Genomic DNA, 57671 nt, shown 5'->3' with positions numbered 1-57671 from the left:
GAGTTTGGCGTAGTTCCAGTATTCAGGATTGAACTTGTCGGACAATCCCTCCACCGTGGTTTTGTATCCACGTCGGTTTTCAAACTGAAAGTCATAACGGTGGGAGCCGTCAGCATTGGTCTGGCGGATAATCTTACCTTTGGTGACGGTCTTGGGCAGCACGATGCCCTCGTCATCGTCCTGCAGCCCGGTGAAGATCTCATAGGGTCTCCCATCGAGCAGCCCTACAAAAGCCACCCATTTATCGCGGTTGTTTTGAAAGCGTACCACATCGCAGTCGAGCTCATCAGGGCGATCCTCGATCACCTTTGGCCGAGCATACGGGCCGTTTGCCCAGTTGGCACCGTCTGTCGACGCCGCCTGCTGGGGCTTCATATCCTTATCAGAATGTTGTGTGTCCATTGAAATTACTACAAGCTTGTTATTTGTCTTTACAGATCTGGTATTTGATTCGAGTGCAAAAATACCTTTTATTTTCCACATTTCCTATAAAAAGGGGACAAAAGAGCTTATTTTTTCAGATTATTTTCCATAACTTTGCACAAATCGGTTTACTTGATTATCATGGAAAGCTTAAACGCACGTAAAAGTATTCGTAAATATTCAGGCCGTGAGCTCACTGACCCGCTGCTTTTTTCTCTGCTCAAGCAGGCTGAGCGCACGCCCACTATGGGCAACCTTCAACTCTACAGCGTTGTGGTGACAAGGAGCCGGGAGAAGAAGCTTCAGCTGGCGCAGGCCCACTTCAATCAGCCTATGGTCACGGATGCACCGGTGGTGCTGACCTTCTGTGCTGATTTCCGCCGTACCTCATTATGGGCGGAGCATCGCAAGGCCGTGCCTGGCTACGACAACTTTCTCAGTTTTGTCAATGCGACCACCGATACGCTGCTCTATTGCCAAACATTTTGCAATTTAGCTGAGGAAACCGGTCTGGGCACGTGTTTTCTGGGTACAACTATCTACATGCCACAGCTCATCATCGACACTCTGCACTTGCCGAAGCTTACATTCCCCGTGGCGACCATCACGCTCGGCTGGCCCGACGAAGATCCTCCACAGAGCGACCGGCTGCCTGTCGATGCCATTGTCCACGCGGAAACCTACTACGACTACTCAGCAGAACGTATCGATCAGGCTTATGCTTACAAGGAATCCCTACCCGAGAACCGGCAGTTCGTAGAGATCAATCATAAGGAGACCTTGGCGCAGGTGTTCACCGATATCAGATACACCCGAGAAGACAACGAGGCCATGTCGGAGAGGCTGATCTTGGCCATCAGAAATCAAGGGTTTAACATTTAAGTAGTCGGCCCTTGACTTGTATAATGCAGACAAGAAAATGTCATTAAATTCAACGATTGAAATTGTTAAAGTGGAAACGGACAGACAGCTTAAAGCTTTTGTCGATTTCTACTATGATTTGTATCGCGCCTGTCCAAATGCGGTGCCTTATCTTTATCTGGCCGAGAAGCTGACATTGAAGCCCAGCTCCAATCCTGCCTTTGCCTTCTGTGAGGCGCAGTGTTTTCTCGCCATGATCGACGGTAAGCCCGCAGGGCGTGTGGTCGCCATTATCAACCGGCGCGCCAACGAACATTGGAAACGAAAGATGGTACGCTTTGGATGGTTCGATTTCGTCGACGATCCTGCCGTCTCCGAAGCCCTCCTCGACGCAGTGGCCAGGTGGGGTAAGGAGCGTGGCATGACAGAAATAGCCGGTCCTTTCGGTTTCGAAGACATGGACCGCGAGGGCATGCTTGTGGAAGGGTTTGAACATCTTTCCACCATGTATGTCAACTACAACTATGACTATTACCCGCGTCACATGGAACGGCTCGGCTTCAAGAAAGACAACGATTACGTGGAATACCGCGTGAAAGTGCCGGAGGAGACGCCTGCCAAGTTTGCCAAAACGGCTGAGTTCATTGAGAAGCGCTACCACCTGGAGCCCAGGAAATACAACTACCACGACATGACGAAAGGGGGAAAGGCGCGCGAGCTGTTCAATATTCTTAACATTACTTACCGTGATCTCTACGGCTATTCCCAGTTGTCAGATGACCAGATCGACACGATCACGAACAACTATATCAAACTTGCCGACTTGAACCTTGTGACTTGTGTGGTGGATACTGAGAAGAACGACAAGATGGTAGGCTTTGGAGTTTCCTTTCCCTCTTTCTCTGAGGCGTTGCGCCGCACCCATGACGGGCATCTGCTGCCGTTTGGCTGGTGGCGTCTGCTCAGGGTGCTGAAGTGGCATAAGACGCCGGAAGTGGACTTGCTTCTGATTGGCGTATTGTCCGAATATCGCATGAAGGGTGCCAATGCCATCATCTTCAATGACCTCATTTCGTGGTATCACCGATATGGTTTCCAATATGCAGTCACAGGTCCGCAGATGGAAACCAACAAAGGCGTGCTGTCGCAATGGCGGTATCTCGATTCTGAAGAAATCCGTCGACACCGCATTTATGTGAAGCCTATCATTTGATGTTGGCCCCATTACAGCGTAAAGGCAATGCGTTAACGGCGTAAAGGCAATGCGTTAACGGTGTAAAGGCAATGCGTTAACGGTGTAAAGGCAATGCGTTAACGGTGTAAAGGGAGGAGGCTTCTTGCCCGTATGTCTTTCTCTTGTCTTTTGCAAGATGTTTCTTTATTGTGTGTGCACACACACACTTGATGACGGGATGGAAACCAGTATAAAAAATACTGCCCTCCCGACAGTCATGTCTCGATGATCTGATCGGGGGGCAGTAGAAATGGGGTTTAGTCTTGGAAGTACACGCGTTTGACGCGGTTGCTAATGCCTGTGAGCACCTCGTAGGGGATGGTGTCGAGGGCATCTGAGAGCACGGTGACGGGCAGATGGTCACCGAAGATTTCCACGCTGTCACCTTCCTTACAGGGGATGCCGGTTACGTCAATCATGGCCACATCCATACAGATGTTGCCGACGTAGGCCGCTTTCTGCCCGTTGACGAGGCAGTAGCCATGTCGGTTGCCGAGATGCCGGTTGAGACCGTCGGCATAACCGATGGGAATGGCAGCGATCACGCTGTCGTGGTCTATCTTGCCCTTGCGGCTATACCCTACGGTGTCGCCAGCAGGCACGTCGCGCAATTGCAGGATGGTGGTTTTCAGTGTAGACACATTATTGATAATGTGGTTGTTGCGGCTGTCGATGCCATAGAGCCCGAGTCCGAGCCGGCACATATCGAGCTGGCGTTCAGGGAAGTGCTCGATGCCTGCCGAGTTGTCAATATGTCTGATAATCTTATGGCTGAAAGCGGCCTGAAGCTGTTGACTTCCCTTGTCGAAGAGCGCAAACTGTCGTGCGGAGAAATTGTCGAAGTCGTCGCTGTCGGAGCCTACGAAATGCGAGAAGACTGAGCGCGGGATAATGGCGTTCTGGTGTTTCAGGCGGTCAATGAGTCTTTCCATGTCTTTTTCCGGATCAAAACCAAGACGGTGCATGCCGGTATCGAGCTTGATATGCACGGGCCATCCGGTGATGCCTTCCTTTTCAGCTGCCTTGATAAGGGCGTCGAGAAGGCGGAAGGAGTACACCTCTGGCTCCAGATCGTAGTCGAACATCGTTTTGAAGGCAGACATCTCGGGATTCATAATCATGATGTTCGCCGTGATACCGTTGCGCCGGAGCGTTGCGCCCTCGTCGGCTACGGCCACGGCAAGATAGTCTACGCGGTGGTCTTGTAGCGTCTTTGCGATTTCCACGCTGCCTGCGCCATAGGCATCGGCTTTGATCATGCATACGAGTTTCGTTTCGGGTTTCATGAACGAGCGGTAGTAGTTGAGGTTGGCTACGACGGCATTGAGATTCACCTCCAGCACGGTCTCGTGCACTTTCTGCACTAACAGGTCGGTGATCTGGTCGAACCCGAACTGGCGCGCGCCTTTGATGAGGATGACCTCGTCGCGCAGTGTGCGGAAGACCGTGGAGTCGAGGAAGGAGCTGACACTGTTGAAGAAGAACTTCTCCGGTATGTCGATGAGTTCCGCGTTATCGGAGATCACTGGGCCTATGCCGATAAACCTCTCTATCCCGCGCTCTTTGGCCAGCCTGCCCACCTCGCGGTAGAGGTCGGCCGGTGCCATGCCGCTCTGTTGGATGTCGCTGAGGATGACCGTACGCCTGCGTCCTTTGTGGTCGGGGCGACGGCTCATGAAGTCGAGGGCGATGTCGAGAGAGTTGATGTCCGAGTTGTATGAGTCGTTGATGAGTGTGCATCCGTGGCGCCCTTCCTTCACCTCTAAGCGCATGGCAACAGGCTCTATCTGGCCCATGCGTGCCTTGAGCGTGTCGGCGTTGAGCCCCAGTTGGAGCGCTACGAGGGCAGTGACGACAGAGTCTTCGATGCTGGCATCGTCGATGAAGGGAATGGTGTAGCTTCCTTCTACTGACTTGAATGTGTAGCAGACTGTCGTAGAGGTCTCACCCTTCTTTATCCCGCTCACGAACATGGGGGCTTTGCTGTCTTTACATGACCAGCAGAGTCTCTCGCCCTTGTAGTCGGAAGCGTCAACAACTTGGCTCACGATGTTGTCGTCGGCATTGTAGACAATGACAGGTGCATCGTGGAAAAGAATGAGCTTCTCACGGCATTTCTCTTCCATGGATGTAAAGTTCTCCTGATGTGCTGTACCTATATTGGTGAGCACAGCGATGGTGGGCTGGATAATGTCGCGCAGGGCGAGCATCTCTCCAGGCTGGCTGATGCCAGCCTCGAAAACGCCGATCTGTGTGTCGTCATTCATCAGCCACACTGACAGAGGCACACCGATCTGTGAATTGTACGACCTGGGTGAGCGGGTGACGAAGTGGTCGGGCGAGAGCACCTGATAGAGCCACTCTTTCACTACGGTTTTTCCGTTAGAGCCTGTAATGCCGACGATAGGGATATTGAATTCATCGCGATGTCGCTCTGCGAGACGTTGCAGGGCCTCTAAAGAGTTGGTTACGCGCAGGAAGTTGGCCTGTGGAAAGCGTTTCTCGTAGTCGTCGGGAACCGTTGTTACCACAAAGTTGTGGACGCCACGGTCGTAGAGCGAGGAAATGTACTTGTGACCGTCGTTTCTCTCTGACTTGATGGCGAAGAATAAAGTCTCTTCAGGAAAGCACAGGGAACGGCTGTCGGTAAGCAGGAAGCCAATATTGGAATCGGTATTACCATATCGGCGAGCGCCTATCAGGGTAGTGATTTTCTCAATGGTATAAGTCATGGATGTGTTTTTTAAATCTGATGCAAAGTTAATAAAAAACTCAATAGGTATGCATGTAAACGTGTTGCAAAGATTTGTTAAGGTTATGGAAAGGTTTTTAACATGCGTTTTAACCAATTAATCATATCGTGATTATTGTGTACTTTTGCACATTAAGATTGCTAAATTGAATCATTAGAGAAGACATTAAAGATGAATCGTAGAGTAGTGCTCACAGGTATGGGCATTTGGTCATGTCTGGGGACATCTCTTGATGAGGTGCGCGATGCGCTTTATGAGGGGAGGAGCGGGGTGGTCTTCTCGCAGGAGCGTAAGGACGCGGGGTTCCGTTCGGGGTTATGTACACGCGTGCCTCAGCCTGATCTCAAGCCGTTTGTGAAGCGCAATCAGCGGCATTTCATGCCCGAGGAAGCACAGTATGCCTATATGGCAACGAAGGCTGCGCTGGAGTATGCCGGAATCGACCAGGAATTCATCGATGATAACGAAATAGGCATCATCTATGGCAACGACTCTACGATTGAGGCAACGATGCGGGCCATGGACAAATTCAGGGAGTTTAACGATACTGCAGCCTGTGGTTCAGGAGCGCTCTTCCAGTCGATGAATTCGAATATTACGATGAATCTTGCCTGTCTTTTCCATCTGAAAGGTATCAATCTCACTACATCGGCTGCCTGCGCCTCCTCGTCTCAGGCCATTGGTCTTGGCGCATTGCTGATTGGCCAGGGTCTGCAGGACTGTGTCGTATGTGGGGGAGCAGAGGAGAATAATTTGTGGGGCATGGTGAGTTTCGACGGCATCCAGGCTTTCTCTCTCCGCGAGGATGCTCCGATGAAGGCGAGCCGGCCTTTTGATCGCGACCGCGACGGACTTGTTCCTGGTGGAGGTGCCGCAACAGTGGTCCTTGAGGATTATGAGTATGCCATGAGGAGAGGGGCGCACATCATCGCCGAGATTGCCGGATGGGGCTTTTCAGGTAATGGCGACCATATCTCTACACCTAACATTATCGGTCCGACAAGGTCATTGCAACGTTGCCTGAAGTGCAGCGGCATTGATGACCTCAGGGCGATAGGCTATGTAAATGCCCATGCTACCTCAACGCAGGCCGGTGACGGTCCCGAGGCACTTACTATCGCTAACGTCTTCGGCGACTATCGGGTACCGGTGACCTCGACGAAGAGCCAGACCGGACACGAGATGTGGATGGCCGGTGCCAGTGAGTTGATTTACTCAACATTGATGATGAAGAATGGATTTATTGCAGGTAATATTAACTTCGAGAATCCTGATGAGAATACGGCGAAAATCAATGTGATCCCTGAAACAATTGAGCGTAAGTTTGATATGTTTGTAGAGAACAGTTTCGGCTTTGGGGGCACTAATTCAACGTTATTAGTAAAAGACTTTAAAGGATAAACAGATATGACACGAGAAGATATCATCAAGCAGGTAAATAGTATATTGGCTGAAGAGTTTGAGACGGAAAGCAGTGACTTTGACCCAAATGCTAAAGTTTATGATGCGCTCAGTCTTGACTCGCTGAGTCTTGTCGACCTTGTGGCTGTCATTCAGTCGGAATATGGCGTAAAGATTCCTACGGAGTCGCTTCGCAAGATTATTACATTCAACGATCTCTACGATTTTATTGAGAGTCATTTAGAGAAGTAAGTGCCCCGATTCGACGTCATCATCATTGGTTCAGGCCTTGGCGGAATGGAATGTGCCAACATATTGGCATCCAATGGCTTAAGAGTGCTTGTGCTTGAACGTAATGGTCATCCCGGAGGGTGTATGCAGAGCTTTCTCCGGCAAGGCCTGCATTTTGACACGGGCTTCCATTATATAGGGGGTCTGGGCAAGGGTGAGCCTCTTGAGGCTCCTTTCCGTATGCTGGGTCTGCTTTCGCTTCCTTGGCAAAGACTTGACGGCAACGGTTTTGACCGGATAGTGGCGGATCATCAGGTCTTCCAACTGGCTCAGGGCTTTGATGCTTTCACTGATTCCTTGGCTGAGCACTTCCCTCATGAGAGAAAGAGCCTGAAAGCGTTTGTAGAAACTCTGAAAGCCAGTGACCGTGAGCAGTGGGAGGCTCTCTGTCCGCTGCCTGCTAATCATCTAAACTCGTGGCCTACATTGGCGGTCGGGGCGTGGGACTTCTTGCGTCAACACTTTCATGATGCCACGCTTATCAATGTTTTGTCGGGTAATGCCTTCCGGATGGAGTTGAACCGTGAGACATTACCGCTCTTTGTTTTCACTCATTGCAGCAGCAGTTTTATTCAGAGTAGTTGGCGACTGCGTGGAAGTGGGAACCTCATAATTAAATCACTTATTGACCGTTTGCAACGACTGGGTGGAAAAGTAGTGTGCAAAGCCGAGGTGGATGAGCTGATTATTAGAGACGGCAAGGCAGTGGCAGCTCACTGTAAAGATGGCATTGACTATGAGGCCACACTTTTTGTGAGTGATGTTCATCCTCAACAGACATTTACTTGGATCAAAGATTCACATATTCTCAAGTCGGCTTTTTTACATCGCATCAACAGCATGCAAGACACCTATGGTATGCTTTCTGTGCAATTGTTGCTTCGGTCCTTTACCATTCCGTACTTTAATCACAATTATTATGTTTACCGGAATGGCTGTAGTCCGTGGGATTTGCCATTGTCGGATGGGGTAGTGGGAGGCGTTATGCTGAGTTGTCGGGTGCCGGAAGATGGCAGTCCGTATACCCGGCAAATCGATTTGCTCACTCCTATGACGTGGGCAGAGTGTAGTTGTCGGGCTGATTCGGGATCAGAAGGAAGCGGAAACGATTACGATTTGCTCAAAGCTCACAAGGCAGCACAGTGTATGGAGCTGGCGGAGAAAGTAATCCCAGGCCTTCGTGAAGCCGTGGTCCGGCGCTATATCTCTACGCCGACAACCTGGCACAACTTTACGTTGTCGCCCTTCGGCTCAGCTTTTGGATTACGAAAGGACTATCATAATCCGCTGGTTTCCATTCTCTCTCCCCGCACACCCGTAGCAAATCTTTTCCTTACCGGTCAGAATGTGATGATGCAAGGAGTTCATGGAGTCACAATTACTGCCTTGTTGACCGCCGGTGAGATCATCGGGAAAGATACTGTTTGGAAACAATTGTGGAAGTAAAGGACTTATTGCTTCTTCAACTTAAACGATGTCTCAATGCTGACCAGCTCTGCAGAGAAGGCCTCGTCGACTTGGATGCGCTTTTCTACTTGTGAGCAAGAGTGGATCACTGTGGAGTGATCGCGGTTGCCAACGAGCTTGCCGATACGGCTTGCCGGCATCTTCGTGTACTTTTGCGCAAGATACATCGACACTTGACGCGCTACGACATAATCGCGCTTACGGCTCTTGGAATTGATTTGTGTAGTGGTGACATTGTAATGCCGGCACACTTTCTCCAAGATGTCGTCCACGGTGAGGGGCCTGTCGTCCACTTTCACGGCACGTTTGATGACGCGTTGGGCAAGTCGCATGTCGATATTGCAGTTGTAGACAATGCAGTAGGCTAACAATGATTGTATGACCCCTTCGAGATCACGTACACTTCCGCTTGCAGTTTCTGCTATAAACTCAATGACATCGCGTGGAATCTTCAGCCCATCTCGCTTGATTTTATTTTCAAGGATATCCACGCAGAGCTTTCGGTTGGGCTTCTCCAGTTCGGCGATGAGGCCGCATGAGAATCGCGTAAGCAGGCGGTCGGGCATATCCTTGAGGTCTACCGGTGGACGGTCGGAAGCGAGGATAATGCGCTTGCCATTGCGGAAGAGATTATTAAAGATGTGGAAAAATGTATTCAGCGTGCCCGTCTTTCCCATCCATTCCTGAATGTCGTCGACAATAAGCATGTCGATGGTCTGGTAAAAGGCGATGAAAGAGTTAACCGTGTTCTGCAACACGGCATTGCTGTATTGGACCTGAAACAGCCGTGCAGATATATAGAGCACGCGCTTCTGCGGATAAAGCTCCTTGGTACGCATGCCTATAGCATTGATGAGGTGTGTCTTTCCGCATCCTGACGGTCCATAAATGAACATCGGATTGAACTGCATTGTGCCTGGATGCTCGGCGATAGACTGTCCCACAGAGCGGGGAAGCTTGTTGCTGTCTCCCTCAATATAGTTGGCAAAAGTGAGATGAGGATTGAGTTGTGGGTCGAGTGCTTGAGGTTGAGCGGCATCAAGGGGGGTCGGACTTTGGTTGCCCCGTTGAAGCGGCTGTTGCTTGACACCGTTGGCCGGCTCCGACCACACGGTCTCTGTGCCGCCACTATCTTTGCCCTCTTTGTCCACAACGACACGATAAGACAAATGAATCTTAGGGCCAAAACACTCATAGAGCACCTTGGTAAGGAGGTCGACGAAGTTCTCTTCTAAGTATTCGTAGACGAAAGGACTGGGTACCTGCACGAGGATCATCCTTTGAGCCTCATCGAAGTGCTCAAAGACAATGGGCTTGAACCACGTATCGTAAATCTGCCCAGTGACATTTTGACGAATCAATGTCAGTGCTTTCAGCCATCGGGAGTCTTCTTTTGCTTTCATTTCGTTCAACTTGGTGGATGTAGATTGTCCTCTATCATCTTGTCCTTTCTCATGAAAAGGCATCTGCAAAACTACATATTTTTTGGCGATGCTGCAAATCATTTTTTCTGACTGTGGTGGAGGACCTCATCCTAACTTCTTACAAATGATATGATTAAGCAATAAAAAAGCATTCTGTTAATGTGTTTTAAATAATTCTGTTCTTTGAACGGCGGGCCTCGACAGCTTCATTTCGAGGAATTGTCATCAGAAAAGGAAAGAAAGTGGTCGCTCATGCAGGTCATTCACACAAAAAAAACTTATCTTTGTGCGCAGGAAACATCATATAGCATTTAAAATAAGAATATTATGGCTCGTTTTAAAAGAATCCTGCTTAAGCTCTCCGGCGAGAGCCTGATGGGACATCAAGGTTTTGGCATTGATCCTCAGCGGTTGGCTGACTACGCGGCTCAGATCAAGGAGATCCACGATATGGGCGTGGAAATAGGTGTCGTCATCGGCGGCGGCAACATTTTCCGTGGACTCAGTGGCTCGCAGAAAGGCTTCGACCGTGTGAAAGGTGACCAGATGGGCATGTGCGCCACGGTGATTAATTCGTTGGCCCTGAGCTCGGCATTAGGAGCTATAGGCGTGGAAAACAAGGTAATGACGGCCATTCGTATGGAGCCTATCGGCGAATTCTATAATAAGTGGAAAGCCATTGAGGCGCTTCTGGCCGGCTATGTTTGCATTTTCTCGGCTGGTACCGGCAACCCTTATTTCACGACTGATACGGGCTCCTCGCTCCGCGGCATAGAGATTGAGGCTGATGTGATGCTCAAGGGTACGCGTGTGGATGGCGTTTACACGGCGGATCCGGAAAAGGACCCCACGGCGAGGAAGTTCAATGAGATTTCTTACCATGAAGTGTTGGAGCGTGGCCTGAAGGTGATGGACCTCACAGCCATCTGCATGTGTCAGGATAATCATCTGCCCATTTATGTATTCAATATGGATGTTGTTGGCAATCTTCGTAAAGTCATTGACGGAGAGGAGATTGGCACGCTTGTAAAACCGTAGATAGGAAGTCACGATATGGCTCTTATTTTTTAGCGATTCCCTCTACGGTGTAATGGCAATGCGTTTACGGTGTAGAGGCAATGCGTTTACGGTGTAATGGCATCGCGTTTACGGTGTAGAGGCAATGCGTTTACGGTGTAGAGACAAAACCATTACGGCGCAGTGGAATTGCCGCTGCGCCGTAATGGTTTTAGAAACTTGGTTGATGAAATATTTTTCCGTGCTTTAGGCCTGCATTTCTCTCAAGGCGCTCAGCAGTTCTGCATTCTCGGTTTTGGTGCCGATTGTGACGCGCAGGCAGTCGTTGCAGAGCTTGATATGCGTGCGGTTCCTGACAATGATGCCTTTCCCTACCAAGTAATCGTAGATGCCCTGCGCGTCGGTCATCCTGGCAAGAAAGAAGTTTGCATCGGTGGGAAACACCTCTTTGCAGACAGGCAGCTCTTTGAAGGCCTGCAGCATGCGCTTGCGCTCTAAGAGGATGAGGCTGACCCACTTTTCAACAGCCTCGATGTTGTCAAGCTCCTCAAGTGCCTGCCGCTGTGTGAGCTGGTTGACATTGTAGGGGTATTTTACCTTATTGAAAAGCCCAATGATCTCTTTGTCGGCGAATGCCATGCCTAAGCGGATGGCTGCGCACCCCCATGCCTTGCTCATGGTGTTGAGCACAATGAGGTTGGGGAACTCGGCGAGTCGGCGTCTGAAGGTGGGGACGGTGGAGAAGTCGCTGTAGGCCTCGTCGATGACGATGATGCCGTCGAACCGGCTCAGCACTTTCTCAACCTCAGTTACCTGCAGGTTGTTGCCCGATGGATTGTTGGGCGAACACAGCCACACCACCTTGGTGTGCTTGTCACAGGCTGCGAGAAGGCGGTCGGCGTTCAACTGGTAGTGCTCGTCGAGCAGCACAGGCTTGTAAGCCACGTCGTTGATGTCGGCGCAAACCTTGTACATGCCGTAAGTAGGCTCTATGGCTACCACATTGTCTACCTGTGGACGACAGAAGATCCGGTAGACGAGATCGATGGCCTCGTCGGAGCCATTGCCTAAGAAAATGCATTCGGGCGGCACCTGCTTATATTTGGAGAGCCTCTGTTTCACTTCCGTCTGCAATGGGTCCGGATAGCGATTCAACAGGGTGTTGTAGGGATTCTCATTAGCGTCAAGAAAGACATGTGCCTCGTGACCGCTGTATTCGCTGCGGGCAGAGCTATAGGGTGCGAGTCGCCAAATGTTGGGTCTGACTAAATCGTGGAGTTGTCTCATGAATGTGGGCGTTTATAAGTTGTTCATTCTCAATCTCATGGCGTTGGCATGAGCTTCTAACTGCTCGTTCTCGGCCATGGTGACAACAGTCTGTCCAATGCTGCGGATGCCGTCTTCGGTGAGATGCTGAAAAGTCACCTTTCGGTTATAGCTGTCAAGGTTGACGCCATTATAGGCAAGCGCGTATTGGTGGGTTGGCAGGGTGTGGTTGGTGCCGCTGGCATAGTCGCCCGCGCTCTCGCATGCCCACTGTCCCAGGAAGACACTTCCTGCGTTGACGACCTTCTCTGCAAGCTGGTTGTAGTCGTCTGTAGATAGGATGAGGTGCTCGGGTGCATAGAGGTTGCAGAGCTCCATGGCTTCCTCCTTGTCATGTACGAGGACAAGCTTGGAGTTGGTCAGCGTTTGCGCGGCGATCTCTCTGCGCGGAAGCCGTGCGAGCTGGCTCTCCACTTCCTGGCTCACCTCGTCGAGCATTTTCTCGGAAGTCGTAATGAGAATCACCTGTGAGTCAGTGCCGTGCTCTGCCTGTGAGAGAAGGTCAGCAGCCACATAAACAGGATTGGAGGTCTGATCAGCCACTACACACACTTCGCTGGGCCCTGCGGGCATGTCGATGGCAACATCGTGCAGGCTCACCTGTTGCTTGGCAGTCATGACGAACTGGTTGCCTGGGCCGAAGATCTTGTAAACCTTGGGTACTGTTTCAGTGCCATAGGCCATGGCACCAATAGCCTGAACACCACCTGCCTTATAGATTTTACTGACACCGGCTGTTCTGGCTGCTGCGAGAATGGCCGGATTCACTTTTCCATGCTTGTCGGGTGGCGTGCACAGTACGATTTCGCGGCATCCGGCTATCTTGGCAGGTGTAGCGAGCATGAGCACGGTGGAGAAGAGGGGCGCGGTGCCACCGGGGATGTAGAGTCCTACCTTCTCGATGGCAATGCTCTTCTGCCAGCAGGTCACGCCTCTGCAAGTGGTGACGCGTTCACCTTTAAACTGCTGTGCCTGGTGGAAGACCGCAATGTTGTGGTGGGCCAGCTCCAAGGCTGCTTTCAGGTCGGCAGAGATGCTGTTCATGGCCTCTTCCATCTCTTGTCCGGTGACTTGAAGTGAGGCCAGACGGGCATGGTCGAACTTCTCTTCATAGCGTTTCACGGCTTCGTCGCCATGCTCCCTGATGTCCCTGAGCACCGTTGAGACGGTCTCGTTGAGCTGGGAGAAATCCATGTGAGGTCGCTCAACGATGGCCTGCCATCCTGTTTTTGGAGGATATTTGATAATGTTCATTGCTCGTTGTGTACTTATAATATCATTTTCTCAATAGGGCTCACGAGGATGCCCTGTGCGCCAAGCTCTTTGAGTTTATTGATGATTTCCCAGAACCGCTTCTCATCAAGCACAGTGTGGATGGCGCACCAGTTAGGGTCGGAGAGTGGAATGATGGTGGGGCTCTTGATGCCGGGCAGTACGGCCGTGATATCGGCGATCTTGTCCTTGGGCGCATTCATCATGACGTACTTCTTGTCTTGTGCCGACCTGACCGCCTTGAAACGGAAGAGCATCTCGTTGAGAATGTTGTGTTTTTCTTCATCCATCTGCCAGTTGCCGATGAGCAGAGCCTCGCTTTGGATGATGGTCTCCACTTCTTTCAGGTTGTTGTGGACAAGCGTTGAACCGCTGCTGACAATGTCAAGGATAGCGTCGGCAAGACCAATGCCGGGGCTTATTTCTACCGATCCGGTGATGACATGTATGTCGGCATGTATGTTGTTTTTATTTAGAAATCTGCGCAGGATGCCAGGATAGCTCGTGGCGATTTTCTTGCCGTCGAACCACTCGAGCCCTTGGTAATGGATGCTCTTTGGTATAGCCAGCGACAGGCGGCATTTGGAGAAACCAAGGCGGTCGATAACCTGTGCGTCTTCCTGGCGCTCTTCAAACTCGTTTTCGCCCACGATGCCGATGTCGGCCACACCGCTGGCTACACTTTGGGGAATATCGTCATCGCGCAGGAAGAGTACTTCCAAGGGGAAGTTGGAGCTTTGGACCAGAAGAGTGCGCTTACTGGGATTGACTTTGATGTCAGCCTCTGCGAGGAGATTCATGCTGTCGTCGTAGAGACGGCCTTTTGATTGGATGGCAATTCTTAGCATAGCTAAATATGTAATGTCCTATATTGATATCTGTCTTATTTGCTTCTCTGCTATTCTCTTTTACAAATAATCCTTGCAAAAGTACCCATTTTTGCCTATATCTCCAATAAAGTTAGTAATTTTGTGCCTAAATAGTTTATGAAGTTTCATATTATCAGCATAATTACACTCTTTGCGTTGCTTTTTTCGGCATCCTGTCAAGAGAAGAAGACCGTGGAGATGACGCCATGGGGCACGCCGCTGGTCAATGATTCAATTCCCCAAAACAGTAATTTTGGCCTTAACGACATTGTAAGTAATGGGGAGTTGATCATTGCTACGCTCTCGGGGCCCGAGACTTATTATGACTATCATGGACATGGCATGGGCTTGCAATATCTTTTATGTCAGAAGTATGCGGAGAGGTTAGGGGTGTCGCTTCGTGTGGATGTCTGCAGAGATACTGCCGAAGTGGTGCGCAAAATCAAGGCCGGTGATGCCGATATCGTGACATTGCAGCTGCCCGATACAGTAAAGGGCGTGGATTATACCAGGGTGAAGGTGGACTCGCTGAAGCATGGATGGGCTGTGAATGTCGGCAATCAGGAGCTGGCAAAAAGTATTGATGCATGGTTTAAGAAAGAGTATGTGGCAGCGACTCGCCGTGAGGAGTCGTTCCTGCTGTCCACAGCCAGTGTTCGTCGTCATATCTTCTCGCCATTGCTTGATCGCTCTAAGGGCATCATCTCGCGATACGACAAATATTTCATGATGTATGCTCCCCTTGCGCGCCTTGACTGGCGCCTCATGGCCGCGCAGTGTTATCAGGAATCAACTTTTGACCCTAACGCCCGGTCGTGGGCGGGTGCGTGTGGCCTGATGCAGATCATGCCAAGCACGGCTGACCATGTGGGCCTCTCGCGGGCCTCGCTTTTCAGTCCGGAGGAAAACATCGCCGCATCGGCCAAATATATGCAGGAGTTGGGTGGTCATTTCGCCGACGTACCCGCCGCTGAGCGGGTATGGTATCAGCTCGCGAGTTATAACGGTGGTACCAATCACGTGCGTGACGCCATGGCTTTGGCACGGAAACACGGCCGTGACCCGCTAAGATGGGGTGATGTGTCAGAGTTTGTGCTGAAACTTCAACAGCCACAATACTACAACGACCCTGTAGTACGCTATGGCTATATGCGTGGCATGGAGACTGTGGATTACGTTACTCGCATCCGAGACCGTTGGGCACAATACCGTGGCGTGGCAGGAGGTGGTGGCGTACCAGGATTTATCTCTACTCCTCAAAGGGCTAAAAGGGGTTATCGGTGGCACTTGTAGACGGTTATTATCAATGGTGAATTATGAAAGATCAGAAGATGTATGAGCCTGAGGACAAGCTCATCAATATTATTAGCGACAACTATGCTGTGCTTCAGAGTCTTGGTTCGTTCGGCATTAACCTCGGCTTTGGCGACAAGACCGTGGAAGAAGTCTGCCGCGATGAGCAAGTAGATACCTACACTTTTCTTGCCGTTGTCAATTTTACGGTGAATGGATCCTATTATTTTGAGAATGCCTCTAACATCTCTGTCCCTACATTGCTTCATTACCTTAAGGCAAGCCACGAATATTTCCTTGGTTTTCAATTGCCTTCAATTCGCAGGGAATTAGAGGAGGCTCTTGATGAAACGGACAGTCTGGCAAAGCTTATCCTCAAGTTGTATAAGGAATATGAGCATTCAATCAGAAGCCACATGCAGTATGAGGAGAAGACGGTCTTTCCTTATGTGGAAGCACTTGAGCGTGGCGAACAGCCCGATGGTTATGATGTTCAGACGTATTCCAAGCATCACTCTGCCACCGACCGCAGGTTGGCTGAGTTGAAAAATATCATTATCAAATACTTGCCTTCCGATGGTCTGAGCAACAACCAGCTCACGGCGACTCTCTACGATATCTACAACTGTGAGGAATGGCTGCAGCAGCATGCTGCCGTGGAGGAGCAGATATTCATTCCTGCCGTCCGGCTGTTGGAGCGTAAGTCGAGGCAAAGTGATGTGAGCATGAATATCAGTAATATCATCGGGAAAGCATCGGATGGGGCTCTCAGCGAACGTGAGAAAGATGTTATCATCTCCCTTGTACAGGGGATGTCAAACAAGGAGATTGCCGAGCATCTCTTTATCTCTGTCAATACCGTCATCACGCATCGGCGTAATATCGCGAAGAAATTGCAGATCCACTCTGCCGCTGGGCTGACTATCTATGCCATTGTCAACAAATTAGTGGATATCAGCAGCGTGAAGCTGTAAGGGGAACGCTTTTTACTTACTTTAGAGAAATGGCGCCAGCAGGTGTGCGAACCATCCGCGGAATTTGTCACCACATGTCCGCCATCGGTTCCATGTTGCGGGAGTAAGTAGGAAAGAGTCTTTCTTCTCTGAATCAAAAAGGCGGTCCAGCTGTCTTGTAGTGCATGGATCAATAATGACAGCATTCTCCTCATAGTCCCATGAGAGGCTGCGGGCGTTGAGATTGGCTGATCCCACGGTGCAGAACTTTCCGTCAACCATTATGATTTTCGTGTGATGGAAGCCCGGCTTGTACATCCAAATGGTGCATCCGTGTTTCATGAGTTGGTGAGCGTTGTAAAAACCGCAATCAGGGGTCAGCGGTATATCGCTTCTCACGGACAGCATGATCTCAACCTTTACGCCACGTCTGACGGCATCTTTCAGTGCTCTCTTGATCTTGTGATTAAGCGTGAAATAGGGATTGATGAGTTTGATGCTGTCCTGTGCGTAGCGGATAGCATGGGTGTAGAACTCGCGGATAATCTTATTTGAGGTGTGTGGCTCACGGTTGATGATACCTACCGTCTTATGTCCAGCGCTCTTACAGGTGTCTGGTTTCAGTCCCTGGAAATAGTTATCAGTGTCATATCCCTTGAAATATTTGTCTCCTCCAATATGTTGTTTGGTGACTTTGTTCCACATCTTGAGAAAGATCATTTGCAGGGTATTGACTTCAGAGCCTTGGATACGGCAGTGCATATCGTGCCATGACCCAACCTTGTTGGTGCCCTTGATGTAATAGTCTGCCACGTTCATGCCCCCCGTGTAAGCGACCAGACCGTCGATGACCACGATTTTCCGGTGGTCCCGACTCCAAATATCGTCAAGCCAGGGAAACTTCACGGGGTTAAATTCTCTGATGTCGATACCCGTCTCCCGTATTCTTTTGAGGTCTTTTCTACGCATCGGACTATTGTTGGAGATGTTTCCAAAACCGTCGAAAAGCAAACGCACTTCAACGCCTTCCTTTACCTTTTGAGCAAGGCGGGTGATGAGCTCGTGGTTGATAGAATCGTTGCGGAAATTGAAATACTCCATGTGGATCGATGACCGTGCCTGGCTGATGGCTTTGAAAAGGTCGTCGAATTTTTCCTGTCCGTTCATAAGCAGCGTCACGCTGTTGTTATGGGAAAAGTTGACACCACACTGCTCAAGGTAGTGTACGATGAGGGAGTCGCTGCTTTGAGCATGTGACAAACAAGTGATGAATATGAAGAAAAGAGCGACGATTATCCTGTTGAATGACTTCATGGTTCTCTTATGAAGATTCAGAGCATGGAAGAAGCGTAGCTGTCGACAATGCCCAAAAGATGCTTTTCTCTATCACGCACCAGCACGGAATGGATTTTATATTTGTGCATGATTCGTTGGATTTCCGAGACTTTTGTTGTAGGCATGGCCGTCTTCGGCTCCCGTGTCATGATGTCGGCAACTGTGTGATTGAAGAACTCAGCTTGCCACCGCTCCATGGCTCGCCGGATGTCACCGTCGGTAATGATGCCGGCTATTGTCTGATCTTCGTTGAGCGACACACCGAGTCCAAGCTTTCCTCTCGACACTTCGATGATGGCTTTGCCTAAGTGCATCTCTTGTGGAATGATGGGAAGGTCATCGGTGCGCATCACGTCTTCGGCAGTTGTCAGCAAGCGTTTACCCAGCTCGCCGCCAGGATGGAACTGCGCAAAGTCACGTGGCTTGAAATCTCTCACCTGCATTAATGCTACTGCCAGTGCGTCGCCCATAGCTAAAGCTGCCGTCGTGGAGCTTGTCGGAGCCAGGTTAAGTGGGCATGCCTCATGGTCTACAAAGACCTTCACGTGGACAGTGGAATATTTGGCAAGCAGTGACTCGGGGTTACGGCTCATGCCAATGATGGGCACATGCATATGAAGAAGAATGGGGATGAAGCGCAGAAGTTCATCGGTTTGGCCGGAATTGCTGATGGCGAGCACTACATCGTCAGATGTCATTGCACCAAGATCACCGTGATAGGCGTCGAGAGGATTGATGAAAAAGGCCGGTGTGCCTGTAGAAGCAAGTGTGGCTGCGATCTTTGCGCCAATGTTGCCGCTCTTCCCTACACCTGTCACGATGACTTTTCCATGGCAGTGATACATTAATTCTACGGCTTTCTCGAAGTTATTATCGAGCTGTGGTAGGAGTTTGAGAATAGCCTGTGCCTCATCGTGTAAGCACTGTGACGCATAGCTTGTAACGTGTGTCAGTCTTTCCTCTGGAGTATTTGTTGGCATTCCTTTTTCTTTTTTGAGGATTGGTTTAAGAACCGATAGGCATTGTCAGGAAGATAACGCATCTCAGTCGAAGTCATTGATCAGTTTTTTTATTAACGGCTCAAGCTTGTTGAGCTCTAACATGTTTGCGGCGTCGGAAAGACCTTTATCGGGATCTGGATGTACCTCGAAGAAAAAGCCTGTTGCGCCAAAAGCCTTGGCGGCAAGAGCCATAGACGGCACAAAACGACGATCGCCAACCGTTTTGCCTTCGCCTGCAGAGGGGCGCTGCACACTGTGAGTACAGTCCATGATAACGGTTGAGGTGATCTCTCTCATGTCAGGGATATTGCGGAAGTCGACAACAAGATTATTGTAGCCGAAGCTGTTACCTCGCTCTGTGAGCCATACTTCGCTGGCCCCACTTTCCATGGCTTTCTCATAGGGATAGCGCATGTCTTTTCCTGAAAGGAACTGTGCTTTTTTGATGTTGACGACCTTACCAGTTTTTGCTGCTTCCACGAGCAGGTCGGTTTGTCGGCATAGAAAGGCAGGTATCTGTATGACGTCGACCACCTCTCCTACGGGTTTTGCTTGCCACGATTCGTGAATGTCGGTGGTGAGGCGCAAGCCATATTTTGACTTTATGTCAGAGAGCATCTGAAGACCTTTATCTATTCCTGGGCCGCGGAAAGAGTGCAGGCTTGTGCGGTTGGCTTTGTCGAAACTCGCTTTGAAGATGATGTCGGTGCCGAGACGGCGGTTAATCCCTACAAGCTCGCTGGCGACAATGTCCAAGAGTTCTTCTGACTCGATGACGCAGGGGCCTGCAATGAGTGTCTTCTTATTATCTATTGTCATGTTTTTCTATTGCTTCGTAGTTTTTCATTACTTTTTTGCAATCATGTCCTCAGCTTCACTTTCCGAGTCCGCATGCTGTATTTTCGACGGCTCGGCTTTGACGAGATGTGCTGTATCCGACACGATGTGAATGTCACGCTGTGGAAATGGGATCTCTATCTGCTTGTCGTTAAAGGCATTGTAGACCGCCTCCATAATGTCGCCTTCAGCGTAGGTCTGTTTGCGCGAGTCAACCCACGCCAGGATTTTGAAGTCGATGGAATTATCGCCGAAGCCTGCAAGTACCGATTTGATGTACTTGATATATCCGGCCTTATTGAGCTTTACAACGGCCTCGTCAATAATCTGTTTAACCTCCGGGACTTTTGATCCGTAAGATACGCCAACGGGAATGATGGAGAGAACATTGCCATGGTTGCGCGTCAGGTTCTTGTAGTTCTTTGAGAAGAGCTGCGAATTCTGATAGGCTATGACTGATCCGTCGAGTGCTTCCACCGTGGTAGATGTGTAGCTGATGTTTCTAACTGTACCCTTTGTACCGTCAATGGAGATGTAGTCACCCACTTTGATGCGTCCGGCCATCAGCGAGATGCCGTAGTAAAGATTTTCAAGAATATCCTTCATGGCGAATCCGATACCGGTGGACAGGCCTGCGGAGATGGCGACGATCCATGAATTGTCGATGTGGAAGATGGTCAGCGTAATGAGTAACCATGCGCCCCAGATGACAACTTGTATGAGATTACGCCATATAGCAGTGTGACTGGCCACCGTCTGCGCACTGGGTTTACGCTTTTCCTCTTCCGCCTTTCGCTCTTCCCGCAGGGTAAGCTGGTAGTGCAGGGTGTGCAGGGAAACATGGTTGATGTATTTGGCAATGAAAAAGAGTGCGGCAGCTTGAACAGCACGCATGATGCTGAAGGCAAACTTATCAGTATTGACCAATGGGCGGTTGAAAAGTGAGAGCGAGGTGTCGCTGAGATTGAACACGTCAGCGGCCCAATAGATACTGATGAGGATAGACACCGTGCCGAGGATAGGAAGAACAGCCGTGTAAATCAGTCTGAAGAACCATGTACGGCTCACCGGAGTGTCCTCATCGAAGAACTTGCGTTTAGAGTTATTGCCGTATTGTTTGAGCAGGTCAGAGGCGCAGGCAATCGTGAGTATGCAAGTGAGTTGCATGGTCCACCAAATCAAAAACTCTACCGACAGCAGGGTATAGCCCACCATTGACGCTACATCGCTGGCAAGGAATACGATAAACGATACCCATGCATAAAACGTGTCTGAGGCTGGCAACAGTTTGATATTTCTCCTTAGTGCAATCCATTGCCACACGGTAAAGATGAGAAGCAGAGGTGGCATTACGAGGTCGGTAAGGATATTGGGGATGAGCACAATGCGGAAGAAGATCACGATGAAGCACATCACCATGATAGGCATATAGATACTAAGTCCGTGCCGTATCTGTTTGCCGTCGAGACGGATAAGGAGAGACAGCAGGACGACTGCCATGAGCCATGCGTACTCTACAAGCAGTCCGGAAGCCATGGAGAGGAAGTTCTGCTCAATTGTGGCTTTCACCATTCCCACGACAGCCGCGAAGGTGATCACAGTGGCTGCGAGAATGATACAGAATCGCTTGGCGCGGAAGTTATCTTTGGCTTTGTTGCCGCCTTCGGAGCCGAAAAGCAAATGGAGAATAAAGTCGGTTTTATTCTTCTTCATGAGCCGTGTTACAATGAAGCCAATAAAGAGGTAGGAGAGTGCCGCGGCGATGATGCCGTAGAATAGAATGAGTGCTAAAAGGAGAATGATGATGCGGCTATCCCAGTCTGAGTGAAAATTCTTGGTGGGCTTATATTTCTCAATTACCGTCTCACCGGTTTCCTTCAACTCATGCTTAAAGTTCCGCAGCATGGTCAGGAAGTTTTCGCCATTGTTGGTGAATATACTTGCCTGTATCTCGGCATAGCGCTTGTTGGCATAGTCATTGAGGCTTTTCAAGCGTGCTTCTGTATGGTAGTATATATTGATATATTGCTGGCTCTGCTGCTTATTGTAGTTGAGAGTGCGGCGAATGTTCACAGCGAGCGTAAGACAAACGTTGCGGTCGATGTTCTCTTTAGGCGTCAATGCGTTGACGTACATCGAGCTGAGATCGGTGATGAGACTGTCGTAGCGCGCTATCTCGGTGTTGACTTCCTCCACGTAAGTGCGGAAGGGACCTACGGTCTCTTTGAAGCCCTTGTATTGTTCCGTGGCCTCATGGCACGCATAGGTGAGATCGAACACATTGCCGCTCTTCTGCGAGTAGAGCATGATGGCATTCTGCTGGCTGTTGTTCATCGTGGCGATGAGCTGCTGCATCACCTGCTCCCGTTGTTCCCTTTGGGCCCCCGACTGTTTCTCCAACTTGTTGTGGTAATGGGTGAGCTCTATGCGGAGCATGGCCAGCGTTCCCCCAATATTGCGTTCCTTGAGGACGGCATGTGTCGGAAGCACCACTATCAACGACAAAAAGAGAACTAAAATATATGCCTTGTGAGAGTTCACGATATCTTGCGGAAATAATTAAATAGTTACGTGCAAAGTTACACATTATTTTTATATTTTGAATCATCCGCTGCCGTTTTGTTTGAGTGGGGTGGTATTCAATAAAAACAGGAGCGGCTCTGAAGAGTCGCTCCTGCATGACATTTCTTGTCGGTTATTTCACTTCCCAGATGTCGTTTGTTTCAAGAAGTTCCGTGAAGTTGTGGTATTTTTTCTTTGCTTTCACTTCTTCTATCTGATCGTTGAGAGCTTGTTCATAAGTGGGAGCCTCCACATCTCTGATCACTCCGAGAGCTACAGGGAAGCCGTGCTCGTTGTCCATCATGGCCAGCTTAAGCTGCAAGGTGTTGTCTGGGTTGTGGCTGTCGTGAACGAGTATATCGTCCAGGGTGTAACCGTCTTTGCCTATTTCAACGACTTTCAGCCCGAATCCTTCTTGGACGAGGCCGTACTCGTTGTGCTCTCCGAAGACGAGAGGCTTGCCGTCCTCTACATAGATGGCATGCTTGCTGCGCCCTTCCCGAGTGTAGATGGGGTCGTAGGCACCGTTGTTGAAGATCATGCAGTTTTGCAGGATCTCACACACGGCGGCGCCCTTGTGATGGCAGGCTGCCTTGAGAATCTTTATGGTCTCTGGGCTGTCGGATGCCACCGAGCGGGCAAAGAATCGTCCTCTTGCCCCGAAGCACAGCTCTGCGGGACGGAAAGGATCCTCCACCGTGCCATAGGGTGACGACTTGGAAACGAAGCCACGCGGTGAGGTTGGGGAGTACTGTCCTTTTGTGAGCCCGTAGATGCGGTTGTTGAGGAGGATTATGTTGAGGTCAATATTACGCCTCATGGCGTGGATGAAGTGGTTGCCTCCGATGGCGAGCCCGTCGCCGTCACCACTGATCTGCCAGATGGTGAGTGTGGGATTGACAACCTTGGCTCCCGTTGCCACTGCAGCCGCGCGGCCGTGGATCGTTTGCATGGCATAGGTGCTCACGTAGTAAGGCAGACGGCTTGAACAACCGATGCCGCTGATGACAGCTGTCTCGTAAGGTGCCACTCCGAGTTCTACCATAGCTTTCTGCATGCTTGCTAAAAAGCTGTGGTCGCCACACCCTGGACACCAACGGGGCTGGCCTTTCTTATAATCGCTTGCTGTATATTCCATTGCTGTATATGATTGAACCATTGGACTCTTGGCCTTACAATACTAATTTGTTGAAATAGTCGCCGCTGTTGTCCACTTCATGAGTGATAAGGTGTTCAAAATGCTCTACCAAGTCACTGACGTTGAATGGCTGTCCCTTTACCTCATTGTATTGATAGGGCGTGAAACCGTTGACCCGGATGCGGAGCAGTGCCGCGAGCTGTCCGAGGTTCTGCTCCGCCACCACCACTTTTGGATAGCGGAGAAGCACTTCTGCCGTATTCTTAGGCAAGGGATTGACATACTTGAATTGTGCCAGTGCCACCTTTCTGCCTCTCTGTCTCAGTTGGTTCATTGTGGCGCGCAGGTGGCCATAGGTGGATCCGAAGCCTACGATGAGCAGGTCGGCATCATCCTTGTCGCCCTCCACTTTGAGGTCAGGGACATTGATAAGTGCTACTTTCTCCGACCTCAGGTGATCCATGACATTGTGATTATCGGGCTCTGTGGAGATGGAACCGGTCTTACCGTCTTTTTCCAGGCCGCCGAGGATGTGCTCATAGCCTTCTTGCCCAGGGATGGCCCAGTAGCGTGCCATGGTCTCAGGGTCGCGCAGGTAAGGAGTGTATTTGTATTTCTGGTCAGCGGGCGCATAGTGTGGATGGATCTCCGGCATTGTGTTGATGTCGGGGAGTTTCCATGCTGCTGAGCCGTTGGCGATGAACGCGTCGGTGAGCAACACTACGGGGGTGAGGTGTTCCAGTGCTATCTTCGCGGCCATGAAGGCGGCATCAAAGCAGTCAGTAGGGCTGGTGGCGGCGATGACGGGCATAGGGCTCTCGCCGTTGCGGCCGTAGAGCACCTGAAGCAGGTCGGTCTGCTCACTCTTCGTGGGCAGACCCGTAGAGGGACCGCCACGCTGTACATCGACGATGACCAAGGGCAGCTCGTCGATGACGGCAAGGTTCATGGCCTCGCTCTTCAGGCAGATGCCAGGGCCGGAAGTGGAAGTACAGGCCAGCGCGCCGGCGAAAGCTGCGCCGATGGCCGACGAACAGGCTGAAATCTCATCTTCCGCCTGCACGGTGATAACGCCGAGACTCTTGTGCTTCGACAATTCGTGCAGGATGTCTGTGGCGGGAGTAATGGGGTAGGAGCCGAGATAGAGCTTCAGGCCCGCTTTCTCGGCAGCGGCGATGAGGCCATAGGCTGTGGCTTTGTTGCCCGTAATGTCCATATATCGGCCAGGCTCTTTCTGTTTGGTCTCAATACGGTAGGTCGTGAAAGGCGTGGAGGCGTGGGTGTTGGCACCGTAGTCGTGGCCGGCTTTCACCACTTTGATGTTGGCTTCCGCCACGGCCGGCTTCTTGGCAAACTTCTCATGGAGGAAATTGTTGACCAGTTCGAGATCGCGGTTGAAGAGCCAGCACACCAGTCCCAGGGCGAACATGTTGCGGCATTTGAGAATGCTCTTGTTGTCCATGTCCTCATCCTTGAGACATTCCTTCACCATCTTGGTGATGGGGCAGGCTACCACACGATCGGGATCGATGCCCATTTCCTGGAGGTAGTCGTCGGTTTTGAACTGTGCCTTGCTGAGGTCTTTGGGTCCAAAAGAGTCGGTATCGATGATGATGGTTGCTGTTGGCTTGGCGTATTTGTACTGGGTCTTCAGGGCAGCAGCGTTCATAGCTACGAGCACGTCACACTCGTCGCCCGGCGTGAAGACTTTGCCTTCGCCGATATGTACTTGGAAGCCACTCACGCCGGTCAGCGATCCCTGCGGGGCACGGATGTCGGCAGGATAGTCGGGGAAGGTGGAAATACCATTCCCCACCGTCGCTGAGATGGTGGAGAAGATGTTGCCTGCAAGCTGCATGCCGTCGCCAGAGTCACCTGAGAAGCGCACAACGACGTCGCTGAGCTCTTTTACTTCAATTTCATCGGACATAATAGATTACTTTAGTTTTCTGTTTTATGTGGCAAAGGTAAGGTAAGTTTTCTAAACTACAAATAAATTGTTACTATTTTTATACCTCTTTTATTCGTTTCGTTATCATGTATGGGTTATTTCGCTTCTTTGTTTGGGATGTTTCTTGCTGTGAAGGAGAGTTGCGCGAAAGTGGTGTTATTTTTCATTACATTCACCATTGTGCTGATGTCTCCTCCGGTGTTAATGATGGTTGTGAAAACAAAGTCCACTTTAGGGCAGGCCACAGGCGAAAGGATGTGTAGGAATCTTATGTCTTTCACTTCCGTTATCTCAAGCTCACAATTAATGATTTGTTCAAGCAGCTCAAGGGCGGTCTGCACGATGCATACTCCCGGCGTGACTGGATTGCCAGGGAAGTGGGCACGGTAAATCCAACTGTCTTTGATCAGGGCAATATGGAAGATGGTGTTGTCGTGGCTCGCTTCGTTGCTGTCTATCTTATAGAGCAGGTTTTTCAAGATGTTCATCATAGCGGTCTCGCTTCGTTTATGGCCAATTTGATTTGTGTTTTGGCAAGTAGTTTGCCGTTTTCCTCAATGGTGGCGTTTGCAAGCGTCATACCTAACGCCTCGGCTTGGATGCTGACCGTTGTTTCAATCATGGATCCTACATGCGGATGACCAAAAACCTTCAGCTTTCTTACGTTTGCGATGACGCCGATCTGCCCGCCTTTTCGGAGAATGTAATTGTTGACATAGCCGATTCTTGCGGCACAGGTCTGCGCAATGTTCTCTATCATCCCCGCGGTTGCTAAGTCGTTATCGTGCATGAAGACATTATCAGCTTTGAGGCTTGTACGGGTTTTTACGGTGGTGCTGTCGTAATAGGTAAGGGTATCTACCATGACGAAGGGCTCCTGCTGGGGCAGCAGGGTGTGGATATCGATGTGTTCAACGAAGTCGGAAGTAGGGTGTGAATAGTCCATTTTCATGTTTGTATCAGTCCTTTGGATGAGGTCGCTTTCCCTCTACGCCGTAATCGCATTGCGTCTACGGTGTAGAGGCGATGCGATTACGGTGTAAAGGCGATGCGTTTACGGCGTAGACGCAATGCGATTACAGCGTGAAGGCAAAGTGCCTGCGGAATGTATGAATCCCGTCTACCCTGAGCGTTAAGACAGTTCTCTCATTCAGTATAAGACACAGGGCGACTGTTTTCAGCGTTCGTCAGCAAAAGAGTAAGGCGCGGCCTGAGTGGAGGTGCCACGTGAACGATTGGGCTCACTACTGAGTCGATACTGAAGATCTGCACCGGCTTTCAGGACGGATATGCCGACATAGTTCTTGTCGTATGCTTGACCGTTAAGAAAGAGCGAGGAGACATAGCGGTTTGCTTTGGAACAATCGGGCGCAGAGATAGTCACGTTGTTGCCGTTTTCGAGATGGATCCGCATCCATTTAAAATAAGGAGTTCCAAGTGCATACTGTCCGGAACCAGGGCAAACGGGATAAAGGCCCATGGCGGAGAAGACATACCAGGCTGAGGTCTGGCCATTGTCCTCATCGCCGCAATAGCCATCGGGATGGGCATTGTAGAGGCGGTCCATCACCTCGCGTATCCAGTACTGGGCCTTCCAGGGCTGTCCCGCATAGTCGTAGAGATAAATGGCATGCTGAACAGGCTGATTGCCGTGAGCGTAGTTGCCCATGTTCATGATTTGCATCTCGCGAATCTCATGTATGACTTGTCCATAGTAACTGTCGTCGAAAATGGGGGGAAGATTAAATACGGAGTCAAGCATTTCACAGAATTGGCTGGGACCTCCCATTAGGTTTATGAGATCTTTGGGATTGTGAAATACGCTCCATGTGTAATGCCAACTATTACCCTCAGTGAAAGCGTCGCCCCATTTCAAGGGATTGAACGGCTTCTGAAAAGAACCGTCCTGATTACGGCCGCGCATAAGTCTCGTTTCCGGATCAAACACGTTGCGGTAGTTGAGCGCACGTTTGCGGAAAGGTGCTAACTCCTTCTTGCTCTTGCCAAGGGCTTTTCCAAACTCATAAATGCACCAGTCGGCATAGGCATATTCTAAGGTGCGCGCTACGTTCTCATTAATATGGACATTGTAGGGTACATAACCCAGTCGATTATAGTAGTCGTACCCCAGTCGGCCGGTGGAGCTGACGGTTGGGTGAACGCCGTTGGCTCCGTGGACTACGGCTTTCCAAAGCGTTTCAGCATCATAGCCACGTATGCCATTGAGGTAGGCATCGGCCACCACCGAGGCAGAGTTGTTGCCGACCATGCAGCCCCGGTGCCCCGGTGAGGCCCATTCCGGCAACCAGCCACTTTCCAAGTAGGCATTGACAAGCCCCGATTGAATGTGTGAGCTGACGGTAGGATACAGGAAGTTGACCAGTGGAAGTAGGGCACGGAAAGTATCCCAAAAGCCGGTGTCGGTATATAAATAGCCGGGAAGTACTTTGCCGTTGTAGGGACTGTAGTGCATGGGCTTGCCGTCAGCTCCGTACTCAAAAAACTGGCGTGGGAAAAGCACGCAGCGGTAAAGACAGGAATAGAATGTGCGCAGGTGGTCGATATTGTCATCTTTGACTTCAATCTTTCCAAGCACGTCATTCCATCTTTGTCGGCCTTTAAGCTTTAGGTTTTCAAAACTATTGTTACCTAACTCTTTTAGGTTGCGCTCTGCTTGCTCGGGGCTGATAAAGGAGGAAGCTATCCGCATGTGGACTTGCTCACCGTGTGTGGTCTTAAATCCGACAATGGCACCGGCATGATCACAGGCTGTTGTCAGTTCATGGGAGTCGAGTTGTCCGTTATTCACGGTGTATTGGTAGTTGAAAGGATGATCGAACACCACAACAAAATAGTTCTTGAAGTTTTCTGGCACACCACCGCTATTTTTGGTAGAGTACCCGATAATCTTGTTTTCGGAAGGTATGATGGTGATCGATGATCCTTTATCGAAGGCATCAATAACGATGGACGCACTATCTGACGTTGGAAATGTAATTCTGAACATTGCCGCCCGTTCTGTTGGTACCATTTCGGTGGTGATGTCATAATCAGCAAGATAGGTCTTGTAATAATAAGGTGTCACTTCTTCTGCCTTATGCGAAAACCAGCTTGCACGGAGATTCTCGTCAAAGACGGGATGTCCCGTCTCAGGCATGATCGAGAATTGTCCGTAGTCGTTGATCCAGGGACTTGGCTGGTGGGTTTGCTTGATACCTCTTATTTTATGGGCAGCATAGGTGTAAGCCCAACCGTCGCCCATCTTACCGGTTTGTGGTGTCCAGAAGTTCATTCCCCATGGGAGGGCAATGGCAGGGTAAGTGTTGCCTGTTGATAGTTCGAATGTCGATTCCGATCCAGCCAATGGGTTAACATAGTCCACCACATCGTCTGCCCATAAATAGACAGACATTGATAAGCTAATGATAAAGAATAGAAGTCTGTTTCCGATAGTTTTCATTAATGAATAAAATTTGTTGATCCAGAGATAGTCCCGCATCAGAGAGCTGGCGCTTCCTGTTGCCTTTATTGTCGCAAAAGTACATATTTTTATTCAGTTAATGGCTCATAGCAAAAGTTTTTTTGTAACTTTGGATGGAAAAGCAGCAACCTTTTATAGAAGGGCGTTCCGCACAATAAGCTGATTTTCGGGTAACGATTTGGCAGTCATTCCGTTTGCCATGCTTAGAGGTTTATTCTTTATTCGTAATATGGCACACATGAACATTGAGGAGTTCCGCAAGATCTATGCTGATTGGCAGCAAAGCGGAGCAACAATAATTATTCAAATAAATATTCTTGTGTTTTCAGTAAAATATGCTAACTTTGCACCATCAATACTTCAATTACAGAATATTATTCGATAAAATTCGACTATGGCAAATACGGAGACATTCGATGATACCGACCGCCGCATCCTGCAGCTCCTTCAGAAGGACTCGCGCATGACCATCAAGGAACTTGCTGCGCGCGTTCACCTCTCTCCCTCTCCCACCTTCGAGCGCCAGAAGCGCCTGGAGCGCCTGGGATACATTGAACGCTACATGGCAGTCGTCAACCCGCAGAAGGTGGGTAATGGCATCCTCGTACTGTGTAACATTCGGCTCAAGCAGCACACCCAGGCACTTATCCGAGAGTTCATGGATGCCGTACAGAGCATTGACGAGATCACAGAGTGCTACAATACCAGTGGTGACTTCGACTTTCTCATCAAGGTCTACACGAAAGATATGAAAGCCTATCAGCAGTTCATGCTCAACACCCTCGGCACCATCCCCTGCGTAGGAAGCCTTAACAGTATCTTCGTCATCGACCATACAAAGAGCACAAGGGGGGTGCCAATACCTGAAAATGAAACCCCAAAAGGTTAAATAGTATCGCACCTCAGATGTGGCGCGTTTCCGACATAATATATGTGGCGCGTTTCCGACACGGTCGAGGTGTACTGTCTGCACACAAGAGAAACACAATCGAGTGGGAGGTAAACGCTAATCATAGGTGCTTATCTCCTACTTTCGTGTTCCTTTGTGGTGTTAAAGAAGTACACACATCAGATAATATGCGAGAATCTCTACATGCAATATATGTGTGGTCTTTCGGAATTGACTGACAAGCCTATATTAGATCCCTCTCTTTTCGTCACGGTCCGTAAGCAGCTTGAGCGATACCTCCTGCCATGGCACCTATCGTATCACTGTCGCCACCGATGGAGATGGCATTGCGAATGGTGTTCTCGAAGTCATGACTGATATGGAGAATTAAAATGCCAAAGCCGGAATTATCACTACCGTTGCGGCACGCCCTTCATAGTCAGTGCGATGCGGTGGCGGCGGTTGTCCACTTCCAAGACCTTGACGCGTACATGTTGATGGAGTTTCACTATGTCGTTGGGGTCGTGTACAAACTTGTCAGCGAGTTGGGAGATGTGTATCAGTCCGTCTTGATGCACGCCGATGTCGACAAACGCACCGAAATTGGTAATATTTGTGACAACGCCGGGCAGCTCCATCATTGGTACTAAGTCTTCTGGCTTGCGAACACGTGGGTCAAACTCGAAAGTCTCCACCTTGCCGCGCGGATCTCGTCCGGGTTTCTCCAGCTCCTTCATGATATCGGTGAGTGTAGGTAGCCCCACACTGGCTGACACATACTTATTGATGTTCACCTTTTTTCTCTGGTCAGCATTCCTAATGAGATCGGCCACGGTACAGCCACAGTCTTTGGCTATGTGTTCCACAATAGCATAGCTCTCTGGGTGGACGGCGGAAGCGTCGAGTGGATTCTTTGCTCCGGGGATACGCAGAAACCCTGCACACTGCTGGAACGCGGTGGGTCCGAGGCGTGGTACTCTTTTCAGCTGCGCTCGCGAGGTGAATGGACCATTCTCCCGTCGGTAGTCTATGATATTCTGTGCCAGTACGGGTCCGAGTCCCGACACGTAAGTCAGCAGATTCTTTGAAGCTGTATTGACATTCACGCCCACGGCGTTGACGCAAAGCTCCACGGTCTGGTCGAGGCTGTGCTTGAGTTTCGTCTGGTCTACGTCGTGCTGGTACTGTCCTACACCGATACTTTTTGGGTCGATCTTTACCAGTTCAGCCAGTGGATCCATGAGTCGTCGGCCAATGGAGACGGCACCGCGCACGGTGACATCCTCATTGGGGAACTCCTCCCGTGCTACCTCGGAGGTGGAATAAATACTCGCACCGTCCTCGGAGACGACGTAGGTAGGAATACCGTCTATTTGCCTCAAGATATCAGCAGTCTCGCGCGATGCAGTACCGTTGCCACAAGCGATGGCATCAACGCGCCATTTGCGGGCAATGTCGCTGAACTGCTCCTCCGCCTTGGAAAGGCGAGACATAGAACTCTTGCTGTCTCCATGGCCTCCAACAGCGAATACTACTGTGTGGTAAAGCAGGTTACCCTGTGCGTCGAGTACCACAACTTTGCACCCTGTGCGGATGCCGGGGTCAACTCCCATGACCCTCTTTTGTCCGAGTGGCGCGGCGAGCAGCAACTGTCGGAGGTTCTCCTTGAACACTCGAATAGCCTCATCATCGGCCTTCTCCTTGCTTAGGGCGGCAAACTCATTCTCAATTGACGGCTCGATGAGGCGCTTATAGCTGTCTTCCACAGCTTCGGCTACAAGCGTCTGGCAGGGTCCGAAGCCATGGACGTAGTGACGCTTAAGTCGCTCGATGTTGCCTTCGTCATCGCCGGTGATGGTTACACGTAACACGCCTTCCGTCTCGCCCCTGCGCATGGCAAGCAGGCGATGGGAGGAGCAGCGGCGCAGCTCCTCGGAGAAGGCAAAATAGTCGCTGTATTTCTGTGCCTTGTCTTCATCCTTCATCTTCATGATGACGCGCGAAACAATGGTGGCTTCTCGTTGGAAGTTATGACGTACAGCCTGTCGTGTGCCCTCGTTGAGGGAGATGCCCTCAGCGATGATGTCCTGCGCACCTTTGATGGCCTGTCCAATATCTTTTATGTCACCTTTTACAAATCGCTGTGCCGCCATGTCGGGATAATGCTCTTTTTGGTTCATGATGATCTTGGCCAGCGGCTCAAGACCCTGCTCGCGCGCTACTTGTGCGCGGGTGCGGCGACGTGGCTTGAAGGGCATATAGATGTCTTCTATCTCTGTGGCATCCCATGATGTCTCGATGCGTTGGCACAGCTCGTCGGTGAGCTTACCCTGTCCGTCGATGGTCTTGAGGATTGTTTCCTTGCGTTTCCGTAATTCCTTCAGTCGTTCGTAGAGGTCGCTGACTGCTGCCACCTGTACCTCATTGAGGTTGCCCGTGGCCTCCTTACGGTAACGGCTAATAAAGGGGATAGTGGCGCCAGCGTCGAGTAACTCGATGACCGCTTCCGCTTGCTCAACCCTGATGTTGAGGCTTTTAGAAATAAGAATGGAATATGGGTTCATGTCTTTTTGTTCATTTTTATTTCGTTTTAATAATCTGCCTTCCTTTCTCAATGATGGTGTCAATTCCACGTTTGAAATCGTGTGAGGTGAGAGCAACGCTGATATCAGGCCTTATGCCGTCCTCTGTGCTTTTCTTGTTTGAATCATATATGGGGCACGCTGAGAAGCGGATGCTCCAGCCTTTGGGCAGCTCCGATGAGAAGGGCATTCCCGCTCCACCGCCCGTACGGTCGCCGACAGTGACGACATTGGGGCAGTGGCGCATGAACTTCACGAACTCGTTGGCAGCAGAATACACCGCCCTGTTGGTGAGCACCACTATGGGTTTGTGCCAGCGGATGCCTTTAGCCGGTTTGAGCCATTGTTCCTCTAACGGGGAGAAGTCGCTATGTCCTTTCCCTGTCTTGTGCTTCATATATCCGACGAGAATGCTCTTATCGGTGAATCGTGCGGCCAGTGTCTCTGCTGATGTGAGTAATCCTCCGCCATTATTGCGCAAGTCGATGATGAGTCCAAGACAGGGTTGCAGATACAAGAGGATGTCGTCAAGATTGCCTGCGTTCAAGGTATTATCAAAGGTGGATATACGCAGATATCCAATATTGTCGTTGAGGATACGGTAGCGCATGCCGTTAGAGATGCGGTAATCGGTGCCGAGATAGCTGCGTATAAGCGAGTCGCTGTAGTTGGCGGGGTAGCGTTCATGAAATCCCCAGTAACGGCTGTAGTTGAACGATGCAAAGAGATTGACATGCCCGTCACGTAACTCGGAGAGCATATTGCCAAGTACTTCCAATTGCTGTTCGTCGGTCATGCCGTCATTAAACCTTGGAGAATAGGCGGCATGGACAGAGTCCCAGTCAACGCCCTTCTCCTGGAAGAAACAGTAGTGCTCATCCATGATACGCCATAATGCCTCAAAGTTACCCTGGGGCGAGTTGGCGAATTGCTCATCCTCAACACACGAGGTCAGCGTGAGGATCAGAATCAGGAAATATAATGTCTTTTTACTCAAGGTGTTTATGCTCAAGAATTAGAGAATGAGAGAATTATGTTCGTGCCTTTTATGGCTCAAGAATTTGAGACTCTTCAGTACATCCATCCTATAGTCAGTGCGTGCGTGTATTGATGATACTTGAGGCTATTGACGCTCATCTGTCGGATATCTCCGAGATAGCCTATGGAGAATGAGATGTGCCACAGTCTGAAGCCAAGTATGAGCATCTGGTGGAGTTGGAGCCCTGAGGCGGGTGAGGTGAATACGATGTTGTGGTCGTAGTTGCCGTGCGTGAAGATCTCGTAGTAGCTTTGTCCGTAGTTAGGCGAGAAGGCGATGCCCAGTGCGGGTGCGGCAGCCACGTACCGCAAGGTGAAGGGTCGTCCTTTAAGGTGAAAGCGCCATGTCGCCATCACGGAAGGATCAAGGCTCAGAGCCATCCTCGCCTGTGCGGGGTTGTTGCTGTTGCGGGTGTTGTAGAGGCCGCCGAGGCTGAGGTCGGTCAAGAGACCGATGCGGAGATTGAGGGGTGAACGCGGGGAAGATGCATACGATTCACACGCTGGGGCAGGCGATAAAGGATCGATATTGTAGTGCCAGCCGAACCGCAGGTTGTAGAGAGCTCCGAGGAAGGAGTTGTCGTTGCCACGAGTGCCAGCCTTGGTGAAGAAGGCCTCTTGCACGATGTAGGTCGACCATCTTCGTAGCCTCGGCATTGTGGCAGTACTGTCAGTTTTCAGGTTTTTGCGGTTGGCTTTCTCCTTCGTATAGCGCAACTCAAGCCCTGTGGCTTTCTCTTGCGAGAGATAGGTGTCGAGCAGGTCGGTATGCCCGATGCTGATGAGGCTGGCGGCTTCTTTCTGAGCTGCGGCCTTGTTGTAGGGGAGCAGAAGCAGGGTGAGCGTTAATGCCAACGTCGAAATCCATATCAAAGGTGTTGATGTCATGAGAACGTATTAATAGGGGGTTATGGGCGGTCATTATCTCTATCTCCCACACGTAGAGGAACTGGGGAGAGCCATTCCTGCACTGATATAGGGTAGGGTCTCTTACTTGTCGTCGTCGAAGAGGTCGAGCTGTCTGGTCATCTCGTCGATGATCTGCTGTCGTGACTTGCCGGCATCAGAGTCGAGGTCCGTGTTGTTGTCGGATTCTTTGCTGTCGTCGTCATTGGCATCTCCAGCAGATTTGGGCTGACCCAGGGGAGGCAGTTCCTCAACCTTTTCCACCTGCCATGTGGCCACGCGCTTGCCTTTGGCTTTGAATCCCTTGACGCCGACAAACTGCTCGGCGTCGATCTCCAGGGGAGGGCGTACACTGTCTGCACCGCCGAAGCTGACACGGAGATTGGGGCAGGATGTGTCGGTGAGGAGCAGTAGACGGCTGTCGATATTGTCGCCCACGAAGTTTTGCGGATTTCTCCTCGCTTCTAACCGGAATCGCTTGAGATAAGGGTAGCCGTTGTTGTCGGCGTCGAGGAGCACCGCCGTCCACACCTTGTGGGGGTCGTATTTCTCAATGAGTGCGATGTTGTCCTCAAAGTGGTTGTTGAGGTCGAAGCTCGTGATATAATAGTCGCCACCGTGGAGGATGACGAGGATATTGTCGCCGTCGCTGAATTCGCCGAGATACTTGCCACGTGCATCGTAGTTGAGACGCTTCACGTCACTGTCGAACCACACTTTCCTTCCGCCGAGGGTGGAGTGTCCGTGGCTCTTGAGGGTGATGCGCTTCACATTCTGCCGCGTCAGTAGGTTGCCGCGGGCTGTCCTGGTCTTGATGAGAATGTCGGAGAAATCTTTCTCTATGAACAACGATTGTTTCTTCCGTGTCAGGTTGGGCTCAAGCGTGATTTTGATGACCTCCGCCTCACCGTTGGGGTTGGCGGTGAAGTAAGCCACACGCGATCCCGCCGTGCCCTGCGTGAGGTCGTACTCGCGGTCGCGGACAACAGAGGTGACATTGAAGCGCTTGATGAAGTAGGCACCTTTCTTGCCGTCACGGTAGACGGCGTTGTAGATAGTGCGCGTGTCGTTTTTCTTGAATACCTGCACCCAAAGCACGTTTTTGCCGACAAAGATTTTCTCTGCCACTTTAATAACCTTATATTTGCCGTCGCGGTAGAAGAGGATGATGTCATCCAAATCGGAGCAGTTACACACAAACTCATCCTTCTTCAGTCCGGTACCGATGAATCCGTCCTGCCGGTTGATGTAGAGTTTTTCGTTGGCTTCCACTACCTTTGTCACTTCGATGGTGTCGAAGGAGCGCACCTCGGTGAGGCGTGGATGGTCGTGGCCGTAGGTCTCCTTTAAGTGTTCAAACCACGCCACGGTGACATCGGTCATATGAGCCAGGTCGTGCTCAATGCCCTTGATGTCGGCCTTCATCTTGGTCATGAGTTTGTCGGCCTTGTCTTTATTGTATTTGAGGATGCGCTGCATCTTGATCTCGAGCAGTCGCAGATAGTCGTCCTCGTGTATTTCGCGTATGAGCTTTGGCTTCCAGGGCACGAATTTCTTGTCTAGGAAGTTGAGCACCGCCTTCTGGTTGGGCGCCTGCTCAAAGTCTTTCTCCTTGTACATGCGCTCCTCAATGAAGATGCGCTCCAGACTGGCGAAGAAGAGCTGTTCTTCAAGTTCGCTTTTGCGGATTTCCAGCTCACGCCGCAGCAGGCCCATGGTGCGGTCGGTGGAGTGTTGCAGCACCTCGGAGACAGTGAGAAACTGTGGTCTGTCGTCCTCAATGACACAGCAGTTGGACGAGATGTTGATTTCACAGTCGGTGAAGGCATAGAGTGCGTCAATGGTCTTGTCGGGCGATACGCCGGGGGCCAGCATCACCTGTATCTCCACGTGTCGCGCCGTCATGTCCACCACCTTACGGGCTTTGATCTTGCCTTTCTCAATGGCTTTGGTGATGGAGTCCTGCAGAGAGGCTGCGGTCTTGGAGTATGGCACCTCGCTGATGACGAGTATCCTGGCATCTCTCTTCTCTATCCTTGCCCTGACGCGCACCACGCCGCCGCGCTGTCCGTCGTTGTATTTCGACACGTCGATGGCGCCGCCCGTGGGGAAGTCGGGGTAGAGGTGGAACTCCTCGCCGCGGAGATAGCTCACGGCGGCGTCGCACAGCTCGTTGAAGTTGTGCGGCAGCACCTTCGATGACAGTCCCACGGCAATGCCCTCGGCGCCCTGCGCCAGCAACAGCGGGAACTTCGACGGCAGCGTCACCGGCTCCTTGTTACGGCCGTCGTAGGAGAGCTGCCATTCTGTGGTCTTAGGATTGAACACTGTCTCCAATGCGAACTTTGAGAGGCGTGCCTCAATATATCGGGGTGCAGCGGCGCGGTCGCCGGTGAGGATGTTGCCCCAGTTGCCTTGCGTGTCGATGAGCAGGTCTTTTTGTCCGAGCTGCACCAGTGCGTCGCCGATGGAGGCGTCGCCGTGCGGGTGGAACTTCATGGTCTCACCCACGATGTTGGCCACTTTGTTGTAGCGGCCGTCGTCCATGCGCTTCATCGTGTGGAGGATGCGGCGTTGCACCGGTTTCAGGCCGTCCTCGATATGAGGCACGGCGCGCTCCAGAATCACGTAGGATGCATAATCGAGAAACCAGCTCTTGTACATCCCGGAGAGATGGTGCACCGCCGAAGCGTCGAAGCGGTCTACAGGCTGATAATCAGAGTGTTGATCCACGGTCAGCTCCTCGTCCTGTTCGCTATTGTTGTTCTTTATCTTGTCGTCGTCCATAATATAAGAGAGGGCGTCAGTCGCCTTCATTGCAAAGTTATAAAAAAAATCGCTAACTTGCTTTGACAATCATTGAAAAACGTTTTATTTGCAATAAAAGGATACCTTATTTTTTGAAGTTCACTGAAAAATGGTTAGGCAGTTCTGATGGCTGCGGGATCTATGACTACTCTTTCAGCAAAATCGACGAGATGAGTCCAAATTGGGATTTAATGGAAGATGCGCGTTACGCTCTTGGCCACTATCGGCCCATATCAACTGAAAATTTCTCGTGCATGCCAATCGAATGGAAGCGGGCATAGTGGTCAAACTCCGGACGGAGAAACCATATCATGAGATACTTTGACGAAAATGTCTCTTTATCTTTAATGCGGAGAACGGCCTTAATCCTTTCATTTGGGTTGCACGGTTACTAAGCCCACCAAAGCTATAAATATTGTTTTACAAAACCAGCTCTGAGAATTGAAAAAATCAGGAAGGGCGTGTTCTTTTGCCGGAAACAGGCCATTCTTGGGTCGTTTTGTATTTTATTAATAATCAAGTGGTTATGTTTTAATAGGTTTATCTGAGTCTTGTCGCCTCGCCATAACACGGTTTTTACGTCGCGATTCAGCTGCAATGGCAGTGCGATATAGGTGCAGAGGCGTTGCGATTCAACTGTAGTCATATTGCCATTTCACTGTAAAGGCAGTGCGATTCAGGTGATGTCCCGCGGGAATTCTTCCGAAAAGGGTCATGATGTTTACGAAAAGCAGGGATGAAGCCGTCATCGTCGCTCTGGAATGCATGTTCAAGAGCGGGTGTTTTTTTGCCAAAAGAGTTTACATTTTAGCGATCGCCAGCCATTCTTTGTAGTGCAGGGTAGGGCCCTGTGCCCTACCTGAAGAGGCGTCATAACCGATGATAAAGCGGTCGAACATAGTCTGAGGTGGCCCACAGGGGGGCCACCCTGCACTAATGCTCCAACTGAAATTCATTGGAGATGGGTCTCCGAAGAGGTGGCATGGATAAATGGTTCAGGCAGGAGAATAGTATCTTTACTTACGGTTTATGATGCTTAGAACAATATATTCTGACTGTGTGCCAATTCTGAATTTTGCTCCCCAGATGCCCATTCCGGAACTAATATAATAATGTGTATGACCTTTCTGCCAGGCCCCGAAGGCTTTCTCATAGAGGGCATCAGTGATCCAGCTGATGGGCCACACCTGTCCGTGGTGGGTGTGACCGGCAAACTCAAAGTCAATGCCGTTGTTCATCGCCTCCTCCAGATGATAGGGCTGATGGTCGAGTTCTAAGAGGAAAGACTTGGGATTGACGCCAGCCATAATTTCATGGAGACTTTTACGGTGAGGGTTGGTGCGGTCATCGCGTCCGATAAGCGTGATGCCCTCAAAAGAAGCAACACTGTCACGCAACACAGTGATACCGGCTCTATGACAAAATCTGAGGTCGTTGTCAAGCCCCGTATAATAGTCGTGATTGCCTAAACAGGCAAAAACGGGAATATCCATGTGACGAAATTCCTCTGCCATATTCTCTACTGCTACAGGCCGGTAGCTGCCGTCAATGAGGTCACCGCCGATGAGTATGGCATCAGGATGTTCTGCTTTGATAAGCTGTAGCCACCGGTGCAGGTCCTTGCGCGTGTTGTGGTAACCCAAGTGAAGATCGCTCACGAGCACAAACCGTAGGGGCTTATTCAGAACTTTGGTGGTGCTGACGTTGATTGCCACGCGCTTCTTATGTTCATAATGGTACCATGCTAGAAAGAAGATAAGTGTAAGACTGATAGTAAGGACCACACTCTGCGTCAGATTAGACTTGAATGTTGTGGAACTTACGATATGAGAGAGCCGAAGGATATCAACGGTCAGAAAGATGATGATCAGATAGATGGCGATGATGAGCCATGAGGTACCTACCTCGTATGCTATACGTGATACGGACATGGGACACGCGTCAATAACATGGGTCACGGAAAGAATTGACAGGATGAGGGCTGTCGCCATGAGCACTACAACAGTGATACGCACCGAAGGGACGGCAGGCAGCAACTGCCATGTACGTAGCATGATATAGCTCTGGCCGGAGAAGACAAGAATGAAAAACAGAAGAAAGAAAGGCTTCATGATAACATCTTAACCACATCTTCCACAGACCTGCCAATGATAGAAGCTATCTCTGAAACATTCATTCCACGTTTAGCCAAATTGGACACCATAGCTTGTATTTGGGCATCTTTAGCCTCAAGTAGGTCGTCTTTGGCCTTGAGCTGGGCGTTCTTTGTCTCAAGTTGTGTGTCTTTGGCCTTGAGCTGGGCGTCCTTCGTCTCAAGTTGTGTGTCTTTGGCCTTGAGCTGGGCGTCCTTCGTCTCAAGTTGTGTGTCTTTGGCCTTGAGCTGGGCGTCCTTTCGACTTAGCTCTTCATCCTTTTTCAAGAGCATCGTATCACGATTTTCCAGAGCTGAGAAATACTCGTCCTCCACATTCATATCCTGTCGCATCTCTGCATCGGCAGCAGCAGCCGACAGGCGGTGGACGATATACTCCATATTCTCATCACCATGATAGTTCTCTTCATTAATATGAAGCAACTGACGGTCGGCATCATCTGCTTTTGACTGGTCGAAGATGCTCAATACCTCATCAAGACGGTTGTTAATCTGACCGTGAAGCAACGGAATCTGCACAATGATGCTATTGTGATTCAGACTCTCAACGAAGGGGTCGGGTACACCATGTGTCACTTCATTACCGTCATAGTCATAATAATGATGATTGACATACAATACAGGAACGTCAATGTCTCCGACGCGATGTCCCAAGAGATAGATGGAGACCATGGGTATGGCAAAACCTTTCTTGTCATCCTTGTTGATGTTCAGCTTGTTGCTATACTGAGCTCCGAGATACTGTCTGAAGCGCAAAGTCTCTGTTTCAAGCCACGTCTTCTGAAGTTCTATCAGTATCAAATGACTTTTCCCATCTGTTTCCCGGATCTTGGCACCAAAGTCAATGCGGAACATGGACAGCCGGTCCTTCGTCTGGTTGGCATATTCGTGAGGACGCAGCTCGACACTCTCAATCTCTTTCTTCAGCAAAGCAGAGAGTATGGTTTTGGCTATGCGTTCATCCTCCATGAGGTATTTGAACACTGAGTCATAGATAGGATTTGCAACACTGATCATCATAAACTGTATTGTTTTTGGCAAAGATAATAGTTTTATCTTGATTTATGAACAATATGATGTGAAAAGATGCAAAGATGCATTACCCATTTTTCACCAGCCGATAACCAATGCCCCGCACATTGATGATGCTGATGCCGCTGTCCCCGGCAAGTTTATGGCGTAGTTTTGTGATAAAAACCTGCAGGCTGCGGGAGTTGAAAAACGAGTCGTCGCCCCACAGAGCCTTCAGGATGGTTGCTGTCTCCACGACGTTGCCTTCCGAGCAGGCCAGCATTCTCAGGATCTGTGCCTCACGGTAAGACAGGTTCTCTTCGTGTCCTTCAAACACCAGTTTCTGAGTGTTGGCGTCCAGTGTATATTTGCCAATGGCGATAAGGTTGTCGGGACTTTTCTCCATCGGAGCGCTTCGCCTGATCAAAGCCTGCAGTCTGACGATGAGTTCCTGCATGCCGAAAGGCTTCCGCAGATAATCGTCGCCACCCTCTCGGAACCCTTTCACGACATCCTCCACCGAAGAGCGTGCCGTGAGGAAGAGCACCGGAGTAGTGCTGTCGTGCTCACGGATACGCCTCACCATCTCAAAGCCGCCCATGCGTGGCATCATCACATCGGCGACGACCACTTGCGGCTTGTTCTCCGCGAAATGCCGCAGACCGTCCTCACCGTCCGATGCCGTCATAATGTCGAATCCCTGTGCGTCAAGCGTGTTCTTGATGATCATTGCCAGCGTGGATTCATCCTCTACCAACAGAACCTTCACCCTTTCCATCACTTCTGTATTAATACATCTTTATATTATACTTCCTTTGTATAGAAAGTCAACGTGAATGTCGTTCCCTTGCCCAGTCCGTCGCTCCTCACAGCCACCTTGCCGTCGAGCTTCAACATCATTGTCCAGACATAGTACAGTCCCAGTCCATAGCCTTTTATGTCCTGACGGTCGCCATGGGGCACACGATAGAACTTGTCGAAGATATACCGTTGCTTGTCCTTGGCTATGCCTATACCGTGGTCGGTGACGGTGATCACCATGCCGTCAGCCGATGGTGAGGCATGAATGCTGACGTCTGCCTGCTGCTCTGAATACTTCACGGCATTGTCGATGAGGTTCGACAGAATGCGCATGAAGTGGGCACGATCGGTGCAGAGTCTCATATCCTCAGGTATATCTGTGGTCACGGTCAGCGGCTTGTCGGCTTTCAGTCTCTGTTCTTTGCAGACTGCATTGACCGTGTCCGCCACGCTGATAGTCTCCGCCTTGATACGCATCGTCTTACGCCGCTCCATACTCATCGCCAGAATTTGTTCGACGAGGTTGCCGAGCTCTTCCAATTGCTGCTGCGACACTTCGAGGTACGTCCTCCGCAGGTTCTCATCGTTTGCCGCACCGAAGTTGAGCAGGGCATCATTGGCGGCGTAAGCCACGGCGATGGGGGTCTTCAGCTCATGCGTCATGTTGTTGGTGAAGTCGGTCTTCATTTCATCAAGCGTACGCTGGCGGCGAATGACGAAGAGGAGATAAGCCAACACAGCAGCCACCAGCAGGAAAGTGAGCAGTGTAGCCACAATGATACCTGCCATCTGACGAAGCACAACCCACTGCGTAGACGGAAGCTCAAGACGATAAAAAGTCGAGGAAGCCAGGTCTATGGGCAGCTCAAACGTTTCCGCCACAGCCGTTGGCTTCAGACGCCCCTCAACATCCAGCGTGTCCACGTGCGCCTTCTGCCATTTGCTGCCTTGGATGCGATAGAGACGATACAGCCGGTAAGGGCTGCCGATACCTATCTTGCGAAGTTCATCGGTCAGACACCAGTCTAGATACTTCATGTCAATCTGCCGTATACCGTCAACACCCGTATGGACACCACGCTGCAAATAGAGTCCGAACTCGTTCAGTCCACTCCGGCTCTGGAGCAGGTGGGTCACGCTTGCCTTGGCAGAGAGCGGCTGACTGAGATATTGTCTGTTTCTTGATTTTACGCCATTCCTCCCATACACATTATCCTGATAGTTGAACGACATCGCCCATTCTCTGTCAATGCTGTCGCGCTCCATCTGCCGCTTGACGGCTTTGACACGACGGTCAAGCTCACGATAGTCGGCGCGCCGCAGTGCCTCGCTGATGTCTGTATGCATGCGGCGGCATGAGGTGTGATATTGGTTCACCATCCACCATCCCCCGTATGCGAAGATGACGACCATGGCAATGAGCGCCAGGAGAGCAACATATTTGAGCGAACGTATCATGTTGTCGATTTTTTTGCAAAGATAGCAATATTATTCTTGACACAGCGATCAACCGGCTTCCATTTTGCAGATACGGTAAGACTAAATAACACTTCCGGTAAGACTATATAAGAGGAAAGCCTTTATCAGCCCGCTGAAACGCACTATCTTTGCATCGATGTTAACAAACGGTGAATAATATTGTAAGAATGAGAAGACTGCTTTCAATCACATTGCTCTCCGTCTTTGCACTGAGCGTCTCGGCGCAGAGCGACTCCCTCCGCATGGACAGCGTCGTTCATGAGCTTCCCGATGTCATGGTAAAGGGCGGGCGGCCACTGGCACATATCAATGGCTCTACCATCACCTACGACCTCCCGCAGATCATTTCCGGCAGGCAGGTGGAGAACGTCTACGACGCCTTAAAACTGCTGCCCGGCGTGGTGGAGCGCGACGGCGTGCTCACCCTTGGCATGCAGTCAGCCACCGTCATCCTCAACGGCAAGGTGACGACGCTCTCCCTTGAGGAGCTCACCTCGATGCTCAAAAGTATGCCGGCGAGCCGTGTAGAGAAGGTTGAGGTGATGTACAATGCTCTGGCAAAGATGCAGGTGCACGGTGCCGTGATTAATGTACGCCTCCGGCAGCGCAACGACGACAATGCTCCGCTGCAAGGAGAAGCAAACCTGGCATGGGACCAGGACCATAACGCCAACTACGGTGAACGGGGCACGCTGCTGTACAATAGAGGAACGCTGTCTGTAGATGCCATGTACCTGCACTCCCACGGGACTTCCTACCGCACCATCGACGACTTCAGCCATCAGCATCTCGACGACGGCACAACGCATGACATCACCATGTACGGGCATGACCGTTCCAAGAACCACAGCGATACCTGGCGGATAGGACTCGACTACCGTTTTGCCAAGGACCACACGCTGAGCTTTGCCTACAACGGTATCTACAATCACGACAATGTCGACAGCTGGCAGACCGGCAACATTGCAGGCAACGCATTGACACGCAGCCACAGCCTGTTGCAGAACCTGCGCGCCGACTATGAGCTGCCCTTCGGGCTGACTGCTTCAGCCGAGATGACCTTTTATGAGACCCCCGAACATCAGACTCTCGCCAGTACCATGCCGACGGGATCACTGCGCTACGAGGTGGAAAACCGGCAGCGGGTGAACCGTTGGAAGTTCTCGCTTGCCGAAGAGCACAGTCTGGGCAAGGCATGGCACGTCAACTACGGTGTTGTCTACACCACAAGCATCAACCACGGGTCGCAGACCTACTCCGACATAAATACCCCCAACAGCACCCCCGGCAACTCCCTGACCCGGCAGCGCGAGGACGACGTGAACATCTATGCCGGATTCAACACGAACTTCAGTGCGAGACTGATGCTCGAGGCTTCCGCAGCCGTGGAATACTACCACTCGCCCTCATGGAAGAAATGGACGGCATATCCCACGATGAACCTCACCTTCCTGCCTTCTCCGGGACATGTGATGCAACTGGGACTTAACTACAGCCGCAACTATCCCGACTACTGGTCGATGAGTCCCTATACGAGCTACGGCGCCGGCGGTTACAACGAGATCGTAGGCAACCCGAAGCTGCGGCCGTCGGACACCTACAAGCTGCAGCTGGTCTACATGCTGAAAAGCCGGTATCAGGCTGTGGTGTACGTGCGGCACACGTCCAACGCCTTTTATCAGACACCTTACCAGCGTCATGACCGGCTGACCGTTGCCTATCAGGTGCTGAACTTCAACAACGACGATCAGGTTGGTATGCAGCTGGCAGCGCCTTTCAGCATCGGATTATGGCTCAACTCCAATGCTACGGCCGTGGCTTTCTGCATGAGGCAGAAGGATGATGACTTCTACGACATCCCCTTCGACCGGAAAAGGCTTGTGGGCGTATTCATCCTCAACAACAACTTCACGCTGAGCCATCGGCACGACCTCACCGCCAACCTCGACCTCACCTCGCAGACCAAGGCGATACAGGCCACCTACGATATCCCCGGCTTGTGGCGTATGGATGCCGGCATGCGCTGGCAGTTCTGGAACAGGACAGGCATACTCCACGTGTTCTGCAACGACATCTTTCGCACCTACCGCACGGATCCCCGTATCAGTTACATGGGGCAGGACCTCACGATGAAGATGTCGTGCTACCGGCAGTTCGGCGTGTCGTTTACCTATAAGTTCGGCGGATACAAAGAGCGGCACCACGAAGCCGTGGACACCAGTCGATTCAAATAACAGACATCATGAAACATCTCGTCCTTCTTCTCTTTCTCCTCATGCCGCTGCTCGTCCATGCCAGCTACAACATCGTCAAGGGAGACTCCTGTCTTGCCGTCTATGATGTGGCACAGGCTCTCCGCCTGCTACAGCCCGACTCCACGGCGATGTTCCTCTGCCATCGTGGACTGGCTGAAAGCTTTTACGGCATGAAAAACTATACCGCTTCCCTGCCTCATTTTGAAGAAGCTGTGAGATACAATTTTGCTTCCCTCACTTCTTATTATTATGCTGCAGTTTGTGCTGAGGCAACAGGTGACAAGGACGATGCGCACAGATGGCTGTCAACCTTTATCAAATTATGGATTTATCGGCTGGGACCGGACGATAGTGTGATATTGTTTTACAAAACCAGCTCTGAGAATTGAAAAAATCAAGAGGGCGTGTTCTTCTTCCGGAAACAGGCCATTCTTGGGTCGTTTTGTATTTTATTAATAATCAAGTGGTTATGTTTTAATAGGTTTATCCGAGCCTTGTCGCCTCGTCATAATATGGTTTTTACGTCGCGATTCAGCTGCAATGGCAGTGCGATATAGGTGCAGAGGCGTTGCGATTCAACTGTAGTCATATTGCCATTTCACTGTAAAGGCAGTGCGATTCAGGTGATGTCCCGCGGGAATTCTTCCGAAAAGGTGCCATGATGTTTACGAAAAGCAGGGATGAAGCCGTCATCGTCGCTCTGGAATGCATGTTCAAGAGCGGGTGTTTTTTTGCCAAAAGAGTTTACATTTTAGCGATCGCCAGCCATTCTTTGTAGTGCAGGGTAGGGCCCTGTGCCCTACCTGAAGAGACGTCATAACCGATGATAAAGCGGTCGAACATGGCTTGAGGTGGCCCACAGGGGGCCACCCTGCACTGGATAAAGCGGTCGAACATAGTCTGAGGTGGCCCACGGGGGGCCACCCTGCACTAATGCTCCAATTGAGATTTATTGAAGACGGGCCTCCGAAGGTGTGGTATGATGAACGGTTCAGGCGAGAGAATAGCCTAACTTCTTAAAGAAATCTTCCACTGCTCTGTGGCTTTCGGCTTCCTCTTGTAGCAGTTTTGCCATGTCCGTCAGAATCTGTTTCATCTCCGTGTTCCTCTACATACTTTTTCCGGCTTGCAATGATCTCACTCATGTTGCCGAGCGACCATTCCACAAGTTGGTTGAGCAATGGCATGAGTGAACGGCCACGGTCTGTGAGGGAATACTCCACACGAGGCGGAATCTCAACGTAAGCCTGGCGGTTCACGAGGTCGTCGGCCTCAAGCTCTTTCAGTGTTGATGCCAGCATCTTCTGTGATACGTCGGGTATGGCCTTGCTCAGTTCCTTGAAGCGCATCGGTTTATCTGAACCTTGCAAAGTCAGGAGTGTCAGCAGCGACCAGCGGTCACCGATACGAGCGAGGACGTTACGGATGGGGCACTGCGGAAAAACGGGGTCTGTTACTTGTCTTCTTACCATATTCTTATAACGCCAAAAGCCACCCTCTTATTGTAAAGAGAATGGCGATTTTGAAGATTTAGAGCGGATGATTATTTGTTCACTAAAGCTTAATGATTGCTTCAACGGGACAATGCTCAAAACAGTTACCACACTGCAAACAATTGTTCTGCCGGATAACAAAGGGCTCGCCTTCATCGATAGCTCCTTCGGGACAGACCGTCTCACAAGTACCACAGGCAATGCACTCATCAGATATCTGATAACCCTTAGGCTTCCACTGCGCATTGCCTGTCGTGAAATAGCGTCGCTCTATTGGATGTGTGCCTAACCAGAACCATTCGATCGTTGCATTGCGAATCTCGTAGATGACACCGATCTCACGTGTGTTGCCCGGATAGACATTGATCAGATAAGGCTGTTCCTCAAAGACCTTGTCCTTCCACTTCTGCTGGTCATCAGCTTTCTTCACCTTGCCTGACAAGCGTATCATCTCCTTGTATTTGGTCATACCTTCCATCTGAACCCATCCGCTTGCTTCCAACTGTCTGGCAAAACTCTTGCCGCGGGCAGTATAGAAATAGATGGCATCGGGCTCATAGTGGATAGCACTGACACAACGTACCTGAGGACGACCGTCCTCATCGACTGTGGCTACATGAAGGATACCTATCCCTTGCAGCTTCTGAAGGCACAACTCTTTGGTGATATCAACGTCCATAGTGTTTGTTTTGAAGGGTTAGACTATACTGCTTTCCAACACTCGGGATCGGGAGCATACATGGAGCCATGATAACCTTTGGCAACAGCAGGACAGCCACGGCAGAATCGGAGAAGCTCACATTTGGCGCATTTTTCGAAATTCTCATAGACACGGTATTTGTCCATCTCCGGACCGGTGAACAGGTCATACAGATCGTCGGTCAGCGCATTGCCCACCTTGCTCTCCATACGCCGGCAAGCATAGCAGGCACCGTCGGAGAGGATTGTGAAATGACCATTGCCACAATTGCATCCGTCATAGACGATGTCGTCATCGGGGTATTTCTTCGGGTCAAAAAGACCATGCTCGTATTTGAATAACGTCCACAGATGGTCTTTCAGACTGAAATAAGTATCGCAGTCTTTGTACTGCTCGAATTTCTTCCAGCACTCTTCCATCATCCAATGGTATTCCTCCGGCGAGCAGCATGTGTCACGGCTCTCCAGATCTGGACAGTAACGGGCAAAGGCAAAGACATCGACATGATGGTTTACGACAACGTCAACCAACGCCGGCACCTCTTTGTAGTTCCAACGGCTGACAGTCGTCATGACCGCTGCAGCTATTCCTGCTTTCCGGATAACGGGTATTGCTGCGAGAGTATCGCGGAAACTGCCCGGCTTGCGTATGCGGTCATGGGTAGCTTCCAAACCATCCAACGACAACTGATACTGATGACATCCGGCATTTTTCAACCGTTTGCAGACCTCATCGTTGAGATGGAACGGATTGCCAAGGATCGTGAATGGAATATTTCTCTCTTTGAGCGTATCCACAAGAGTCCAGAACTGTGGATGCAAGATAGGATCGCCACCTGTGATATACAAATACGGTTTACGATCAGCCTTACGTCCGAAAGTCTCAATATTGTCAAGGGCCCTTGTCATAGCGTCCACCGACATCATCTTGAACTTGGCATGGGAGCCAAGGGCATAGATGTAGCAATGCTTACAGCGTTGATCGCAGGCTTCTGTGATATGCCACTGAAAAGAAAAATAGTCCATTCACTCACCTCCTTTTACTTTGTCGGTTTCTCACCAGCGCCACAAGCGGACGGTTTCTCACCAGCGCCACAAGCGGACGGTTTCTCACCAGCACCACAAGCGGACGGTTTCTCACCAGCACCGCAAGCAGACGGTTTCTCACCAGCACCGCAAGCAGACGGTTTCTCACCAGCTTTCTCCTGCAGTTTTACTGCAAACAAATTCTTCAACATAATCTTAAAGTTTTAATAGTTAATATAAAGGATAGTTATATGATCTTTTGGATCATCTTATTTTAAGAATAATCTTGCCGCCGGCTCCACCTTTCTCAAGTAAGGTATGAGCCTCTACGATCTGGTTGAGCGTAAAGACCTTATTGTATTGTGGCTTGATATGATGATTTTTTATGAGGCTGAATATGTTATTCATATCTTCCTGTGTCGGGAAGTTGCTATGGAAACCGGTCAACCAGACTCCGGAAGGCACATATTTTATCGGGTCAAAATTGCGGATCACATATTCGCCTCCAAGATTGCCGGTATTGCATACGATACCGGGTCTCGTCACTGTGCGGAGACTGTCAAAGAGCGTCTTGGCACCTATCAGCTCAAGGAGTTTATTAGGTTTCCGTTGGAGTTGTTTGGTGGATAATTCGCCATCGTCAATGGTACATTCATCTGCACCTAAAGCCTTTATCTTCTCGAATGCACTCTCTTTGCGGCTCGTACCGATGACGTAAGCGCCCGAAGCCTTGCCGAGCTGAACGGCAGCCTGTCCGATCGTACTTGTGGCGCCTCTCACTAAGAGCGTGTCGTTCTCTTTCAGTAACAAGGCTTTAGTCAGTGAGCCATAAGCCGTGAAATAGCTCTCGGGTACGGCAGCAAGAGAGAGCCAGTCCATATCGGTATTAACCTTGAAAACATGAGAGACAGGTAACAAGGCATATTCTTCATCGCCACCGTTGAACGACCTGCCCATACCACCCATCAGAGCAACCACTCTGTCACCTTTCTGGAACTGTGCATCTAATGATTCCTCAATCTCCCCTACGCATTCAATGCCAGGAACGACAGGCGTATTGATATAGCTCTCATCTGCCTCATAGAGGCGGAGGATCACTTCCGAGTGGTTCATGCCTGCGGCAAATACTTTTACCACGACCCAACCAGGCTGGGCTGTTGGCTTGGGGATGTCACTCACCCGTAAATCCTCTGCTTTGCAGCATCTATTGATGACAATAGCTCTCATAATGTTTACTTTCCTTTTATTCTGTTCGCAAAATTAAGAAATAATCTAATATGTTCCAATAACACACGGATACGTTTGTTGGTGACAATAAGTTAGCATTATTGATTATCAACATTTTGCAGCCGATACTTTATCATGTTTTAACTTCTTCACCATTCTTATCAGGCGCTTGCCAATAACTCTTGTATGTTATTAGTGGGAGATGTGCTATCTTTGCAATGTTATTTGGAGGATAGATTTTAGAATATCCGATTCTATTCCTCGTATTTCCCTTCTTTTAGGGTAGGAATAGTGTTCTTTGAATAGTTATCTGCATACTCTTTTTTATTGTATGTTGGGTACAACTTTGAATTCAGATAAATCATACAAAGGATGTGTTACCTCCCATTGTTACCATATATCTGTATCAAACAAAACTATAACGAAATTCAGAAGTCAAACGATGCTGAACAGATATCATATGTGGCCGCGCATGGGATAACCGGCCGTGTATGCACAGTGCTTGTCGGTGAGGTTAAGCGCCCCCGTCTTTGCGTCAAACTTCCAGAATTCGTGTGCAAGGCTCATGTCCACTCTCCCGAAGCCCGCGGTATAAACTGAGCCGTTGACAGTGGGATAGCTTCGGCTTCTGGGCCTGGAGGCGTGTCTGCCATCGCAGCTTCCATACGGGTCTTATCTCCAATATCACGTTCACTTTACTTATCGTCGTATAGAGGAATTTTTGATTCATCTGTTTTCTTTTTAGGATGATTGGTTGATTTTAAATATATTGTACAAAGTTATAGTCTTTAGACAGAAACAAATGGCCACGGATGTTACCACTTTATTATTGTTTTTTATTAAATATCATAAATGCTTCGATCATATTTGACGATAAGCAAAGCATGAGAGAGGAATGAACAGGCTTTCAAATGATCTATGCAAACGTTTGCATGACTTATATCAATATTTTTGCATTATTTTCTTTTTAGTACTTAGAAAAAGACTTAAATTTGCAGTGCAACAATCAATATGAGGTAAATGCCTGAAAGCTGCATGTTAATAGCTCATTCTACATGGTACACTCTACAATAACAATGCGAGATATCGCCACTGCTCTTGGAGTATCGGTTGCCACGGTGTCGCGGGCGCTAAAAGACAGTCCGCGTATCAGCGCGGAGCAACGCGAGAAGATCAAAGCTTATGCCAAGGAGCACAACTATTTTCCCAATGTCCTTGCTGAGGGCTTGCGCAACAGTTCCGTAAGGCCTTCTAAGGTGATTGGTGTTATTGTGCCCCAGTTTGAACATTTCTATTTTTCTTCAGTGTTGAGTGGCATTAACCAAGAGGCTATGTCGCGGGGCTACACTATGATGGTGAGCGAGAGCCTTGACCAGTTTGAGTGCGAGGAGCTCATCTGTAAGCGTTATCAGGAAAATCGTGTTTGTGGGGTTATCGTTTCTGAAGCGAAGGACACCGTCAGATATGAGCATTTCCAGCGTATCCTTGATCAACACATGCCCTTAGTTTTCTACGACCGCATTTGTACAGGCATCAACTGTGACCGCGTGGTCGTTGACGATTATCAGGGGGCCTTCAATGCGGTGAGCTATCTGATTGAGCGTGGCTGCCGGAGTATTGCTTTTTATGGTTCGCCGATGACGATGGAGATCAGTAAGAACCGATACAATGGTTACCGTGACGCGTTGTTGCGAAACAGATTGCAACCCGAGGAAAAGTTCTTCCGCATTTGTGATAACCGCTCCGACGCTGAGGCCATTACTCCTGAGCTCCTTTCTCAGGAAAACGTCCCCGATGCTTTCTTTGCTGTCAACGACGACACTGCCATCGGTATTCTGTATACGGCCAAGCGTATGGGCTACCGTGTGCCGCAGGATATCAGTATATGTGGTTTCACCAACGGCCAGCGGGCTGTGGCCAGTGATCCCATGCTTACCACTGTGGAGCAGCGCGGCGTGAGAGTAGGGGAGGAAGCCGCTAATATCCTCATCAGTAAGGTAGAGGGCGAAGTGCCGATGGACAAGATTGAGAGGCGTATTGTACGGACACGGCTCGTCATTAGGGGGACTACGCGATGATTGGCATGGATGCGAGCATGGGTGTCGGATGTTAATTCACCCACTATAAACTAAGAAACTGATAAACTAAAATACAATGAATACAGGATTAAAAGAGAAACCAGACATGTCGTTCTGGGGTTTGTGGAACCTCAGCTTCGGCTTCTTCGGTGTGCAGATAGCTTATGCTTTGCAGAGTGCAAATATCTCGCGCATCTTCGCTACGCTTGGCGCCGACCCGCACAGCCTGAGCTATTTCTGGATTTTGCCTCCGTTGATGGGCATCCTTGTGCAACCCATTGTGGGAAGCTGCTCTGACAAGACATGGTGTCGCTTCGGCCGCCGCATTCCTTATTTGTTTATCGGCGCCGCCGTAGCCGTATTGGTGATGTGCCTGTTGCCCAACTCCGGATCCTTTGGCATGGCAGTGAGTACAGCCATGGTCTTTGGTCTGCTGGCCCTGATGTTTCTCGATACGAGTATCAATATGGCTATGCAGCCGTTTAAAATGCTCGTCGGAGACATGGTCAACGAAAAACAGAAGGCGCAAGCCTATTCCATTCAGAGCTTCCTGTGCAATGCAGGTTCGCTTGTGGGCTATGTCTTCCCGTTTGCCTTCGCAGCTATCGGCATCGCCAACACTGCACCAAAGGGTACTATCCCCGACTCGGTGATCTACAGTTTCTATGTGGGTGCTGCTATTCTTATCCTTTGTGTCATTTACACGGTGTGGAAGGTGAAGGAGTGGCCACCAAAGGAGTATCAGGCATATAACGGCTCCAAGGAGGAGATTGCCGCCAAAGAGGAAGGCTCAAGCAACTGGTTCGTGCTGCTTAAGAATGCGCCGTCCACCTTCTGGAAGGTCGGTCTTGTGCAGTTCTTCTGCTGGTTTGCTTTCATGTACATGTGGACTTATACCAATGGTACGGTGGCAGCTAACTGCTGGGGCACCACCGACGTGACGAGTGCGGGCTATCAGGAGGCTGGCAACTGGGTAGGCATTCTCTTTGCTGTGCAGGCCATAGGCTCCGTGATCTGGGCGCCTATCCTGCCGAAATTTAAGAACCGTAAGCTGGCCTATGCTGCCAGTCTGGTGCTGGGAGGCATTGGCTTTGTGGCTTGTGCTTTCATTCATGACCAGTATCTGCTCTTTGTTCCCTTCTTGCTCATCGGCTGCGCATGGGCCGCCATGTTGGCCATGCCCTTCACCTTTGTCACCAATGCTCTCCAGGGCTACGGCCACATGGGTGCTTATCTCGGACTTTTCAATGGCACTATCTGCATTCCGCAGATTGTCGCTGCTGCCGTGGGAGGCGTGCTATTGGCGCTTGCTGGCAGTGTACAGAGCCATATGATGATCATTGCCGGTATCAGCCTGGTACTTGGTGCGCTTGCTGTGAAGGCAATCAAAGAGGATTAGAGTGCAGGGTCCCTCGGTGCTTTTATTGGAGAATAGAGTGCAGCTACACACCCACTTGCAGGGCGTGTAGCCGCACCTTTCTATTTTTACTTTTGGCGCAAACCCTTCCCGTAAGTCTGTGACATTTGCACCTTAAGCGTTTTTAACTTCGTCTATAGGCAGTCCGGTGGCATTGGCAATATCCTGCAATTGCATCCCCATTGCTTTCAATGCCTTTGCCGTTTTTAGCATATTAGCATGTCCTTGCTGCAGTCCTTGCTGCAGTCCTTGCTGCAGTCCTTTCTCTTCCGCCCCGCGTATGACATTCAGCGTGTCCCTGTAACGTTTCAGCGAGGCATCATACTGTGCCCGCTCGTCTTTTGTGAGGTTACGTACCTCTGCTATTTTTGCAAGGCGCTGGAACACCTGCTCTTTGGCTGCCCACGGCATTCTGTCTAATACTGCCATATTCTTTATAACATAAATCCAACGTTCAAAATCATTCTCACACTCATTCTCCTCCTTGTTGAAGACTGGTAGCTGAAGAAAGACGAATCTCTCCTTCTCAGAAAACACTTCTTTAGTCTGCATGTTGACCAAGGCCACATCCGTGCGCAGCCTGTCATCAAGTCCGTCCATACGGAAGTTGAGAAACGCTATCAGGTAGACTGCGTTGATCTGATAGCCCCATTCATCACCTTTCTCACCTTGTCTTGATACCGCTTGCGAATAATAGTAGAGACAGCGGTCAGCAAAGTTAGGCTGTCCTTGATTCTGCATTTCCACGATAATCTTCTCGCCAGTCGCGGTCTCGCATAGTATATCGTAGATGAGCGAGCGGTCATCTTTGTATTCCGACGGTTGCTCTTTGTCGAGGAAATTGATGTTTGTTATTACTCTCTCGCCTTTGAGCAAGCTGTTGAGGAAGTGCAGGAGCATGGGTTTAGAGACTTCCTGACCGAAGATGATCTTGAAGCCTACATCTGTGAAAGGGTTGATGAATCTTCCCATAACGTTTTGCCTTATTGTTTGTTGCAAATTTAAGCATATTTTCTGAATTCGGCAAGACAAAGGTCATGTTTTTCATGATAAATGGCTTTCTTAAGAATCTTGGGTCATCTGATATTTCCAGTGGGTTGATGATTGTTTTATCCCAGTACAGTCACAACCCTATACACGAAGAAAGGAACATCGTTTACTCCCTTAAGCTCTGATCTGAAGCACTTGATCTTTGAGTTTAGAGACTCTGCAGAAGCATTCGTATCCCTGTCGATAAAGTAGTTGAGTATCTCATCTTCATAGAACTTGACCGTGTCTCGGACAGCCTTGATTTCCCTAAGAGTGCATGCATTTACTTCTTTGTACCATTCCTCGAACTTAACCTTGGCTGTCTCCTTTGTAAGAGTAGTGCTTCTGAAGATAGAGCGCAGCTTGTTGATAAGGTTGTATGCTTCTTCAAGTTTCGGATAGAACTTAAACAAAATTTTAGCTCTTGCTTCCTGATACAGAGACCACTTCTCACGACTCTTCAGCAGCTGCTTACTACATTTAGTCAATACTTCTATAAGCGTCTCACCATTAGCAAGTCTCGGCGGCGTGAAACGGCTGTTCTTACGCATAGGTTTACGTCCACGGTTGCTCTTACGCCACTTCTTTCCGTACTTTCTCTTCATTCTGTCCTTGTATGCCTTACGCTGCTTATCGAGTCGCTCAAGTTTCTGCTTGAATCCTGTCAACAGTTTCCTCAACCTCTTAACAGCCTCCCGTTTCAGGCGCAGGCGTATCTCATCTATGGCTCCTCCACAGTTCTTTATCACATGGAAACAATCACGTGTAACACGAGCCTTAGGGAAACACAAACCAGCAATAGAGCGCATACTGTCCGACAAGTCCATAGTAATGCTAGTTACTTTCACTCTTTCCTCCAGAGGTATCTGGTTGATGATCTTTGCTACGTCATCAGGCTTAGTGCCTTTGACCATTGCAACGACAGCGCCCTTCTTGCCATGAGCCGCCTTGTTATGAAGGATAGTGTAGACATCATTGCCGATGCTGGTTTCGTCAATACCAAGACGGTGACCCGGATTTTCCTCTTTGAGCACCCATTCCTCTGCATGGTCCTTCTGATTCCAGCTTCTGTAGTCGCTCAGGATGTTCTTGTAGTTCTTCTCAAGAGTATCGCCATTAATGCCATAGGTCCATCCTAATGCTCTGGATGTTATAGTCTCGTTATCTAAGCGTTCTCTTTAAAAAAAGCGCGAAATCCTTAGAATATCGCGTACCGAAATGAGCCAGCTCATACCTGTCTGTCAGATCTACTATGAAAGTCGTACCATCAGGCTTTAACCAACGACGACGCTGCACATGAAGTATCATACGATGAGTGCGGACCGGGAAGTCCAGCAGCTGCATCTCGGCTGTGTAGCCGTTGCTTGTAGCATCGCTCATGTCCGGAGTTCGGTTATCCCGTTCTTTAAGATAAACATGCAACTGCTTCTTGAAGACCCTGTCTTCATTATCCAATGTCTCTTTAACGTCTGCTACGTCAAAGTAATCGAGTACACCTGGAGGCAAAAGGAAACTTGCCAATGTAATTAATGCGTCGTTCTGCTGTTTCATGATGCAAAGGTAACAATAAAAAGCAGTGCCAGCAACACAAAGATAGGTTCTTTTCGTCAATTTATACCCACTGGAAATATCTTATGCGCCAGAAAAAGCGCTGACCCTGAACCGTGGTGAGGGATCCAATCACTCACGTCGTAAGGTTGACGGGCGTGCTGAAGCCAATATCATAAAATTGGCATGCGGCCCCGCTCCTGAAGGCCACTCCAGATGGACTTTAAGACTCCTGGCAGACAAGTCAAGAATAGTGTTGGACGAACCTGTTAGCAAGTCAACAATAGGAAACGTATTAAAAAAAATGAACTTCAGCCGCACAAAAGCCAATACTGGTGCATCGCCAACGAAGAAGATGCTGAATTCGTAGCATGCATGGAAGATGTTCTTGATGTCTATGAACGTCCTTACGATCCGGACTACCCGGTCATCTACATGGATGAGAAACCATGCCAACTCTTGGGTGATGCTCGTGAACCCAAGGACATGAAGCCCGGTAAGGATAAAAAGATTGACTCCGAATATGTAAGAAATGGAACATGCAGTATCTTCGCTTTTGTTGAACCGCTTGCCGGTTGGCATCACCAAAGTGTCAGAGAACACAGAACCGCAGTGGATTGGGCTGAAGAAATAAAGTGGTTGGTTGACAATAGACCGGAAGCGAAGAAGATTGTCCTTGTCATGGACAATCTGAACACGCATAAAATAGCATCCTTGTATAAAAAGTACGACCCTGAGACTGCAAGGAATATACGACGCAAGCTGGAAATTCACTATACCCCCAAACACGGCAGTTGGCTTGACATGGCTGAAATAGAATTGAACATGATGACGAGGCAGTGTCTGAACAGAAGAATTCAGGATATATCTATTTTAAGAAAAGAACTATCCGCATGGGAGACCGACAAGAATGACGAAAGCAAGAAGACTGTCTAGCAGTTCCGTACAGAGGATGCAAGAGTGAAGTTAATTTCTCTTTATCCGAAGTTATGAGTATAGTAGAAGAAATGGTCAGGACACTACACTAGTATCTATTATCAGTTGATTATCAATACTATACGCTCTAAACGTGATTGTGTAGATTCTATATAGATACGAAATAGGCAAAATTTAACGTATTTAACTTTCTATCACACCGATATTACCCAAAAGTGTATGATGTTGGGCGATTAGTAGAATGAGCAATTCTTCTTGGAGAGACAAGCATGATGGAGCTTACTTTGTTCCACACGCTTGAATGGTGGCAACAGGCATTTCGCAACAATGTCAAAGACGTTATCCAAGATTCTAAGACATTGGTTGCAAGACAAAGTAATGCGATATGCGCTTGCGTATCTTGTCTGCTTTCAGATTACGGTAAACCATGTTCACATTGCCCGTTGCCAGCAGCTCATTGAATGTGGCATCAACCTCTACATACAAAAGGAACAACTTTACATTATTGGACGAAGAAGGACATCCATCCCTCTTTGCTCCTATAATGATAGCCTCGCTTTCGACATGTGCGCAATTGGAACGTGATAATATCTCATTCCGATTGCAGTCAGGAAGGAAGCGGTATATAGAGAAAGGTGGAAAACTCAGACGCAAGGTAGGCTTTGTAAAAACGGCAGAACAGATGAAAGCCGAATACGGGAAGTTATTAGTATGCTCCGCAAGGGGTATTCCATTAGGGATGTGGCGAAGTTGAGTGGTAAGAGTGTGAATATGGTGCAACGAGTTAAGCGATTAATAAAAGTACAATCATCGCAATAATACTATTGATTTTACGTTCTTTTCAAAGAAAGGGGTTGTGCAATAGTTGCTTAAAGGCTAAAAGCACTACCTTTGTATGCTGTTAAATATGGTAATGTACAAAGTCATAATTTGTGATTTTGGAAAAAATGAATATAAATATGACAGATAAAATGAAGAAAAGTATTTTTATATTGGGAGCAGTTGGGCTTATGACATCATGCTCTACAAAAAATCAGACTGAATACACAAAATACATTAGGGCAATAACCAAGGATGTACCATTTCCTGTGAATGGTTTACGCACTGTTGATGATAATATGTATGTATTTGAAGGAGTGAACAGCTGTGAGGTTCCTGATTATGAGATCAGCAAGGATGGATTGTTGACTGTAACCAGGACAACTTTGTGGAAGCTACCAAAGAATGATGTTGAAAACATTTGGCGAAATCTATATTTCAATAAAAGACAACACCGACTTGTTTGTGTTGACAGAATAAATAAGGCTGGTAAGACAATACTGGGAATAATGTATGTCATGCAGACAGAATCTAAGAAATGGCCAGAGAGAGGTGTTTATCATTGGGATGTAACTGATATGCATAATAT

The 57671-nt window shown here is 49.7% G+C and carries 47 protein-coding genes and 3 pseudogenes (1 of these 50 running past the window's edge); 16 read left to right on the top strand and 34 right to left on the bottom strand.

The window, feature by feature from the left end; genetic code table 11:
• Positions 1 to 312: pseudogene (locus PREMU_RS09655) on the bottom strand (ribonucleoside-triphosphate reductase) (its annotated part extends 129 nt beyond the left edge of the window); the annotation flags it as partial.
• 252 nt (positions 313 to 564) lie between these two features.
• Here PREMU_RS09655 and PREMU_RS09650 point away from each other — a divergent pair.
• Positions 565 to 1305 carry a nitroreductase family protein gene (locus tag PREMU_RS09650; protein ID WP_007574921.1) on the top strand — a complete coding sequence of 247 codons (741 nt, stop codon included), beginning with the start codon at positions 565 to 567 and terminating at the stop codon, positions 1303 to 1305.
• 37 nt (positions 1306 to 1342) lie between these two features.
• Entirely contained in the window at positions 1343 to 2497 is a 1155-nt protein-coding gene (locus tag PREMU_RS09645; RefSeq protein WP_007574920.1) for a hypothetical protein, read from the top strand.
• 278 nt (positions 2498 to 2775) lie between these two features.
• Here PREMU_RS09645 and PREMU_RS09640 read toward each other — a convergent pair whose 3' ends face one another.
• A complete protein-coding gene (locus PREMU_RS09640) occupies positions 2776 to 5250 on the bottom strand; it encodes a bifunctional UDP-N-acetylmuramoyl-tripeptide:D-alanyl-D-alanine ligase/alanine racemase (RefSeq protein ID WP_007574919.1) in 2475 nt (824 codons plus the stop codon).
• 192 nt (positions 5251 to 5442) lie between these two features.
• On the opposite strand from PREMU_RS09640, the gene PREMU_RS09635 reads away from it, so the two are divergent.
• Genes PREMU_RS09635 through PREMU_RS09625 form a run of 3 tightly spaced genes read left to right on the top strand, consistent with a single transcriptional unit; the run spans position 5443 to position 8409 of the window.
• On the top strand, positions 5443 to 6672 hold the full coding sequence (locus PREMU_RS09635) for a beta-ketoacyl-[acyl-carrier-protein] synthase family protein (protein ID WP_007574918.1): 1230 nt from the start codon (positions 5443 to 5445) through the stop codon (positions 6670 to 6672).
• A 6-nt stretch (positions 6673 to 6678) separates the two neighbouring features.
• The gene (locus PREMU_RS09630) at positions 6679 to 6924 is read left to right on the top strand and encodes an acyl carrier protein (RefSeq protein WP_007574917.1); all 246 of its coding nucleotides are present in this window, start codon (positions 6679 to 6681) and stop codon (positions 6922 to 6924) included.
• Positions 6925 to 8409 carry a phytoene desaturase family protein gene (locus tag PREMU_RS09625; protein ID WP_007574916.1) on the top strand — a complete coding sequence of 495 codons (1485 nt, stop codon included), beginning with the start codon at positions 6925 to 6927 and terminating at the stop codon, positions 8407 to 8409.
• A 5-nt stretch (positions 8410 to 8414) separates the two neighbouring features.
• Here PREMU_RS09625 and dnaA read toward each other — a convergent pair whose 3' ends face one another.
• A complete protein-coding gene (gene dnaA / locus PREMU_RS09620; RefSeq protein WP_040558898.1) occupies positions 8415 to 9833 on the bottom strand; it encodes a chromosomal replication initiator protein DnaA in 1419 nt (472 codons plus the stop codon).
• 348 nt (positions 9834 to 10181) lie between these two features.
• Here dnaA and pyrH point away from each other — a divergent pair, with 348 nt between their 5' ends.
• On the top strand, positions 10182 to 10892 hold the full coding sequence (gene pyrH, locus PREMU_RS09615; protein WP_007574912.1) for a UMP kinase: 711 nt from the start codon (positions 10182 to 10184) through the stop codon (positions 10890 to 10892).
• Positions 10893 to 11117: 225 nt separating this feature from the next.
• On the opposite strand, the gene hisC is transcribed toward pyrH, so the two are convergent.
• From hisC to hisG, 3 genes are read right to left on the bottom strand one after another with little or no spacing between them, the layout of a single operon-like run.
• Entirely contained in the window at positions 11118 to 12158 is a 1041-nt protein-coding gene (gene hisC / locus PREMU_RS09610; protein WP_007574910.1) for a histidinol-phosphate transaminase, read from the bottom strand.
• 12 nt (positions 12159 to 12170) lie between these two features.
• On the bottom strand, positions 12171 to 13451 hold the full coding sequence (gene hisD / locus PREMU_RS09605; RefSeq protein WP_007574909.1) for a histidinol dehydrogenase: 1281 nt from the start codon (positions 13449 to 13451) through the stop codon (positions 12171 to 12173).
• Between the two features lie 14 nt (positions 13452 to 13465).
• Positions 13466 to 14317 (bottom strand): ATP phosphoribosyltransferase, encoded by an 852-nt coding sequence (gene hisG, locus PREMU_RS09600; RefSeq protein WP_007574907.1) that lies wholly within the window; start codon positions 14315 to 14317, stop codon positions 13466 to 13468.
• A 138-nt stretch (positions 14318 to 14455) separates the two neighbouring features.
• Between hisG and PREMU_RS09595 the strand changes: the two genes are divergently transcribed.
• Positions 14456 to 15631 (top strand): transglycosylase SLT domain-containing protein, encoded by a 1176-nt coding sequence (locus tag PREMU_RS09595; protein WP_007574905.1) that lies wholly within the window; start codon positions 14456 to 14458, stop codon positions 15629 to 15631.
• A 23-nt stretch (positions 15632 to 15654) separates the two neighbouring features.
• Positions 15655 to 16605, top strand: coding sequence for a LuxR C-terminal-related transcriptional regulator (locus PREMU_RS09590; RefSeq protein WP_040558241.1), 951 nt, complete (start codon positions 15655 to 15657; stop codon positions 16603 to 16605).
• 21 nt (positions 16606 to 16626) lie between these two features.
• Here PREMU_RS09590 and PREMU_RS09585 read toward each other — a convergent pair whose 3' ends face one another.
• The 9 genes from PREMU_RS09585 to PREMU_RS09545 all read right to left on the bottom strand — a co-directional run bounded on the left by PREMU_RS09585 (position 16627) and on the right by PREMU_RS09545 (position 28868).
• Complete coding sequence (locus PREMU_RS09585; protein ID WP_007574901.1) at positions 16627 to 17898, bottom strand: phospholipase D-like domain-containing protein; 1272 nt, start codon at positions 17896 to 17898, stop codon at positions 16627 to 16629.
• Between the two features lie 17 nt (positions 17899 to 17915).
• Entirely contained in the window at positions 17916 to 18899 is a 984-nt protein-coding gene (locus tag PREMU_RS09580; protein WP_007574900.1) for a KpsF/GutQ family sugar-phosphate isomerase, read from the bottom strand.
• A 63-nt stretch (positions 18900 to 18962) separates the two neighbouring features.
• The gene (kdsA, locus tag PREMU_RS09575; protein ID WP_007574896.1) at positions 18963 to 19739 is read right to left on the bottom strand and encodes a 3-deoxy-8-phosphooctulonate synthase; all 777 of its coding nucleotides are present in this window, start codon (positions 19737 to 19739) and stop codon (positions 18963 to 18965) included.
• Between the two features lie 27 nt (positions 19740 to 19766).
• Positions 19767 to 22247, bottom strand: a complete 2481-nt coding sequence (locus PREMU_RS09570) for a mechanosensitive ion channel family protein (protein ID WP_223918642.1) — start codon at positions 22245 to 22247, stop codon at positions 19767 to 19769.
• Between the two features lie 205 nt (positions 22248 to 22452).
• Positions 22453 to 23457: a 2-oxoacid:ferredoxin oxidoreductase subunit beta gene (locus tag PREMU_RS09565; protein ID WP_040558893.1), complete on the bottom strand. Its 1005-nt coding sequence runs from the start codon at positions 23455 to 23457 to the stop codon at positions 22453 to 22455.
• A gap of 34 nt (positions 23458 to 23491) precedes the next feature.
• The gene (locus PREMU_RS09560) at positions 23492 to 25387 is read right to left on the bottom strand and encodes a 2-oxoacid:acceptor oxidoreductase subunit alpha (protein WP_007574885.1); all 1896 of its coding nucleotides are present in this window, start codon (positions 25385 to 25387) and stop codon (positions 23492 to 23494) included.
• Between the two features lie 116 nt (positions 25388 to 25503).
• Complete coding sequence (locus PREMU_RS14180) at positions 25504 to 25899, bottom strand: ApeI family dehydratase (RefSeq protein ID WP_007574883.1); 396 nt, start codon at positions 25897 to 25899, stop codon at positions 25504 to 25506.
• Positions 25896 to 26354, bottom strand: coding sequence for a hotdog family protein (locus tag PREMU_RS09550; RefSeq protein WP_007574882.1), 459 nt, complete (start codon positions 26352 to 26354; stop codon positions 25896 to 25898). Before PREMU_RS09550 ends, PREMU_RS14180 begins: the two co-directional genes overlap by 4 nt.
• A 231-nt stretch (positions 26355 to 26585) precedes the next feature.
• On the bottom strand, positions 26586 to 28868 hold the full coding sequence (locus PREMU_RS09545; protein WP_007574880.1) for a GH92 family glycosyl hydrolase: 2283 nt from the start codon (positions 28866 to 28868) through the stop codon (positions 26586 to 26588).
• Between the two features lie 415 nt (positions 28869 to 29283).
• On the opposite strand from PREMU_RS09545, the gene PREMU_RS09535 reads away from it, so the two are divergent.
• Entirely contained in the window at positions 29284 to 29778 is a 495-nt protein-coding gene (locus PREMU_RS09535; RefSeq protein WP_007574878.1) for an Lrp/AsnC family transcriptional regulator, read from the top strand.
• A gap of 268 nt (positions 29779 to 30046) precedes the next feature.
• On the opposite strand, the gene PREMU_RS15700 is transcribed toward PREMU_RS09535, so the two are convergent.
• From PREMU_RS15700 to PREMU_RS09485, 9 genes are all read right to left on the bottom strand, one after another.
• The gene (locus PREMU_RS15700; protein ID WP_244863901.1) at positions 30047 to 30115 is read right to left on the bottom strand and encodes a hypothetical protein; all 69 of its coding nucleotides are present in this window, start codon (positions 30113 to 30115) and stop codon (positions 30047 to 30049) included.
• 76 nt (positions 30116 to 30191) lie between these two features.
• Positions 30192 to 32342 (bottom strand): Tex family protein, encoded by a 2151-nt coding sequence (locus tag PREMU_RS09530; RefSeq protein WP_007574876.1) that lies wholly within the window; start codon positions 32340 to 32342, stop codon positions 30192 to 30194.
• 16 nt (positions 32343 to 32358) lie between these two features.
• Positions 32359 to 33357: a S41 family peptidase gene (locus PREMU_RS09525; RefSeq protein ID WP_223918643.1), complete on the bottom strand. Its 999-nt coding sequence runs from the start codon at positions 33355 to 33357 to the stop codon at positions 32359 to 32361.
• Between the two features lie 74 nt (positions 33358 to 33431).
• Positions 33432 to 34286: a DUF3316 domain-containing protein gene (locus PREMU_RS09520; RefSeq protein WP_007574874.1), complete on the bottom strand. Its 855-nt coding sequence runs from the start codon at positions 34284 to 34286 to the stop codon at positions 33432 to 33434.
• A 102-nt stretch (positions 34287 to 34388) separates the two neighbouring features.
• On the bottom strand, positions 34389 to 37091 hold the full coding sequence (locus tag PREMU_RS09515; RefSeq protein WP_040558885.1) for a DNA gyrase/topoisomerase IV subunit A: 2703 nt from the start codon (positions 37089 to 37091) through the stop codon (positions 34389 to 34391).
• A gap of 1037 nt (positions 37092 to 38128) precedes the next feature.
• Complete coding sequence (locus PREMU_RS09500; protein ID WP_007574870.1) at positions 38129 to 39223, bottom strand: metallophosphoesterase; 1095 nt, start codon at positions 39221 to 39223, stop codon at positions 38129 to 38131.
• Positions 39220 to 40284, bottom strand: coding sequence for a coiled-coil domain-containing protein (locus tag PREMU_RS09495; RefSeq protein ID WP_007574869.1), 1065 nt, complete (start codon positions 40282 to 40284; stop codon positions 39220 to 39222). The genes PREMU_RS09500 and PREMU_RS09495 overlap by 4 nt, the downstream gene beginning before the upstream one ends.
• A gap of 79 nt (positions 40285 to 40363) precedes the next feature.
• Positions 40364 to 41053 (bottom strand): response regulator transcription factor, encoded by a 690-nt coding sequence (locus PREMU_RS09490; RefSeq protein WP_007574868.1) that lies wholly within the window; start codon positions 41051 to 41053, stop codon positions 40364 to 40366.
• Positions 41054 to 41079: 26 nt separating this feature from the next.
• Entirely contained in the window at positions 41080 to 42534 is a 1455-nt protein-coding gene (locus PREMU_RS09485) for a sensor histidine kinase (RefSeq protein ID WP_007574866.1), read from the bottom strand.
• Between the two features lie 188 nt (positions 42535 to 42722).
• Between PREMU_RS09485 and PREMU_RS09480 the strand changes: the two genes are divergently transcribed.
• Both PREMU_RS09480 and PREMU_RS09475 read left to right on the top strand, forming a co-directional pair.
• Positions 42723 to 44789: an outer membrane beta-barrel protein gene (locus tag PREMU_RS09480; protein WP_007574864.1), complete on the top strand. Its 2067-nt coding sequence runs from the start codon at positions 42723 to 42725 to the stop codon at positions 44787 to 44789.
• An 8-nt stretch (positions 44790 to 44797) separates the two neighbouring features.
• Positions 44798 to 45199, top strand: coding sequence for a tetratricopeptide repeat protein (locus PREMU_RS09475; protein WP_007574861.1), 402 nt, complete (start codon positions 44798 to 44800; stop codon positions 45197 to 45199).
• 627 nt (positions 45200 to 45826) lie between these two features.
• Here PREMU_RS09475 and PREMU_RS09470 read toward each other — a convergent pair.
• From PREMU_RS09470 to PREMU_RS15065, 6 genes are all read right to left on the bottom strand, one after another.
• Positions 45827 to 46282 (bottom strand): winged helix-turn-helix transcriptional regulator, encoded by a 456-nt coding sequence (locus PREMU_RS09470; RefSeq protein ID WP_007574859.1) that lies wholly within the window; start codon positions 46280 to 46282, stop codon positions 45827 to 45829.
• 82 nt (positions 46283 to 46364) lie between these two features.
• Complete coding sequence (locus PREMU_RS15995; protein ID WP_007574858.1) at positions 46365 to 46982, bottom strand: 4Fe-4S binding protein; 618 nt, start codon at positions 46980 to 46982, stop codon at positions 46365 to 46367.
• A 23-nt stretch (positions 46983 to 47005) separates the two neighbouring features.
• Positions 47006 to 48028, bottom strand: a complete 1023-nt coding sequence (gene acgM / locus PREMU_RS09460) for a radical SAM/SPASM domain protein, ACGX system (protein ID WP_007574856.1) — start codon at positions 48026 to 48028, stop codon at positions 47006 to 47008.
• 14 nt (positions 48029 to 48042) lie between these two features.
• Positions 48043 to 48240, bottom strand: a complete 198-nt coding sequence (acgA, locus tag PREMU_RS09455) for an ACGX-repeat peptide (protein ID WP_040558232.1) — start codon at positions 48238 to 48240, stop codon at positions 48043 to 48045.
• A gap of 52 nt (positions 48241 to 48292) precedes the next feature.
• On the bottom strand, positions 48293 to 49255 hold the full coding sequence (locus PREMU_RS09450) for a zinc-binding dehydrogenase (RefSeq protein WP_007574854.1): 963 nt from the start codon (positions 49253 to 49255) through the stop codon (positions 48293 to 48295).
• Between the two features lie 535 nt (positions 49256 to 49790).
• Complete coding sequence (locus PREMU_RS15065) at positions 49791 to 49985, bottom strand: hypothetical protein (protein WP_007574851.1); 195 nt, start codon at positions 49983 to 49985, stop codon at positions 49791 to 49793.
• Positions 49986 to 50331: 346 nt separating this feature from the next.
• Here PREMU_RS15065 and PREMU_RS09445 point away from each other — a divergent pair, with 346 nt between their 5' ends.
• Both PREMU_RS09445 and PREMU_RS09440 read left to right on the top strand, forming a co-directional pair.
• Positions 50332 to 51333, top strand: coding sequence for a LacI family DNA-binding transcriptional regulator (locus PREMU_RS09445; RefSeq protein WP_156803994.1), 1002 nt, complete (start codon positions 50332 to 50334; stop codon positions 51331 to 51333).
• A 76-nt stretch (positions 51334 to 51409) separates the two neighbouring features.
• Positions 51410 to 52732 carry an SLC45 family MFS transporter gene (locus tag PREMU_RS09440; RefSeq protein ID WP_007574846.1) on the top strand — a complete coding sequence of 441 codons (1323 nt, stop codon included), beginning with the start codon at positions 51410 to 51412 and terminating at the stop codon, positions 52730 to 52732.
• Positions 52733 to 52864: 132 nt separating this feature from the next.
• On the opposite strand, the gene PREMU_RS09435 is transcribed toward PREMU_RS09440, so the two are convergent.
• From PREMU_RS09435 to PREMU_RS09425, 3 genes are all read right to left on the bottom strand, one after another.
• Entirely contained in the window at positions 52865 to 53722 is an 858-nt protein-coding gene (locus tag PREMU_RS09435; protein WP_007574844.1) for an Rpn family recombination-promoting nuclease/putative transposase, read from the bottom strand.
• Between the two features lie 137 nt (positions 53723 to 53859).
• Positions 53860 to 54813, bottom strand: a complete 954-nt coding sequence (locus PREMU_RS09430; protein WP_169311318.1) for a transposase — start codon at positions 54811 to 54813, stop codon at positions 53860 to 53862.
• A 127-nt stretch (positions 54814 to 54940) separates the two neighbouring features.
• The gene (locus PREMU_RS09425) at positions 54941 to 55330 is read right to left on the bottom strand and encodes an ISAon1 family transposase N-terminal region protein (RefSeq protein ID WP_007574840.1); all 390 of its coding nucleotides are present in this window, start codon (positions 55328 to 55330) and stop codon (positions 54941 to 54943) included.
• A 291-nt stretch (positions 55331 to 55621) separates the two neighbouring features.
• Between PREMU_RS09425 and PREMU_RS09420 the strand changes: the two genes are divergently transcribed.
• Entirely contained in the window at positions 55622 to 56263 is a 642-nt protein-coding gene (locus PREMU_RS09420; RefSeq protein ID WP_156803993.1) for an IS630 family transposase, read from the top strand.
• Positions 56264 to 56468: 205 nt separating this feature from the next.
• On the opposite strand, the gene PREMU_RS14615 is transcribed toward PREMU_RS09420, so the two are convergent.
• Positions 56469 to 56648: an Abi family protein gene (locus PREMU_RS14615; RefSeq protein WP_223918590.1), complete on the bottom strand. Its 180-nt coding sequence runs from the start codon at positions 56646 to 56648 to the stop codon at positions 56469 to 56471.
• 68 nt (positions 56649 to 56716) lie between these two features.
• Between PREMU_RS14615 and PREMU_RS15685 the strand changes: the two are divergent.
• Positions 56717 to 57082, top strand: a pseudogene (locus PREMU_RS15685) (recombinase family protein); the annotation flags it as partial.
• Positions 57083 to 57222: 140 nt separating this feature from the next.
• Positions 57223 to 57671 (top strand): annotated as a pseudogene (locus PREMU_RS15285) (DUF6624 domain-containing protein); the annotation flags it as partial.

The sequence above is a fragment of the Hallella multisaccharivorax DSM 17128 genome (assembly GCF_000218235.1).
Classification (GTDB): Bacteria; Bacteroidota; Bacteroidia; order Bacteroidales; family Bacteroidaceae; genus Prevotella; species Prevotella multisaccharivorax.
Note: the sequence above shows the minus strand (reverse complement) of the source record. Positions and strands in the feature narration are given on the sequence as shown.

What these genes read in the sequence shown, in the direction of transcription:
- PREMU_RS09515 (WP_040558885.1), bottom strand. Translation starts at nt 37,091, where the DNA reads ATGGACGACGACAAGATAAAGAACAACAATAGCGAACAGGACGAGGAG.
- acgA (WP_040558232.1), bottom strand. Translation starts at nt 48,240, where the DNA reads ATGTTGAAGAATTTGTTTGCAGTAAAACTGCAGGAGAAAGCTGGTGAG.
- PREMU_RS09630 (WP_007574917.1), top strand. Translation starts at nt 6,679, where the DNA reads ATGACACGAGAAGATATCATCAAGCAGGTAAATAGTATATTGGCTGAA.
- PREMU_RS09565 (WP_040558893.1), bottom strand. Translation starts at nt 23,457, where the DNA reads ATGGAATATACAGCAAGCGATTATAAGAAAGGCCAGCCCCGTTGGTGT.
- PREMU_RS09560 (WP_007574885.1), bottom strand. Translation starts at nt 25,387, where the DNA reads ATGTCCGATGAAATTGAAGTAAAAGAGCTCAGCGACGTCGTTGTGCGC.
- PREMU_RS09425 (WP_007574840.1), bottom strand. Translation starts at nt 55,330, where the DNA reads ATGAAACAGCAGAACGACGCATTAATTACATTGGCAAGTTTCCTTTTG.
- hisD (WP_007574909.1), bottom strand. Translation starts at nt 13,451, where the DNA reads ATGAACATTATCAAATATCCTCCAAAAACAGGATGGCAGGCCATCGTT.
- pyrH (WP_007574912.1), top strand. Translation starts at nt 10,182, where the DNA reads ATGGCTCGTTTTAAAAGAATCCTGCTTAAGCTCTCCGGCGAGAGCCTG.
- PREMU_RS09535 (WP_007574878.1), top strand. Translation starts at nt 29,284, where the DNA reads ATGGCAAATACGGAGACATTCGATGATACCGACCGCCGCATCCTGCAG.
- PREMU_RS09500 (WP_007574870.1), bottom strand. Translation starts at nt 39,223, where the DNA reads ATGAAGCCTTTCTTTCTTCTGTTTTTCATTCTTGTCTTCTCCGGCCAG.
- PREMU_RS09520 (WP_007574874.1), bottom strand. Translation starts at nt 34,286, where the DNA reads ATGACATCAACACCTTTGATATGGATTTCGACGTTGGCATTAACGCTC.
- PREMU_RS14180 (WP_007574883.1), bottom strand. Translation starts at nt 25,899, where the DNA reads ATGATGAACATCTTGAAAAACCTGCTCTATAAGATAGACAGCAACGAA.
- PREMU_RS09580 (WP_007574900.1), bottom strand. Translation starts at nt 18,899, where the DNA reads ATGCCAACAAATACTCCAGAGGAAAGACTGACACACGTTACAAGCTAT.
- PREMU_RS09530 (WP_007574876.1), bottom strand. Translation starts at nt 32,342, where the DNA reads ATGAACCCATATTCCATTCTTATTTCTAAAAGCCTCAACATCAGGGTT.
- dnaA (WP_040558898.1), bottom strand. Translation starts at nt 9,833, where the DNA reads ATGAAAGCAAAAGAAGACTCCCGATGGCTGAAAGCACTGACATTGATT.
- PREMU_RS09545 (WP_007574880.1), bottom strand. Translation starts at nt 28,868, where the DNA reads ATGAAAACTATCGGAAACAGACTTCTATTCTTTATCATTAGCTTATCA.
- hisG (WP_007574907.1), bottom strand. Translation starts at nt 14,317, where the DNA reads ATGCTAAGAATTGCCATCCAATCAAAAGGCCGTCTCTACGACGACAGC.
- PREMU_RS09490 (WP_007574868.1), bottom strand. Translation starts at nt 41,053, where the DNA reads ATGGAAAGGGTGAAGGTTCTGTTGGTAGAGGATGAATCCACGCTGGCA.
- PREMU_RS09440 (WP_007574846.1), top strand. Translation starts at nt 51,410, where the DNA reads ATGAATACAGGATTAAAAGAGAAACCAGACATGTCGTTCTGGGGTTTG.
- PREMU_RS09485 (WP_007574866.1), bottom strand. Translation starts at nt 42,534, where the DNA reads ATGATACGTTCGCTCAAATATGTTGCTCTCCTGGCGCTCATTGCCATG.
- hisC (WP_007574910.1), bottom strand. Translation starts at nt 12,158, where the DNA reads ATGAGACAACTCCACGATTTAGTCAGACCCAACATTTGGCGACTCGCA.
- PREMU_RS09650 (WP_007574921.1), top strand. Translation starts at nt 565, where the DNA reads ATGGAAAGCTTAAACGCACGTAAAAGTATTCGTAAATATTCAGGCCGT.
- PREMU_RS09475 (WP_007574861.1), top strand. Translation starts at nt 44,798, where the DNA reads ATGAAACATCTCGTCCTTCTTCTCTTTCTCCTCATGCCGCTGCTCGTC.
- PREMU_RS09470 (WP_007574859.1), bottom strand. Translation starts at nt 46,282, where the DNA reads ATGGTAAGAAGACAAGTAACAGACCCCGTTTTTCCGCAGTGCCCCATC.
- PREMU_RS09450 (WP_007574854.1), bottom strand. Translation starts at nt 49,255, where the DNA reads ATGAGAGCTATTGTCATCAATAGATGCTGCAAAGCAGAGGATTTACGG.
- PREMU_RS09480 (WP_007574864.1), top strand. Translation starts at nt 42,723, where the DNA reads ATGAGAAGACTGCTTTCAATCACATTGCTCTCCGTCTTTGCACTGAGC.
- PREMU_RS09495 (WP_007574869.1), bottom strand. Translation starts at nt 40,284, where the DNA reads ATGATGATCAGTGTTGCAAATCCTATCTATGACTCAGTGTTCAAATAC.
- PREMU_RS09445 (WP_156803994.1), top strand. Translation starts at nt 50,332, where the DNA reads ATGCGAGATATCGCCACTGCTCTTGGAGTATCGGTTGCCACGGTGTCG.
- acgM (WP_007574856.1), bottom strand. Translation starts at nt 48,028, where the DNA reads ATGGACTATTTTTCTTTTCAGTGGCATATCACAGAAGCCTGCGATCAA.
- PREMU_RS09595 (WP_007574905.1), top strand. Translation starts at nt 14,456, where the DNA reads ATGAAGTTTCATATTATCAGCATAATTACACTCTTTGCGTTGCTTTTT.
- PREMU_RS09435 (WP_007574844.1), bottom strand. Translation starts at nt 53,722, where the DNA reads ATGGGAAGATTCATCAACCCTTTCACAGATGTAGGCTTCAAGATCATC.
- PREMU_RS09585 (WP_007574901.1), bottom strand. Translation starts at nt 17,898, where the DNA reads ATGAAGTCATTCAACAGGATAATCGTCGCTCTTTTCTTCATATTCATC.
- PREMU_RS15995 (WP_007574858.1), bottom strand. Translation starts at nt 46,982, where the DNA reads ATGGACGTTGATATCACCAAAGAGTTGTGCCTTCAGAAGCTGCAAGGG.
- PREMU_RS09590 (WP_040558241.1), top strand. Translation starts at nt 15,655, where the DNA reads ATGAAAGATCAGAAGATGTATGAGCCTGAGGACAAGCTCATCAATATT.
- kdsA (WP_007574896.1), bottom strand. Translation starts at nt 19,739, where the DNA reads ATGACAATAGATAATAAGAAGACACTCATTGCAGGCCCCTGCGTCATC.
- PREMU_RS09635 (WP_007574918.1), top strand. Translation starts at nt 5,443, where the DNA reads ATGAATCGTAGAGTAGTGCTCACAGGTATGGGCATTTGGTCATGTCTG.
- PREMU_RS09550 (WP_007574882.1), bottom strand. Translation starts at nt 26,354, where the DNA reads ATGGACTATTCACACCCTACTTCCGACTTCGTTGAACACATCGATATC.
- PREMU_RS15065 (WP_007574851.1), bottom strand. Translation starts at nt 49,985, where the DNA reads ATGAATCAAAAATTCCTCTATACGACGATAAGTAAAGTGAACGTGATA.
- PREMU_RS09640 (WP_007574919.1), bottom strand. Translation starts at nt 5,250, where the DNA reads ATGACTTATACCATTGAGAAAATCACTACCCTGATAGGCGCTCGCCGA.
- PREMU_RS09645 (WP_007574920.1), top strand. Translation starts at nt 1,343, where the DNA reads ATGTCATTAAATTCAACGATTGAAATTGTTAAAGTGGAAACGGACAGA.